This is a genomic window from Streptomyces sp. CNS606 (genome assembly GCF_000426325.1).
Window position 1 is genome coordinate 56,440 of the sequence record NZ_AUFD01000021.1, and the last position, 57,003, is coordinate 113,442.

The 57,003-nt window shown below is 72.0% G+C and carries 52 protein-coding genes (2 of these 52 cut by a window edge); 16 read left to right on the forward strand and 36 right to left on the reverse strand.

The window, feature by feature from the left end; translation table 11 throughout:
- Together K304_RS0115960 and K304_RS0115965 are read right to left on the reverse strand one after the other, a co-directional pair.
- On the reverse strand, positions 1–89 hold the 5' portion of the coding sequence (locus tag K304_RS0115960; RefSeq protein ID WP_027764569.1) for a DUF397 domain-containing protein. The gene continues 127 nt to the left of window position 1, outside the view; only the first 89 of its 216 coding nucleotides appear in the window; the start codon lies at positions 87–89; the stop codon falls past the left edge of the window.
- Positions 86–922 (reverse strand): Scr1 family TA system antitoxin-like transcriptional regulator, encoded by an 837-nt coding sequence (locus K304_RS0115965; RefSeq protein ID WP_027764570.1) that lies wholly within the window; start codon positions 920–922, stop codon positions 86–88. The genes K304_RS0115960 and K304_RS0115965 overlap by 4 nt, the downstream gene beginning before the upstream one ends.
- Positions 923–1,207: 285 nt before the next feature.
- Here K304_RS0115965 and K304_RS0115970 point away from each other — a divergent pair, with 285 nt between their 5' ends.
- Both K304_RS0115970 and K304_RS0115975 read left to right on the forward strand, forming a co-directional pair.
- Positions 1,208–1,648: an ATP-binding protein gene (locus K304_RS0115970; RefSeq protein ID WP_037790677.1), complete on the forward strand. Its 441-nt coding sequence runs from the start codon at positions 1,208–1,210 to the stop codon at positions 1,646–1,648.
- A gap of 72 nt (positions 1,649–1,720) precedes the next feature.
- A complete protein-coding gene (locus K304_RS0115975) occupies positions 1,721–2,308 on the forward strand; it encodes a Uma2 family endonuclease (RefSeq protein WP_027764572.1) in 588 nt (195 codons plus the stop codon).
- A gap of 17 nt (positions 2,309–2,325) precedes the next feature.
- Here the strand turns inward: K304_RS0115975 and K304_RS29345 are convergent, their stop codons facing one another.
- From K304_RS29345 to K304_RS0115995, 4 genes are all read right to left on the reverse strand, one after another.
- Positions 2,326–2,865, reverse strand: a complete 540-nt coding sequence (locus K304_RS29345) for a hypothetical protein (RefSeq protein ID WP_051308511.1) — start codon at positions 2,863–2,865, stop codon at positions 2,326–2,328.
- A gap of 342 nt (positions 2,866–3,207) precedes the next feature.
- Positions 3,208–4,707 (reverse strand): laminin G domain-containing protein, encoded by a 1,500-nt coding sequence (locus K304_RS29350; protein WP_051308512.1) that lies wholly within the window; start codon positions 4,705–4,707, stop codon positions 3,208–3,210.
- Between the two features lie 158 nt (positions 4,708–4,865).
- Positions 4,866–6,785, reverse strand: coding sequence for an AMP-dependent synthetase/ligase (locus tag K304_RS0115990; protein WP_037790679.1), 1,920 nt, complete (start codon positions 6,783–6,785; stop codon positions 4,866–4,868).
- Positions 6,786–6,922: 137 nt separating this feature from the next.
- Complete coding sequence (locus tag K304_RS0115995) at positions 6,923–8,221, reverse strand: acetyl-CoA C-acetyltransferase (RefSeq protein WP_027764574.1); 1,299 nt, start codon at positions 8,219–8,221, stop codon at positions 6,923–6,925.
- A gap of 72 nt (positions 8,222–8,293) precedes the next feature.
- On the opposite strand from K304_RS0115995, the gene K304_RS0116000 reads away from it, so the two are divergent.
- Both K304_RS0116000 and K304_RS0116005 read left to right on the forward strand, forming a co-directional pair.
- On the forward strand, positions 8,294–9,685 hold the full coding sequence (locus tag K304_RS0116000) for a 3-oxoacyl-ACP reductase (protein ID WP_027764575.1): 1,392 nt from the start codon (positions 8,294–8,296) through the stop codon (positions 9,683–9,685).
- Between the two features lie 2 nt (positions 9,686–9,687).
- A complete protein-coding gene (locus tag K304_RS0116005) occupies positions 9,688–10,623 on the forward strand; it encodes a MaoC/PaaZ C-terminal domain-containing protein (protein ID WP_037790681.1) in 936 nt (311 codons plus the stop codon).
- Here K304_RS0116005 and K304_RS0116010 read toward each other — a convergent pair.
- The 8 genes from K304_RS0116010 to K304_RS29360 form a co-directional block, all read right to left on the reverse strand.
- Positions 10,589–11,188, reverse strand: a complete 600-nt coding sequence (locus K304_RS0116010; protein WP_486591693.1) for a TetR/AcrR family transcriptional regulator — start codon at positions 11,186–11,188, stop codon at positions 10,589–10,591. The genes K304_RS0116005 and K304_RS0116010 overlap by 35 nt on opposite strands.
- Positions 11,189–11,390: 202 nt before the next feature.
- Complete coding sequence (locus tag K304_RS29355; protein WP_051308514.1) at positions 11,391–12,788, reverse strand: dicarboxylate/amino acid:cation symporter; 1,398 nt, start codon at positions 12,786–12,788, stop codon at positions 11,391–11,393.
- Between the two features lie 404 nt (positions 12,789–13,192).
- On the reverse strand, positions 13,193–13,483 hold the full coding sequence (locus tag K304_RS0116025; RefSeq protein ID WP_027764577.1) for a DUF4229 domain-containing protein: 291 nt from the start codon (positions 13,481–13,483) through the stop codon (positions 13,193–13,195).
- A 23-nt stretch (positions 13,484–13,506) separates the two neighbouring features.
- Positions 13,507–14,031, reverse strand: coding sequence for a GNAT family N-acetyltransferase (locus K304_RS0116030; protein ID WP_027764578.1), 525 nt, complete (start codon positions 14,029–14,031; stop codon positions 13,507–13,509).
- A gap of 107 nt (positions 14,032–14,138) precedes the next feature.
- The gene (locus K304_RS0116035) at positions 14,139–14,573 is read right to left on the reverse strand and encodes an SRPBCC family protein (RefSeq protein ID WP_027764579.1); all 435 of its coding nucleotides are present in this window, start codon (positions 14,571–14,573) and stop codon (positions 14,139–14,141) included.
- Between the two features lie 131 nt (positions 14,574–14,704).
- Entirely contained in the window at positions 14,705–15,871 is a 1,167-nt protein-coding gene (gene mqnE, locus K304_RS0116040) for an aminofutalosine synthase MqnE (protein WP_027764580.1), read from the reverse strand.
- 68 nt (positions 15,872–15,939) lie between these two features.
- Positions 15,940–16,395 (reverse strand): Lrp/AsnC family transcriptional regulator, encoded by a 456-nt coding sequence (locus K304_RS0116045; protein ID WP_027764581.1) that lies wholly within the window; start codon positions 16,393–16,395, stop codon positions 15,940–15,942.
- A 105-nt stretch (positions 16,396–16,500) separates the two neighbouring features.
- On the reverse strand, positions 16,501–17,199 hold the full coding sequence (locus K304_RS29360; RefSeq protein WP_051308515.1) for a UbiX family flavin prenyltransferase: 699 nt from the start codon (positions 17,197–17,199) through the stop codon (positions 16,501–16,503).
- Between the two features lie 62 nt (positions 17,200–17,261).
- On the opposite strand from K304_RS29360, the gene K304_RS0116055 reads away from it, so the two are divergent.
- On the forward strand, positions 17,262–18,320 hold the full coding sequence (locus tag K304_RS0116055; RefSeq protein ID WP_027764582.1) for a hypothetical protein: 1,059 nt from the start codon (positions 17,262–17,264) through the stop codon (positions 18,318–18,320).
- A 168-nt stretch (positions 18,321–18,488) separates the two neighbouring features.
- The gene (locus K304_RS0116060) at positions 18,489–19,082 is read left to right on the forward strand and encodes a rhomboid family intramembrane serine protease (protein WP_027764583.1); all 594 of its coding nucleotides are present in this window, start codon (positions 18,489–18,491) and stop codon (positions 19,080–19,082) included.
- Positions 19,083–19,151: 69 nt separating this feature from the next.
- On the opposite strand, the gene mqnP is transcribed toward K304_RS0116060, so the two are convergent.
- Both mqnP and K304_RS0116070 read right to left on the reverse strand, forming a co-directional pair.
- The gene (gene mqnP / locus K304_RS0116065; protein ID WP_027764584.1) at positions 19,152–20,051 is read right to left on the reverse strand and encodes a menaquinone biosynthesis prenyltransferase MqnP; all 900 of its coding nucleotides are present in this window, start codon (positions 20,049–20,051) and stop codon (positions 19,152–19,154) included.
- On the reverse strand, positions 20,048–21,499 hold the full coding sequence (locus tag K304_RS0116070; RefSeq protein ID WP_027764585.1) for a menaquinone biosynthesis decarboxylase: 1,452 nt from the start codon (positions 21,497–21,499) through the stop codon (positions 20,048–20,050). Before K304_RS0116070 ends, mqnP begins: the two co-directional genes overlap by 4 nt.
- Before the next feature lie 79 nt (positions 21,500–21,578).
- Between K304_RS0116070 and K304_RS29365 the strand changes: the two genes are divergently transcribed.
- Positions 21,579–21,920, forward strand: coding sequence for a PLD nuclease N-terminal domain-containing protein (locus K304_RS29365; RefSeq protein ID WP_037790684.1), 342 nt, complete (start codon positions 21,579–21,581; stop codon positions 21,918–21,920).
- A gap of 99 nt (positions 21,921–22,019) precedes the next feature.
- On the opposite strand, the gene ccsB is transcribed toward K304_RS29365, so the two are convergent.
- The 6 genes from ccsB to hemL form a co-directional block, all read right to left on the reverse strand.
- Positions 22,020–23,126 carry a c-type cytochrome biogenesis protein CcsB gene (gene ccsB / locus K304_RS0116080; protein WP_027764586.1) on the reverse strand — a complete coding sequence of 369 codons (1,107 nt, stop codon included), beginning with the start codon at positions 23,124–23,126 and terminating at the stop codon, positions 22,020–22,022.
- 5 nt (positions 23,127–23,131) lie between these two features.
- The gene (gene resB, locus K304_RS29370; RefSeq protein WP_051308516.1) at positions 23,132–24,940 is read right to left on the reverse strand and encodes a cytochrome c biogenesis protein ResB; all 1,809 of its coding nucleotides are present in this window, start codon (positions 24,938–24,940) and stop codon (positions 23,132–23,134) included.
- 4 nt (positions 24,941–24,944) lie between these two features.
- Positions 24,945–25,742: a cytochrome c biogenesis CcdA family protein gene (locus tag K304_RS0116090; RefSeq protein WP_027764587.1), complete on the reverse strand. Its 798-nt coding sequence runs from the start codon at positions 25,740–25,742 to the stop codon at positions 24,945–24,947.
- A 7-nt stretch (positions 25,743–25,749) separates the two neighbouring features.
- Positions 25,750–26,358, reverse strand: a complete 609-nt coding sequence (locus K304_RS0116095; RefSeq protein ID WP_027764588.1) for a TlpA disulfide reductase family protein — start codon at positions 26,356–26,358, stop codon at positions 25,750–25,752.
- A 103-nt stretch (positions 26,359–26,461) separates the two neighbouring features.
- Positions 26,462–27,133, reverse strand: a complete 672-nt coding sequence (locus tag K304_RS29375; protein WP_037790686.1) for a histidine phosphatase family protein — start codon at positions 27,131–27,133, stop codon at positions 26,462–26,464.
- Complete coding sequence (gene hemL, locus K304_RS0116105; protein ID WP_486591690.1) at positions 27,130–28,449, reverse strand: glutamate-1-semialdehyde 2,1-aminomutase; 1,320 nt, start codon at positions 28,447–28,449, stop codon at positions 27,130–27,132. The genes K304_RS29375 and hemL overlap by 4 nt, the downstream gene beginning before the upstream one ends.
- 127 nt (positions 28,450–28,576) lie before the next feature.
- Between hemL and K304_RS0116110 the strand changes: the two genes are divergently transcribed.
- On the forward strand, positions 28,577–29,125 hold the full coding sequence (locus K304_RS0116110; protein ID WP_078529203.1) for a hypothetical protein: 549 nt from the start codon (positions 28,577–28,579) through the stop codon (positions 29,123–29,125).
- A 130-nt stretch (positions 29,126–29,255) separates the two neighbouring features.
- Here the strand turns inward: K304_RS0116110 and K304_RS0116115 are convergent, their stop codons facing one another.
- The 3 genes from K304_RS0116115 to K304_RS0116125 all read right to left on the reverse strand — a co-directional run bounded on the left by K304_RS0116115 (position 29,256) and on the right by K304_RS0116125 (position 34,391).
- Positions 29,256–30,971 carry a BCCT family transporter gene (locus K304_RS0116115; RefSeq protein ID WP_394813637.1) on the reverse strand — a complete coding sequence of 572 codons (1,716 nt, stop codon included), beginning with the start codon at positions 30,969–30,971 and terminating at the stop codon, positions 29,256–29,258.
- A 158-nt stretch (positions 30,972–31,129) separates the two neighbouring features.
- Entirely contained in the window at positions 31,130–32,884 is a 1,755-nt protein-coding gene (locus tag K304_RS29380; RefSeq protein WP_051308518.1) for a BCCT family transporter, read from the reverse strand.
- Between the two features lie 313 nt (positions 32,885–33,197).
- A complete protein-coding gene (locus K304_RS0116125; RefSeq protein WP_027764592.1) occupies positions 33,198–34,391 on the reverse strand; it encodes an RtcB family protein in 1,194 nt (397 codons plus the stop codon).
- Between the two features lie 195 nt (positions 34,392–34,586).
- On the opposite strand from K304_RS0116125, the gene K304_RS0116130 reads away from it, so the two are divergent.
- The 3 genes from K304_RS0116130 to K304_RS0116140 all read left to right on the forward strand — a co-directional run bounded on the left by K304_RS0116130 (position 34,587) and on the right by K304_RS0116140 (position 38,076).
- A complete protein-coding gene (locus tag K304_RS0116130; RefSeq protein ID WP_027764593.1) occupies positions 34,587–35,600 on the forward strand; it encodes a hypothetical protein in 1,014 nt (337 codons plus the stop codon).
- A gap of 75 nt (positions 35,601–35,675) precedes the next feature.
- On the forward strand, positions 35,676–36,368 hold the full coding sequence (locus tag K304_RS0116135; protein ID WP_027764594.1) for a DUF3558 domain-containing protein: 693 nt from the start codon (positions 35,676–35,678) through the stop codon (positions 36,366–36,368).
- 49 nt (positions 36,369–36,417) lie between these two features.
- The gene (locus tag K304_RS0116140) at positions 36,418–38,076 is read left to right on the forward strand and encodes a DUF2637 domain-containing protein (protein ID WP_486591691.1); all 1,659 of its coding nucleotides are present in this window, start codon (positions 36,418–36,420) and stop codon (positions 38,074–38,076) included.
- A gap of 74 nt (positions 38,077–38,150) precedes the next feature.
- On the opposite strand, the gene lysS is transcribed toward K304_RS0116140, so the two are convergent.
- Entirely contained in the window at positions 38,151–39,917 is a 1,767-nt protein-coding gene (gene lysS, locus K304_RS0116145; protein ID WP_027764596.1) for a lysine--tRNA ligase, read from the reverse strand.
- Between the two features lie 143 nt (positions 39,918–40,060).
- Between lysS and argS the strand changes: the two genes are divergently transcribed.
- Together argS and K304_RS0116155 are read left to right on the forward strand one after the other, a co-directional pair.
- Positions 40,061–41,851, forward strand: a complete 1,791-nt coding sequence (gene argS, locus K304_RS0116150) for an arginine--tRNA ligase (protein WP_027764597.1) — start codon at positions 40,061–40,063, stop codon at positions 41,849–41,851.
- 195 nt (positions 41,852–42,046) lie between these two features.
- The gene (locus K304_RS0116155) at positions 42,047–43,507 is read left to right on the forward strand and encodes an FAD-binding protein (RefSeq protein WP_027764598.1); all 1,461 of its coding nucleotides are present in this window, start codon (positions 42,047–42,049) and stop codon (positions 43,505–43,507) included.
- Positions 43,508–43,592: 85 nt separating this feature from the next.
- Here the strand turns inward: K304_RS0116155 and K304_RS0116160 are convergent, their stop codons facing one another.
- The 10 genes from K304_RS0116160 to K304_RS0116205 all read right to left on the reverse strand — a co-directional run bounded on the left by K304_RS0116160 (position 43,593) and on the right by K304_RS0116205 (position 53,744).
- The gene (locus K304_RS0116160) at positions 43,593–44,561 is read right to left on the reverse strand and encodes a hypothetical protein (RefSeq protein ID WP_027764599.1); all 969 of its coding nucleotides are present in this window, start codon (positions 44,559–44,561) and stop codon (positions 43,593–43,595) included.
- 34 nt (positions 44,562–44,595) lie between these two features.
- Complete coding sequence (locus K304_RS33655) at positions 44,596–45,546, reverse strand: hypothetical protein (RefSeq protein ID WP_037790689.1); 951 nt, start codon at positions 45,544–45,546, stop codon at positions 44,596–44,598.
- Positions 45,543–46,445 carry an ABC transporter ATP-binding protein gene (locus K304_RS0116170; RefSeq protein ID WP_027764600.1) on the reverse strand — a complete coding sequence of 301 codons (903 nt, stop codon included), beginning with the start codon at positions 46,443–46,445 and terminating at the stop codon, positions 45,543–45,545. Before K304_RS0116170 ends, K304_RS33655 begins: the two co-directional genes overlap by 4 nt.
- On the reverse strand, positions 46,442–46,828 hold the full coding sequence (locus K304_RS0116175) for a GntR family transcriptional regulator (protein WP_027764601.1): 387 nt from the start codon (positions 46,826–46,828) through the stop codon (positions 46,442–46,444). Before K304_RS0116175 ends, K304_RS0116170 begins: the two co-directional genes overlap by 4 nt.
- A gap of 208 nt (positions 46,829–47,036) precedes the next feature.
- Positions 47,037–48,056: a porphobilinogen synthase gene (gene hemB / locus K304_RS0116180; protein ID WP_027764602.1), complete on the reverse strand. Its 1,020-nt coding sequence runs from the start codon at positions 48,054–48,056 to the stop codon at positions 47,037–47,039.
- Positions 48,053–49,693, reverse strand: a complete 1,641-nt coding sequence (locus K304_RS0116185) for a bifunctional uroporphyrinogen-III C-methyltransferase/uroporphyrinogen-III synthase (protein WP_027764603.1) — start codon at positions 49,691–49,693, stop codon at positions 48,053–48,055. Before K304_RS0116185 ends, hemB begins: the two co-directional genes overlap by 4 nt.
- Positions 49,694–49,803: 110 nt before the next feature.
- The gene (gene hemC / locus K304_RS0116190) at positions 49,804–50,745 is read right to left on the reverse strand and encodes a hydroxymethylbilane synthase (RefSeq protein WP_051308521.1); all 942 of its coding nucleotides are present in this window, start codon (positions 50,743–50,745) and stop codon (positions 49,804–49,806) included.
- 95 nt (positions 50,746–50,840) lie between these two features.
- Complete coding sequence (gene hemA, locus K304_RS0116195) at positions 50,841–52,388, reverse strand: glutamyl-tRNA reductase (RefSeq protein WP_027764605.1); 1,548 nt, start codon at positions 52,386–52,388, stop codon at positions 50,841–50,843.
- Complete coding sequence (locus K304_RS0116200; RefSeq protein WP_027764606.1) at positions 52,385–53,161, reverse strand: redox-sensing transcriptional repressor Rex; 777 nt, start codon at positions 53,159–53,161, stop codon at positions 52,385–52,387. The genes hemA and K304_RS0116200 overlap by 4 nt, the downstream gene beginning before the upstream one ends.
- 346 nt (positions 53,162–53,507) lie before the next feature.
- Positions 53,508–53,744 (reverse strand): glutaredoxin family protein, encoded by a 237-nt coding sequence (locus K304_RS0116205; protein WP_037790714.1) that lies wholly within the window; start codon positions 53,742–53,744, stop codon positions 53,508–53,510.
- A 131-nt stretch (positions 53,745–53,875) separates the two neighbouring features.
- Here K304_RS0116205 and K304_RS0116210 point away from each other — a divergent pair, with 131 nt between their 5' ends.
- From K304_RS0116210 to K304_RS0116220, 3 genes are all read left to right on the forward strand, one after another.
- Entirely contained in the window at positions 53,876–54,793 is a 918-nt protein-coding gene (locus K304_RS0116210; RefSeq protein WP_027764608.1) for an HAD family hydrolase, read from the forward strand.
- A gap of 458 nt (positions 54,794–55,251) precedes the next feature.
- Positions 55,252–56,109, forward strand: coding sequence for an ECF subfamily RNA polymerase sigma factor, BldN family (locus tag K304_RS0116215; protein ID WP_027764609.1), 858 nt, complete (start codon positions 55,252–55,254; stop codon positions 56,107–56,109).
- A gap of 204 nt (positions 56,110–56,313) precedes the next feature.
- On the forward strand, positions 56,314–57,003 hold the 5' portion of the coding sequence (locus tag K304_RS0116220; RefSeq protein ID WP_027764610.1) for a DUF5667 domain-containing protein. Its footprint extends 516 nt past the window's final position; 690 of the gene's 1,206 nt are visible here — the first part of the coding sequence; its start codon is at positions 56,314–56,316; its stop codon lies off the right edge, out of view.

A 57,003-nucleotide genomic window follows, 5' to 3' on the forward strand; every position in this document is an offset into this window, starting at 1 on the left:
ACCTCGACGCAGTCGTTGCTGTCGCTTGCGCTGTAGCTGCTCTTGAACCAGTTCAGAGCAGCGTCGTCACTAACCAACCTTCGTGTCATGTCTCCCCCAGTAGCTTTTCGATGAACGCCAGCGACTCCCGCGGACTGAGAGCCTGCGCGCGGATGATGCCACACCGGAGTTCCATCACCTGGACGTCCTTGGGCCGCGAGACCAAGCGAGTCATCAGCTGAGCCTCCAAGTAGCCGAGCGAGGCGCCGTCCGCAAACTTCATCACTTGGAGCTGCCCGGCCATTCCCGCGTGCTCCTGCCGGTCGGTCGGCATCACTTGCAGTTCCACGTGCCGCAAACGGCCGATTTCCAGCAGGTGTTCGAGCTGTCCCCGCATCACCTCACGCCCCCCGATGGGGCGCCGCAGCGTCACTTCCTCCTGCACGAACAGCAGTGTCGGCGCCGGTACTCTCTCGAAGATCGTCCGTCGAGCCATGCGGGCTTCCACGTTGCGGTCGACTTCCTCGCGCGAGTAGGCGGGCCGACGCACGTCGAACAGCGCTCTCGCGTACTCCTCGGTCTGGAGCAGGCCGTGGATGTTGTGGGTCCCATACGCACCGATCTCCACGGCCTCGGCCTCCAGCTTGGCCAGATCGCGGACCTTTCTCGGGTAGCGGGCCTCGGCCACGTCTCCGCGAAACGCGGACAGCTTGCCGTCGGCCTCCAGTACGCGGTCCGCTCCGTCCAGGAACTCCGGCTTCGGGGCGCGGATGCCCCGCTCGACGCTGGAGACCATCTCCTCGCCGTAACCGATCTCCGCACCCAACTCCGCCTGCGTGAGCCCTGCTTCCCTGCGCCACAACTTGATCTGCCGGCCCACGACTTTCAGCACCGCCGCCGACTCGTCGTCCAGCTCTTCGCCCTGACCGTGCTCCACGTCCATACGCCCCACCTCCGTCGTGCCGTGGCCAACCGCCCCCGCGCTCGCGCGTCACGGCACAGCCCCCGTACAGAACCCGGCGGCATCCGTACAGGGACGCCGCGTACGGGCTCTGACATCCCTCAGCGTGACGCAGAACGCGCACTCTCGGTGAGAATCGCCCCCGAAGTCCCTCGAACGAAGTAACGAACCGGAGCGCCCGACTCCGGCTCCCGGACGACCCCGTACCGGCCCGGACGGGGAGCCGGACACACCTCGCCGTCCGACCGCCAGCCCTGTTCAGCACGCATGCACTCGACCACGCTCGGTGACGTGAACCGAGAGAAGACCCACCCCGAACGGCAGTTCTCCGTGCTGCTCTCCCCCACTCGCCGAGGGGCACGGCTCGCACGACTGCTCACCGTCGCGCACCTCGCCTCGTGGGGGCTGCCGTCGGAAGCGGCGGCGCACGTCGTCGCCGAACTGGCCGCCAACGCAGCTCTCCACGGACGCGTGCCCGGCCGCGACTTCCGCCTCACCCTCACCGCCGGAGCCGACGGCCGGCTTCGCATCGAGGTGGCCGACACCCGGGGCGAGCGCCTCCCCACCGGGGGACGCCGGGCGCCGGACGCCGATTCCGAGACGGGCCGCGGCATGCTGATCGTCCAAGCCCTCGCCGACACCTGGGGCGTCGAGACCGGCCCCCTCCCCCGCAAGACCGTCTGGGCGGAGTTCACGTTCCCGCGGTGAGGCGACCGTCGGCGCTAGCATGGCGACGAGGTCTCCAGCCGTCGCAGGGTCCCAGAGGAAGGAGCGAGCGCCGTGACGATCGCCCCGGACCACGCCGCACATGACGCTCTGCAGTACCAAGCGATGCGAGACATCGTGGAGCGTATGCAGGACTCCGTTCCCGGCAAGCTCGAGATCACCAAGGAAGGGATCGTCCACGACATGATGTCGCCCGGGGGACCGCACGAGCTGACCGCAGCGCGGGTCAGCCGTCGACTGGAGAAGGTGATGCCAGAGGGCCTGCTGGCTCATACCGGCACGCCGGATGTCGAGGATGTGCACGAGGGCGTACTCCGGCATCCGGACGTGATGGTCATCGCCGAAGCGGACATGGAAGTGGAAGGGCCGTTCGCCCCGCAGAGCCTTCTCGCAGCGATCGAGATCGTCTCCCGTTCCAACCCGGGCAACGACTGGTCGGGCAAGATGCGTGACTACCCGATGCTCGGTATCCCGGTGTATGTGATCTTCGATCCGAGGACCGGGGAGGGTGCCGTGCTCTCGGACATCCATCCCACCCCGGCGGGTCCGCGTTACGCGACCCGCAAGGACTTCGTGTATGGCGAGGACGTCACGATCGCGGAGTGGACGATCTCCACGGAGGATCTGCCGCGCTACGTGTGACGGCCCGCCGCCGGCGGTCAGCCGCGCTTGCGGCCGACCGCGAAGGCGACGCCCCACGCTGCGGCGGCCGCGACGACGAGGCCGAGCAACGCCACGAAGTGGCCGGTGCCGTCCGGCCCCCACCATGCCTCGAGCGGGTAATTCGGGTTCATCTTCAGCATGTCGAAGACCGCCTCGAACCCGGCGACCTTCCAGATGATGACCGGCATGGCGTTGGCGAAGCCGAAGAAGGAGCCGAGGGCCGCCACGACGGCGCCGCACACGTGGGCCGCCGTACGGCGACGGCCGACCAGGCCGACGAGCCAGCCCACGACCACACCGTTCACCACGGCGTGGGCGAAGAAGAAGCCGTTCACCACCGCCCGTGACGCGTCGGCGTGCGTGAACGCGAAGAGCAGCGTGTAGAGCGTCGCGACGACGAACGAGCCGAGCAGCCCGAGGAAGAAGGCCCCGGCCGAACTGCCCCTCTGCGAGTGCTGCATCGGGCCGCCCGGAAAGGGCATCTGGCCGGGCGCGCCCTGCCAGCCACCGCCGGGATACATGGGCTGGCCGCCCATCGGCGGCTGACCCGGAGGAACGTGGCCCTGCACGGGCTGCGGCCCCCCAACGCCCGCCTGCGGTGGAGCCACGGGCGGCTGTTGCGGGTAGCCGTACCCGGGCGCGGGCTGCGGCGGCTGAGACGGCGGCTGCGGTGGCTGGTTCATGGGTCCCCCCGGCGACGGTGACTGGCAAGCGCAGCAAAGTTACCAATGCACGCAGCGTGCTCGTCGCCCCGTCGTCGGCCCTCCACGATCTGCACCCCGTCCACGCGCCACGGCCTCCTGGCGCGTGCTGCTCCGCCGGGCGTCGCCCGGCGGAGCAGCACGCCCTGGCGGAGTTGGACTCGTTACTGACGAAGGTCAGCCGATGTCAGGGCCGTCCGGGTCGAGCTCGGCACCCGAGTGCAGCGCGGAGACCGCGATGATCGCGTCCTGGTCCAGGGCTCCGTCGAAGACACGTACTTCGTCGACTTCGCCGGAGAAGAAGTCTGCGGCCGTCGACGCACCACCGGTCCTTCCGACGTCCACTCCGACCGTCGAGAAATCCCATTCCGGGTGCCATTCCACGGATTCCGTCGCCTTCTCACCGTTCAGATACAAGGCGACCTCCCCGAGGACGGGGTCGTAGGCGAGCGCCAGGTGATCGCCGAAGCCATCCCGTGCGGGGACACCGCCGGCAGCAACGACACGCGTGGACGGAGCTGCGTCCTCGTCCGCATCTCTGACCTCGAAGGACCATACGCACCTTTCGGCGTCGTACCGCACCACCGCCGCGTTCCGGGTGGCCCCCGGCAGGGAGAACACCGTCCGGTCCCCCGGGGGGCAGTGCGCATCCATGCGGACTCTCGCCGTTACGGTGAAGCCACCGTCGGCCCGCAACAGTCCCGGCCCTCGGCTCGCATATCCGTTCCCGTGCAGGTCCAGGTGGCCCTCACCCCAGAGCGGCTCCCGGACGGGTTCACAGGAGGGATCGGTACCGAGGTCACATGACCGGTCAGGGACGTAGGCGGCGGCGTCACCGTGAAGGGCAAGGCCTTCCCCTCCCTCCAGGTCGGGCATCACTCCGCCGGACTCCCCCTCCATGTGCCAATAAGCACGCTGGCGAACGGGCGCGCGGTGCACATCCGCGACCTCGTCCAGCGACAAGGCGCTGTCGAACACCTCGACGTCCGCTATGGATCCATCGAGATGCCCATAAGTGCGTGGCGTCGTGGCACGGCCGATCTGCAGAGCTCCGGTGGCGTTCCAGGCCGGCCAGGACTGCTGCGCCTCACCGGTCAGCCGACCGTTCACATACAGCCTCAGACGTCCCGGTTGCCCGTCCTCCCAGGCGCTGTAGACACCGACGAGATGGGCCCACTCCCCGGCGGCGGGGCGAGGCCCCAGTGCCTTCCACCACTTCATGGACCCGATCTCGAGGTCCGGCATGGCGAAGGAGTACCGGCCGGTGTCCCCGTCCACGCCCAGTGTGAATCCGGGTTCTCCCCCACCGTTCTGACTGACCATCACCACCGTGCTGGAGGGCGCCTCCGGGAGGAGGGCCCAGGCGGCGACGGTGAACGACGTGTCGGTGTCCACCACGTGGGCGCCGGTGTCCAGGTAGGCGGCGTCCGTGCCGTCCAAGCGCGCAGCGCTCCGCAGGGGGCTGTAGGGCCCCTCCACGCCGAATGTCACCCCGGGACCGGCTGTCGCCGGCCCCGCGCCGTCGGCCCCCTCGGCCTGCGTCTCCCCCTCCGCGTCCGAGAGAGCCCAGGAAGCCACCGGTCGCGGCGCCCACGCCCACCGAGCCTCCTCCTGAGCGGTCTCAGTTGTCGCCGTCACGGCGGAAGCCGCAACCGGCGGGGCCAGCAGACCCGCCATGACGATGGCTCCTGTTGCGGCGAGCCCGGCGAGCCGGGCTCGTCTCCCACTGCGTGCAGTCATGTCCCCACCTTCGGTTACCTGAATCGCCGTCGATCTTCACTCATTCCCCACGTTTTCACCAGGTGGAGGAAGGGCCCGACCTGGCGTGACGTGCGTCACCGCCGGTCGTCGTAGAGGGCGTCGATGTCGGGGGCGAAGTCGTGGGTGATGGCGGTGCGGCGGAGTTTGAGGGAGGGGGTGAGGTGGCCGGAGTCCTCGGTGAAGGAGGTGGGGAGGACGGTGAAGGCGCGGATGGACTCGGCCTGGGAGACGAGGCGGTTGGCGTCGTCGACGGCCTGCTGGAGGTTGCGGCGCAGGTCCTCGTCGTGGACGAGTTCGGCGCGGGAGAGGTGCCGCTTGTGGTGCATGTGCTGCCAGTGGGCGAGCCCTTCGGGCTCGAGGGTGATCAGTGCGGTGAGGTGCGGCCGGTTGTCGCCGACGACGAGGCACTGGTCGACGAGGGGGTGGGCGCGGATCCAGTCCTCCAGGGGGGCGGGGGCGATGTTCTTGCCGCTGGAGGTGATGAGCAGGTCCTTCTTGCGGCCGGTGATACGGAGGTAGCCCTGGTCGTCGAGGGCGCCGAGGTCGCCGGTGGGCAGCCAGCCGTCGGCGGAGACGGCCGGGATGACGGCCTGGGCGGACGCGTCCCAGTAGCCGGCGAAGACCTGGCCGCCGCGCAGCAGCACCTCGCCGTCGTCGGCGATGCGGACGGCGGTGCCGGGTACGGGCCAGCCCACGGTGCCCAGGCGCGGGCGGAGCGGCGGGGTGACGGTGACGGCGGCGGTGGTCTCGGTGAGGCCGTAGCCCTCGTAGACCTCGATGCCCGCGCCCGCGAAGAACGCGCAGAGGCGTTCGCCGAGGGGGGAGCCGCCGCAGATGACGTGGCGGACGTGGCCGCCGAGGGCGTCGCGGATGCGGCGGTAGACCAGCGGGTCGTAGAGGCCGCGGGCCGCGCGGACCAGGAGGCCCGGGCCGGGGCCGCTGCCGTGGCGGTCGGCCCAGGAGGCGTCGCCCCACGCCACGGCGACGCGTGAGGCGCGGTCGAAGGAGGAGCCGCGGCGCATCTTCTCGGCCGTGGCGCGGGCGCTGTTGTGGACCTTCTCCAGCACGTAGGGGATGGCGAGGAGGAAGGTCGGCTTGAAGCCGGCGAAGTCGGCGAGGAGTTCGTCGGTCTGGATGCTGGGCGCGTGGCCGAGGCGGACGCGGGCGCGGAGGCAGCCGACGGCGACCATGCGGCCGAAGACGTGCGCCAGGGGGAGGAAGAGCACGGTCGACGCGGGGTGGCGGCTCAGGGACGTGAAGACGGGGTGCAGCAGTTCGACGCAGTTGTCGACCTCGGCGAAGAAGTTGCCGTGGGTGAGGACGCAGCCCTTGGGGCGTCCGGTGGTGCCGGAGGTGTGGATGACGGTGGCGACGGTCTGCGGGCCGAGGCGGGCGCGGCGGGTGGTGACGTGTTCGTCGGGCACGTCGCGTCCGGCGGCGACGAGTTGGTGGACCGCGCCGGCGTCGATCTGCCAGAGGTGGGCGAGGTCGGGCAGGCCGCCGCGGACGGAGGTGACGAGGCGGGCGTGGTCGACGTTCTCGACGGCGCAGGCGCGCGCGCCCGCGTCCTGGAGGACGAAGCGGGCCTGTGCGGGGGAGGAGGTGGGGTAGACGGGGACGGTGATGAGGCCGGCGGCCCAGCCGGCGAAGTCCAGCAGGGTCCACTCGTAGGTGGTGCGGGCCATGATGGCGAACCGGTCGCCGACCTCCAGGCCGTGGGCGACGAGCCCTTTGGCGACGGCGTGCACCTCGTCGGCGAACTGCCGTGCGGTGACGTCCGTCCAGGTGCCGTCCGGCTGTTCGCGGGCGAGGACGACGGCGTCGGGGTCCTCCGCAGCATTGTGGAAGGGCAGGTCGGCGAGCGACCCGCGGGTGAGCGGCGGGACGAGCGGGGGGACGTGCGCCTCACGGACCACGCCGTCGACGGTCTCGGTGGTGGGTTCGACGAGCGGCGGCGGTGTGGGGCGTCCGGCCGGGGGGATCTGCTGCGGCATCTCGCGGCTCCTGGGTTCCGGGCGTGCTGCGGTCACGCGGTGGAGGGCTGCCGGTACGGGCGGTGGCGGTGCGGGGACGGGACTGCCGCCCGGGCCGCCCGTGGGGGAGGGCGGCCCGGGTGTGTACGGGAGGAGGGTCAGGCGCGTTCGAGGACGGCGGTGACGCCCTGGCCGCCGGCCGCGCAGATCGAGATGAGGCCGCGGGTGCCGGGCTCGGCGCCCCGTTCGGCGAGCAGCTTGGCGAGGGTGGCGACGATGCGGGCGCCGGTGGCGGCGAACGGGTGGCCGGTGGCGAGCGAGGAGCCGGCGACGTTGAGGCGGTCCCGGTCGACGGGGGCCAGACCCTGCTTCTCCCAGGCGGCGAGGGTGGCGAGCACCTGGGAGGCGAACGCCTCGTGGATCTCGACGAGTGCGAAGTCGCCGGTGTCCAGGCCGAGTCGGCGCAGCATGCGCGGCACGGCGAACGCGGGGGCCATCAGCAGGCCCTCGCCGGCCTCTTCGGTGAAGTCGACGGCGCCGGTCTCGTAGGCGGTGAGGTAGGCGAGCGGCCGGAGGCCGCGGTCCTCGGCCCATTCCTCGGAGGCGAGCAGCACGGTGGCGGCGCCGTCGGTGAGGGGCGTGGAGTTGCCGGCGGTCATGGTGGCGCCGTCGGGGCCGCCGGAAGCTTCGGTGAGGCCGAAGACCGGGGCGAGTTCGGCGAGTTTGTGCGGGGAGGTGCCGGGCCGCAGGTTCTGGTCGCGGGCCAGGCCCTGGTAGGGCACGACGAGGTCGTGCAGGAAGCCGTCGTCGTAGGCGGTGGCGAGGCGGTGGTGGCTGCGGGCGGCGAGTTCGTCCTGGGCCTCGCGGCTGATGCCCCATTCGCGGGCGGTACGGGCGGCGTGGTCGCCCATGGAGAGGCCGGTGCGGGGTTCGGCGTTGCGGGGGATCTCGGGCACCAGGTGGCCCGGGCGTATGCGGGCGAGTTCCTTGAGCCGGTCGGGCAGGGTCTTGGCGCGGCGGGTGGCGAGCAGGATGCGGCGGAGCCGGTCGTTGACGCCGAGCGGGGCGTCGCTGGCGGTGTCGGCGCCGCCCGCCACGCCGACGTCGATCTGGCCGAGGGCGATCTTGTTGGCGACGGCCATGACGGCCTGCATGCCGGTGCCGCACGCCTGCTGGACGTCGTACGCCGGGGTGCGCGGGTCGAGTCCGGAGCCGAGCACGGTCTCGCGGGCGAGGTTGAAGTCGCGGCTGTGCTTGAGCACGGCCCCGGCGACGAACTCACCGATCAGCTCGTCGTGCAGGGAGAAGCGCTCGACGAGTCCGCCGAGCGCGGCGGTGAGCATGTCCTGGTTCGAGCAGGTGGCGTACGGGCCGTCGGAGCGGGCAAACGGGATGCGGCTGCCGCCGACGACCGCCACCCGGCGGACCGAGGAACTGATGAGGCCGCTGGAACTCATACTCGACCAAACTCCTGACCATTGAGTAACCTTACTCCAAAGTAAACTCACGCGGAGGCGAGGAGAAGCGGAATGGCGGACCGTTACCTGCAGTGGACCCGTTCCGATCCCGGCCGCTTCCTCTCCCGTCGCCTCGGCCTCCCCCGGCCCGCGCCGCTGCACCGCTGGTCGGAGCGGCGGCCGGTACTCGAGGGCGGCCCGCTGCTGCACCTCACCGCCGGACGCACGGCGTGCGACGGGACGGAACTGGCAGCGGCGCTCGGCGGATGCGGACTCGAGGTGCGTACCGGAACGGGTGCCGAGGCAGGCACCCCCTCCGGCATCGAGCCGCGAACCGGAGCCGGTGGGGGCGACCGGTTCTCCGCCGTCGTCCTGGACGCTACGGGTATCCGCGCGGTTGCGGAACTCCGGGAGGTGCACCGGGCGCTCCACCCGGTCGCCCGGCGCATCGCCGACGGCGGCCGCGTCGTCGTCCTGGGCGCCGCTGTGGACCCCGGCGACCACCACCAGGCCGCCGCACAGCAGGCGCTGGAGGGGTTCGTACGGTCCCTGGGCAAGGAGGTCGGGGGCGGCCGTACGGCGCAGCTCCTGCGCCTCGCGCCGGGGGCGTCGGCGGCGGGCGCCGCGTCCACGCTGCGCTTCCTGCTCTCCCCGAAATCGGCGTACGTCAGCGGCCAGGTGGTGGAGGTCGCGGCCGGCCTCCCCGGGACCGCGCCCGGCGACCCGGGGCGCCCGCTGGCCGGCCGTACGGCGCTGGTGACCGGAGCGGGACGCGGCATCGGCGAGGCGGTGGCCGCCACCCTGGCCCGGGACGGCGCGCACGTGCTGTGCCTCGACGTCCCGCAGGCCGAACGGGACCTGGCCGACGTCGCCGAACGCCTGGGCGGCACACCGCTCCCCCTCGACATCACCGCCGACGACGCGGGCGCCCGCATCGAGGAGGCCCTGCCGCCCGGCGGCCTGGACGTGCTGGTGCACAACGCGGGCATCACGCGCGACCGCCGCTTCGCCAACATGGCCGCCGACCGCTGGGACGCCGTCCTGGAGGTCAACCTGGACAGCGTGCTGCGCACCACCGACCACCTGCTGCAGGCGAAGGCCCTGCCCGACGGCGGCCGGATCGTCGCCACCGCCTCCATCGCGGGCCTCGCCGGGAACACCGGGCAGACCAACTACGCGGCGAGCAAGGCGGGCATCGTCGGCCTGGTCCGCGCCCTCGCGCCGGCCGCCGCCGAACGGCACGGCGTCACGGTGAACGCCGTCGCGCCCGGCTTCATCGAGACGCGGATGACGGCCGCCGTGCCGCTCGTGATCCGGGAGGCCGGGCGGCGGATGAACTCCCTGGCGCAGGGCGGCCTTCCGGTCGACGTCGCGGAGACCACCGCCTGGCTCGCGCACCCGGAGTCCGGCGCGGTCAACGGACAGATCGTGCGGGTCTGCGGCCAGAGCCTGCTGGGGGCGTGACGATGGCGCTGACCACCACCCTGCTCCGGGGCGCGCTCGGCTCGCTGCGCAAGCACCCGCCGTACGAAGGCGCTGCGCTGCCCGCCCGCGTCCTGACGGCGCCCTCGGTGCGGATCGACGCCCGGCACGTGGCCGCGTACGCCGAGGTGTGCGGCTTCCCGCCCACCGGCGGCACCGGGCCGCTGCCGCCCACCTACCCGCACCTGCTCGGCTTCCCCCTGGCGATGCGGCTGCTGGCCGGCGCCGACTTCCCGTTCCCACTGCTCGGGCTGGTCCACACCGGCATCGAGGTCGCGCAGCGGCGGGCGCTGCGGCCGGACGACCGGCCGGAGATCCGCGTGCACACCGAGGGCCTCGCGCCGCACCGGCGCGGCACCGCGTTCCACGTCGTCACCTCGGCGCGGCTGGACGGCGCGGAGGTCTGGTCCTCGCGCAGCACCTACCTGTGCCGGCACCGGCGGCCGGACGCCGCACCGGAGACGGGCCGGGCGGACGGCGTAGACCGCACGGACCGCACGGACACGGCCGCCCGCACGGGGCGGGCCGGGGACGCCGCACCACTGCCGGTGCGCGCCGAGTGGCGCCTGCCCGGCGACCTGGGACGGCGCTACGGTGCCGTCTCCGGCGACCGCAACCCCATCCACCTGCACCCGCTCACCGCGCGGGCGTTCGGCTTCCCGCGCGCGATCGCCCACGGCATGTGGACGTTCGCCCGCTGCCTCGCCGAGACGTCCGGAACGGGCGCGGGCACGGGCACCGGCACCGGTCGCCCGGAACGCTTCACGGCGCACGCACGCTTCGCCGCGCCGGTGCTGCTGCCCGGCGAGGTCGTGCTGCTCGCCGGGGACGGAGCGGAGGGCGCCTTCACACTGCGGGACGGCCGGGACCGCGCCCGGCTGCACGTCAGCGGGAAGGTGTCCAGCGGGCCCCCTTCATGAGGCCCTCCAGGCCCGCCCAGCAGAAGTTCATCAGCGTCGCGGCGGTCTCCTTCGCCGACGGACGGTCCTCCTCACGGGAGTTGGCCCAGTCGGCGAGGGACTCGGCGGAGCCGACCAGCGCGTGGGCCAGACCGGACACCTCGCGGTCCATCAGGCCCTCGTCGCAGCCCGCGTCCTGAGCCACCCGGCCCAGCAGAGCGGTCACCAGCGCGACGATCTCGGCCCGCATCCCGGCGACCACACCGGCGAAGGTCTCCCCCTCCCCCGGCGCCTGCTGGTGCAGCACCGTCCACCCGTCCGGGTGCGCCGCGGTGTGCGCGAAGAACGCGCAGAGTCCGTTCCACAACTGCTGGTCGGGCGGGAGGGTCTGGTCCCGCGTGCCGTCGAGCACCGCCCTGGTCAGTGCGGCGGCCTCCCGGTCGATGCACGCGGTGAAGAGGTCGTCCTTCGACTTCAGGTACTGGTACACCAGTGGCTTGGAGACCCCCGCCGCCTCGGCGATGTCGTCCATCGACGCCGCCCGGTACCCGTGCCGCCCGAAGGCCGCCACCGCCGCATCCAGCATCTGCTGCTCGCGCACCGCGCGCGGAACCCGCTTGCCGTTCTTCGTCCCCACCTTTTCGCCCTTCGCGTCGCCCCCCGCCCCTGAGCGCCGTTCCGTCCTTTTCACCATACGCCGCTGCTCCCCCGGATCTCCCTGGTCCGGAGGAGCAGCAACGGCGTTGCGCGCCACAGGCGTTGTGCGGGAACGGGCGCGGGTGCGGGTGTCAGGCGGGCACGGGCGCGCGGGCGTCGTCCTCCGCGTGATCCTCGGCGTCGTCCTCGGCTCCGGTCTTCCCCTCCGCGCCGGCCGGGCCGGTCCCGTCGCGGTCCAGGTCCTCGATGCTGAAGCTCTTCGCGCTGTGGAAGGCGTCGAGGTCGAGGATCTTCTCGCGGGCCGCGACCAGCACCGGCACCAGCGCCTGCCCGGCCACGTTGGTGGCGGTGCGCATCATGTCCAGGATCGGGTCGATGGCGAGCAGGAGGCCGACTCCGGCCAGCGGCAGGCCCAGCGTGGAGAGGGTCAGGGTCAGCATCACCGTGGCGCCGGTCAGGCCGGCGGTGGCGGCGGAGCCGATGACCGAGACGAACGCGATCAGCAGGTAGTCGCCGACGCCGAGGTCCACGCCGAAGATCTGCGCGACGAAGATGGCCGCGAGGGCGGGGTAGACGGAGGCGCAGCCGTCCATCTTGGTGGTGGCGCCGAACGGCACCGCGAAGGAGGTGTACTCCTTCGGCACGCCCAGCCGTTCGGTGACCTTCTGCGTCAGGGGCATGGTGCCGACCGAGGAGCGGGAGACGAACGCCAGCTGGAGGGCGGGCCAGGCGCCGCGGAAGAACTGCACCGGGCTCACCCGGGCGACGGTGGCCAGCAGCAGCGGGTACACGCCGAAGACGACGAGCGCGCAGCCGATGTACACGTCGGCGGTGAAGGTGGCGTACTGGCCGATGAGACCCCAGCCGTAGTCCTTGATGGCGGTGCCGATGAGGCCCAGCGAGCCGAGCGGGGCCAACCGGATGACCCACCACAGGGCCTTCTGCAGCAGGGACAGCACCGACTCGCTCAGTTCCAGCAGGGGTTCGGCCTTCGGGCCGAGCTTCAGCGCCGCCACGCCGACCACGGCGGCCATGAAGACGATCTGGAGGACGTTGAGTTCGGTGAACGGCGTGACGACGTCGGTCGGGACGATGCCGGTGAGGAAGTCCAGCCAGGACCCGGCGGACTCCGGCTCGGCGCCGTCCCGCGTGGTGAGGCCGGTGCCGGCGCCCGGGTTCGTCAGCAGACCGATGGTCAGCCCGATGGCCACGGCGATCAGCGAGGTCACCATGAACCACAGCAGGGTGCGGCCGGCCAACCGCGCGGCGTTGGACACCTTCCGCAGGTTGGTGATGGAGATCACGATCGCGAAGAAGACCAGCGGAGCGACGGCCAGCTTCAGGAGCTGCACGAACGTTTCACCGGTCTTGGTGAGGCCGGTGCCGAGCCAGCCGACGTCGGCGCTGCGGGCCAGCCAGCCGAGCAGCACGCCGAGCACCAGACCGGCCAGGATCTGAGCCCAGAACGGAACGCGAGGTATGCGGAATCGCTGCTGCTTCGACGCAGAGAGCTTCGCATCAGAGGACACGGACACACTCCGAGGAGGAAAGAAAGGGAACGGGGAACGCGTGCGGGCATGCGGGAGCCGAGCGCACGACGACGCGGGAGCGCCTGCGGGGGGGGTGGGTGCCGGAGTGGGTCCGGCCGCCGGTCAGGCCCTGCGACAGGTCGCGGAGAGGCAGCGGCAGAGATCGACGTGCAGCCGCGCGACCAGCATCGTCGTGGTCGCGTTCGTGAACGGGGCTGCGGTCGTCATGGCCCTCACGCTAACACCGGGCCTTATACGGCCCCAAAGTCCGGCTTCTGGATCGACGGTCACGCCGATGCACAACGCCCCACCGGGGACGGCGATTCCCGGCGGGGCGTGCGGAACGGGTGTGACGAACGCGACGTCGCCACGGACAGGCGGGACGGGCGTGCGGGACGGGCGGGTCAGGCCGCGTCGTCCTCCATGGAACGGTTCGCGGACAGCTTCGCCTTCGCACGGTCGACGCCGCCCGCGATCTGCTCCGCCATGGCGTCGCGCTGCCGGCGCAGCAGGATGTAGCTCAGCGGCGCGGACAGCACCAGTGCCAGCAGCAGGATCCAGAGCGGGTTGGCCCTGCCGATGCCCTCGGGCAGCACCCCGGTGTACGCCAGCACGGCGGCGAGCACGAGACAGCCGAGGAAGATGCCCAGCCGCAGGGTGGTGTAGCGGAGCGTGGCGTGCGAAGTGCTGCTCACGGTCGTTTCTTCCTTCTTCGGGATCAGGTGAGGGCCAGCCACATGGTGACCTCGTCGCGGTACTCGTCGTCCGCGACCTTGAAGGCGCCGGGCACCCGCCCGGCCTCCTGGTAGCCGCACGCACCGTAGAAGTGCTCCAGACCGTCGCCTCCCCGGAGGGTGAGGCGTACCGCTTCCACGCCGTCCGTGCGGCGTGCGGCGTCCGCGGCGGCGGACAGCAGTTCACGTCCTGCGCCCGTCCCCTGGCGGGACGGGTGCACCATCACGATGTACAGCCAGACCCAGTGTCGCATCAACCGGTGCTCGTCCCGGACCAGGAAGGTACTGGCGACGAGCGTCCCGTCCTCGTCACGCCCGGTGAGGAGACTCGTGCCGCCCGCGGCGATGCCGCGCAGGTACTTCAGCAGCGACGGGCGTACGTCCTCCTCGGTCACCGGAGGCACGAACCCGACGGACCCGCCGGCGTTCGAGACGTCCACCCAGAGCCGCAGGATCTCGTCGTGCAGCGTGGGCGTGACCTCGGGGTCGGACGCGAAGGACAGGGACATGCCGCCGACGATATCCGGCGGCGCGGCACGGCCCCCGCGCCGGGGTGAACGTGGGGCTCGTCCCGGCCGGGCGACGACCCGACCCCCGGCGCTGCGCGCTGACCCGCTCAGGGCCGGGACGCGAGAGCGTCGGGTATGCGCTGGGCGACCTCATCGCCCAGGCGCTCGAACTCCCGTCGTGCGAACGGACCGGCCACCTTGGCGAGCCCCTTGAAACGGATGGTCGCCCGATAGGTGATCCGGGTGCCGTCCCCGTCCGGCTCGAAGAACATGTCGTCGACGGCCACCGCGGTCTTGTTGCTGCCGGAGAACGTCAGCCGCCTCTCCTGGCGCGTGACCAACTGGTAGGTGAGCTCGGTGCGCCGACCCCAGAACTCCGAGACGTTGCGCCACCGGGCCCCCTCGCGCAGGGGCCCGTCGTCCAGGCGGGTGCAGCTGACCGTTCCCGGGTCCCACTCCTCGGTCCTGGCGAAGTCCTCGAGGTAGGCGACCACCTCCTCCACCGGCCGCCCGACGGTGAACGCACGCTCCACCCTGACCATCTCCGCGTCCTCTCCTCTGCCGTGACAACGCCGTAACGGGACGGAGCGCCGCACGGGCACTCCTTCGACCGCCGCAGCGAGCCGTCACCCCACCTTCGCTCCCACACCCCTGGCCGGACGCAGCGTCTGCCTCAGAGCTTCATGGGCTGCGGCGTTTCGCGCCGCTGGGCGTCCGGGCCCGGGTACTCGCGGATGACCTCGTAGCGGGTGTTCCGCTCGACCGGCCGGAATCCCGCGTCGCGGATCAGCTCCAGCAGGTCCTCGCGGGTGAGCTTGTCGGGGGTGCCGAAGTCGTCCGCGTCGTGCGTGATCTTGTACTCGACGACGGACCCGTCCATGTCGTCGGCGCCGTGCTGCAGCGCGAGCTGTGCGGTCTGGACGCCGTGCATGACCCAGAAGACCTTCACGTGCGGCACGTTGTCGAAGAGCAGGCGGGAGACCGCGAAGGTGCGCAGCGCCTCCGCGCCGGTGGCCATCGTCGTGCGGGCCTGGAGCCGGTTGCGGACCTTGCCGTCCTGCATGTCGACGAAGTCGTGCTGGTAGCGCAGCGGGATGAAGACCTGGAAGCCGCCGGTCTCGTCCTGGAGCTCGCGCAGCCGCAGGACGTGGTCGACGCGGTGGCGCGGCTCCTCGATGTGGCCGTACAGCATGGTGCACGGGGTCTTCAGACCCTTCTCGTGCGCCAGGCGGTGGATGCGCGACCAGTCCTCCCAGTGGGTGGCGTGGTCGACGATGTGCTGGCGGACCTCCGGGTCGAAGATCTCCGCGCCGCCGCCGGTCAGCGACTCCAGGCCGGCGTCGATCAGCTCGTCCAGGATCTCCGAGGCGGGCATGCCGGAGATGGTCTCGAAGTGGTGGATCTCGGTGGCGGTGAAGGCCTTCAGCGACACCGTGTCCGGCAGTGCCCCCTTCAGCGCGCTGAGCGAGCGCGGGTAGTAGCGCCAGGGCAGCGTGGGGTGCAGGCCGTTGACGATGTGCAACTCGGTGAGGTTGTCGCCCTCCATCGCCTTGGCGAGCTTGACGGCCTCCTCGATGCGCATGGTGTAGGCGTCCTTCTCCCCCGGCTTGCGCTGGAAGGAGCAGTACGCGCACGACGCCGTGCACACGTTGGTCATGTTCAGGTGCCGGTTGACGTTGAAGTGGACGACGTCGCCGTTCTTCCTGGTCCGCACCTCGTGGGCGAGACCGCCCAGCCAGGCGAGGTCGTCGCACGCGTACAGCGCGATGCCGTCCTCACGGGTGAGCCGCTCACCCGAACGGACCTTGTCCTCCAGCTCGCGCCTGAGCCCAGCGTCCATGCCGCACGCGCCTCCTCGCCTCACGGATTCGGGCGCTTTGCGTACCGGCGCCCCGATCGAGCGTAGCCCTACACCTCGTCGGGCAGTTCGCCGACCCTGTTCTCCCACTTGGTGGAGAGCACGATGGTGGTCCGGGTGCGGGAGACGCCCTTGGTGCCGGAGAGACGGCGGATGGTGCGCTCCAGCCCGTCCACGTCCGTCGCGCGGACCTTGAGCATGTAGGAGTCGTCGCCGGCGATGAACCAGCAGTCCTCGATCTCGGCGAGGTCCCGCATCCGGCCCGCGACCTCCTCGTGGTCGACGGCGTCGGAGAGCTGGATGCCGACCAGCGCCGTGACGCCAAGGCCCAGCGACGGCGCGTCGACGGTCGCGCGGTAGCCGGTGATGACGCCGGCCGCCTCCAACCGGTTGATGCGGTCGGTGACGCTGGGGCCGGAGAGGCCGACGAGCCGGCCGAGCTCGGCGTACGAGGCCCTGCCATTCTCGCGCAGCGCCTGGATGAGCTGCCTGTCCACCGCGTCCATGCGTCCTACGCCTTCCGTCTTCCCGGGTCGGGATTCGAGTGTTTCCCGCATTCCTCGGATACGAATCTAAGGCATGGCCGCGTCATCTCCTGCGGTCGGCCCGTCCTACGGGCCGTCCGGCGGGGCCGACGCGTCCCGCGTGACCTCCCGGCCGCCGCCGAGCTCGCCCCGCCAGCGGCGGTACAGCTTGTGCGGGACGCCGGCCGCGTCCAGCACCCGGCCTGCGACGAAGTCGACCAGGTCCTGCGCGTCCCGCACCCCGGCGTAGAAGGCGGGCGAGGCGGGCAGCACCACGGCGCCCGCGTCGTCCAGCGTCACCAGGTGGCGCAGCGTCTGGCCGGTCAGCGGCGTCTCGCGGACGGTCACCACCAGCGGCCGCCGCTCCTTCAGCGTCACCGAGGCGGTGCGCTGCAGCAGGTCCTTCGACAGGCCCAGCGCCACGCCCGCCACGCAGGCCGTGCTCGCGGGCACGACGAGCATGCCGCGCGTCGGGTACGACCCCGACGACGGCCCGGCCGCGAGGTCGCCGGCCGCCCAGTGCCGCACACCGCTCACGTCCACGTCGTACGCGTCCGGGGTGCCGTCGGCGCCGCGGGCGAGCCAGCGGCGCAGGTCCTCCTCGGCGTGCGCGTCGCGGAACGGATGACCGGTCTCGTCCAGGACGGTCAGCCGGGCGGCCCGGCTCACCACAAGGTCCACGGGCTCACCCGCGTGCAGCAGCGCACGCAGCACCGCCGCAGCGTACGGAGTGCCGGAGGCCCCGGAGACGCCCACGACCCAGGGCCGGCGCTGGCTGGAAGTCACGCACCGAGCGTACGACGTACCCCGGCTGGCCAACGGGGGCGGTCATGCGGTTGGCTCGGGAGATGCGCGCCTCCCGTTCACCCCGCCGTCACGCCGCCGTCGCCGGCGGTGTCTGCCTGCTGCTGGCCGGAGCCGTCGCCTGCGGCCCCGCCGAAGCCGCGGGCTCGCCCGCCGACACCGTGCGCGGCGCCGTCGACCGGATGACCGCCGAGGAGTCGGCGACGGTCGTCGCCGACCTCGACGCCCCGGTCGGCGAGGTGCGGGAGCTGCTGTCGGCCTTCGGACGGGACACCGGCCCGGAACGGGCGCGGCGGCTGGCGCAGGCCGAGGTCGCGCTCGCGCTGGAGGCGGAGCGGGCCCTGAACGAGCTGGAGGACTACGGCCCGGAGACCCGGCTGGTGATGGCCCTGTGCCTCGGCGACCGCGACGTGGTGTCGTACAAGTCGATCGGCGACCGGGTCTACCTGCGGATCCAGCCGAAGGAACTGCTGCGTCACGGCGGACTCACCCGGCAGGAGCGCGATCGGGTGCGGAGGGTTCTGCGGCTCGCCGACGACCTGCCCGGCTCGCTGCACTCCGTCGACCGCCTGCTGGGCGGCGGCTGGGTCAGCATGAAGCCCGAGGCGTTCGCGGACTACGCCTGGGCGCTGGAGGAGTTCACCGGCCTGTCCGTGCACCGCGGCGGCGTGCGCGGCGCGAGCAACGTGCTGGACGGCGACGAGCTGCGCGGCACGATGGCCGGACTGGAGGACGTGCTCACCCGGCACACCGCCTACCGGGTGACCGGGGAGAAGGACGGCGTGCAGCGGCTGCACGCCGAGCTGCCCGCCCGGCGCACGGCGCGGGCGCTCGCCCCGCTGCTCCAGCCGCTCGGCACCGGCTTCGACCCCGCCGAGGCGGGCGACCGGCGGGTGCCGGCGGAGGTGGTGCTGCGCCGCGGCTCGCTGGCCGAGGTGCGCTTCGACCTGGGCGGACTGGTCGGCGACGGAGCGGCGGACGTGCCGTTGCGGCTGCGGTTCTCGCCGGGCGACGTGTACTCCCCGAACCCGCCCCGGAACGCGCCCGAGCTGGCGCCGCAGGACCTGCTGGCCGCCGCGCTCTACCGGGCGGCCCGGTCGTAGCGGCACCCGGTCGTAGCGGCACCCGTTCGTAGCGGCACCCGGCCATAGCGGCACCCCGTCGTGGCCCCCTTTCGCGGCGTACGCCCGGGCACGTGGGGAACCGGGGCGATCCGGGTAGCGTTGCACGGTGAGAGGCACTGGGCTCTCCAGGGGGAGGGGAGGCACACGATGACGAGCGAGACGACGTACCGGACCGCGTCCGCGCTGAAGCTCATCCTGGTCTGGGTGGGCCTGATGTGGGTGCTGGAGGCGGTCGACTACGCCACCGGTCACGCGCTGGACCCGTACGGCATCTCGCCCCGGCAGACGGACGAGCTGCTGGACATCGTCCCGGCGGCGTTCCTGCACTTCGGCTGGGACCACCTGATGGCGAACACCGTGCCGCTGCTGGTGCTGGGCTTCATGGCCGCGCTGCGCGGCATCGGCACGTTCCTGGCCGTCTCGCTGATCACCATCCTGGTCAGCGGGCTGGGCGTGTGGGTCACGGCGCCGGTGCCGAGCAACACGGCGGGCGCGTCCGGGCTCGTCTTCGGCCTGTTCGGCTACCTGGTGGTGCGCGGCTTCGTGGACCGGCGCATCGCGGACGTCGCGCTGGGCGGCGTGGTGGTCGTGCTGTACGGGTCGATCCTGTGGGGCGTGCTGCCGACGACACCGGGGGTGTCGTGGCAGGGCCACCTCTTCGGGCTGATCGGCGGCGTGATGGCGGCGTTCATGACCTCGCGGAGCCGCGCGGCGGGCGAGCCGAAACCGGCCTGGCACTGACCCGGCACCGACCTGGCGGGGCGCGCCGCCACCGCGGTGCCCCGCCCGTCGCGTGCCCGCCGGAGCGGCTCAGCCCGCGGAGAGGCCCCGCAGGGCGAGGTCGGCCAGCGCGCAGGCGAAGAGCGCCATGCCGATGAAGCCGTTCACCGTGAAGAAGGCACGGTTCAGGCGGCTCAGGTCGTCCGGCCGCACGAGCGCGTGCTCGTACGCGAACGCGGCCGTCACGAGCGCGAGCCCGGCCCACCAGGGCAGGCCCGCGCCCGTCGCGACGCCGAACCATGCGAGCAGCAGCACCGTGACCCCGTGCGCGACGCGTGCGCCGTACAGCGCGGCCGCGATGCCGAAGCGCGCGGGCACGGACCGCACGCCCTCCGCGCGGTCGGCGGCGACGTCCTGGCAGCCGAAGATCAGGTCGAAGCCGCCGATCCAGATGCCGACCGCCAGGCCCAGCAGCACCGCCTCCCACGACCAGGCGCCGGTCACCGCGATCCACGCGCCGATCGGCCCGATGGCCTGCGCGAGTCCGAGGATCGCGTGCGGGAAGTCCGTGAAGCGCTTGCCGTACGGGTAGACGACCATCGGCACCACGGCGGCCGGCGCCAGCGCCAGGCACAGCGGGTTGAGCAGGGCCGCCGCGCCGAGAAAGACGGCCAGCGAGACCGCCGCGCCGAGCTGCGCGGTGCGCACCGACACCGCGCCGGTGACGAGCTCCCGCCCGGCCGTGCGGGGGTTGCGGGCGTCGATCTCGCGGTCGATGATCCGGTTCGCGGCCATCGCGAACGTTCGCAGGCTCACCATCGCGACGGTGATCAGCAGCAGCTCCCACCAGTGCACGCGCCCGTCGTCCAGGAACATCGCGGTCAGGGCCGCGATGTAGGCGAAGGGCAGCGCGAACACCGAGTGCTCGATCATCACCAGCCGCAGGAACGCGCGCACGGGGTTCGACGTCGCCTGCGCGTTCGAGGTCACAGGCCGTACTCCTTCCAGCGGCGGTCGACCGTCGCCGCCGTGCCGGGGTCGGAGAGCACCATGTGCGGCCAGCCGCCGTCCCGGGTGTAGCCCTCCTCGGGCCACTTGGCGGTGGCGTCGATGCCCGCCTTGCCGCCCCAGAACTGCTGGTAGGAGGCGTGGTCGAGGTGGTCGACGGGCCCGTCGACCACCTGGAGGTCGCGGGCGTAGTCGGTGTTGCCGAGCGCACGCCAGGCGACCTCGTGCAGGTCGTGCACGTCGCAGTCGGCGTCGACGACGACGATCAGCTTGGTGAGCGACATCATGTGCGCGCCCCAGATCGCGGACATCACCTTCTGGGCGTGCTTCGGGTAGCGCTTGTCGATGGAGACGATGGCGCAGTTGTGGAAGCCGCCGGCCTCGGGGAGGTGGTAGTCGACGATGTCCGGGACGATCACCTTGAGCAGCGGCAGGAAGAAGCGTTCCGTCGCCCGCCCCAGCGGCCCGTCCTCGGTCGGCGGACGGCCGACGACGATGGACTGCAGGACCGGCTTCTTCCGCATCGTCACGCAGTCGATCGTGAGCGCCGGGAACGGCTCCTGCGGCGTGTAGAAGCCGGTGTGGTCGCCGAACGGGCCCTCCGGCAGCATCTCGCCGGGCTCCAGCCATCCCTCCAGCACGACCTCCGCATCGGCCGGGACCTGCAGCGGCACCGTCTCGCAGTCGACCATCTCGACGCGCTTGCCCTGGACGAAGCCCGCGAAGAGGTATTCGTCGATGTCGGCGGGCAGTGGCGCGGTGGAGGCGTAGGTGACGGCGGGCGGGCAGCCGAAGGCGATCGCGACGGGCAGCTTCTCACCCCGCCGGGCGGCGACCTGGTAGTGGTTCCGGCTGTCCTTGTGGATCTGCCAGTGCATGCCGATGGTGCGCTTGTCGTGCCGCTGGAGGCGGTAGAGACCGAGGTTCCGTACGCCGGACTCCGGGTCCTTCGTGTGGGTGAGGCCGAGGTTGAAGAACGACCCGCCGTCCTCCGGCCACGTGAACAGCGCGGGCAGCGCGTCCAGGTCCACGTCGTCGCCGCGCAGCACCACGTCCCGGACCGGGCCGTTGCGCACCTTCTTCGGCGGCACGTGCGCCATCGCACCCAGCTTGCCGAACGCCTCCCGCATACCGACGAAGCCCTGCGGCAGCTCCGGCTTGAGCAGCCCGCCGATCTTCTCGCTGATCTCGGCGTACGACGTCAGGCCCAGCGCCTTGAGCAGCCGCCGGTCGGTGCCGTAGACGTTCATGGCCAGGGGCATCGAGGAACCCTTGACGTTCTCGAAGAGCAGCGCCGGTCCCCCGGACTTCTGCACCCGGTCGACGATCTCCCCGACCTCGAGGTACGGATCGACCTCCGCCTTGATGCGCTTGAGGTCGCCTTCGCGTTCGAGCGCCCGCAGCAGCGAGCGGAGATCGTCGTATGCCATGGCCTCAGTATCGAGCATGCGGTTTCCGGGCCGTTACGCTGGTGTCCGTACACCCGACGCACCCCAGGGGGCGCCCCGCATGCTCAGGTATCTGCCGTTCCTGTTGGTCCTGGCGATCTGGATCTTCGCCTTCATCGACTGCCTGAACACGCCCGAGAACGAGGTGCGCAAGCTGCCGAAGCTGGCGTGGGTGTTCATCGTGCTGCTCTTCGGGCAGGTGCTGATCGGCCCGGTCGCCTGGTTCCTCGTCGGCAGGCCGCGGCGGAACGCGCCGTACGGTGCGCAGCGGCCGCAGGAGCGGCGCTGGGTGGCGCCGGACGACAACCCGGACTTCCTCAAGTCGCTGGGCGAGGAGGACGAGCGCCGTCGCCGCGACACCGGCGGCGGCGACGACGAGACGCCGCCCCCGACGGGCGCGTGACCCCTGCCGGGGCCGGGGCGGCGCGTCCCCGCGCCCGGCGGCCGTCGGCGCGGGCCGGCGAGGTCCGCACGCTCGGGCCGTACCGCCTGCGCCGGGACGTCAGATGCCGGCGTAGCTGTGCTTGCCGTTGAAGAAGACGTTGACGCCGTAGTAGTTGAAGAGGAAGCAGGCGAAGGCGAAGAGCGCCAGGTAGGCGGCCTTGCGTCCCTTCCAGCCGGCGGTGGCGCGGGCGTGCAGGTAGCAGGCGTACGCGACCCAGGTGATGAAGGACCAGACCTCCTTGGGGTCCCATCCCCAGTAGCGGCCCCACGCGTCGCCGGCCCAGATGGCGCCCGCGACGATGGTGAAGGTCCAGAAGGGGAAGACGGCCGCGTTGACCCGGTAGGCGAACTTGTCCAGCGAGGACGACGAGGGCAGCCGCTCCAGCACGGAGGTGGCGAACGCGCCCGGGCTGCCGCCGCCCAGGAGCTTGGTCTCGTAGCGGTCGCGGAAGAGGTACAGCACCGAGGTGACGGAGCCGAGGTAGAACAGCGCCCCGCAGACGATGGCCAGCGAGACGTGGATCCACAGCCAGTAGGAGTGGAGCGCGGGGACCAGCTGGTCGGACTCGGTGTAGAGCCAGGTGGTGGCGAGCCCGAGGTCGAGCAGCACGGTGGTGACGAGCGGCAGGCCGATCCAGCGGATGTTCTTCTTCGCCAGCAGGAAACCGAGGTAGGCGCCGACGATCACCATCGAGAACGCGGTGGAGAACTCGTACATGTTCGCCCACGGCGCCCGGCCGACGGACAGCGCGCGGGTGAGCACGCCGCCCGCGTGCAGCGCGAAGGCCAGGACGGTCAGCGAGATCGCCATCCGCCCGTAGAGGTCGCCCTTCTCGTCCCCGCCGGCGGCGCCCGGGCCGTCGGGCAGGTCGCCGCGCCGGCCGGCGCTGGAGCGGGTGACGACCTTGGGGCGCTCCAGCACGCTCGTGGAGCCGCCCTTCCTGACCGTGACCGCGGGAGCCGCCTGCGCCGCGTCCTGCGCGGCGGCGTCCTGCACGGCGCCGGAGGTGAGCGCGGCAGCCGTACGGGCCACCTTGCTGCGGCTGCCGAGCACCCACTCGGCGATGTGCGCGACGAACGCGAGGACGTAGACGGCCATCGCGGAGTAGATCAGGTAGTTGCTGATCTCGGCGAGCGGCTCGTTGGTCGCGGCGGCGATGTTCACCAGGTTCACGGGCGGTCTCCTCGGGAGGGTGCCTCTTGTGCTGCGTCGGCGTCGGACTCCGCCGTGTCCCCGTCGGGGGCGGCGGCCGGCGGTGCCTTGTCCTGCAGGGCGTACGCGAGGTCGCCCAGTTCTTCGGGGAGGCGGGGCGACTCGCTGCGCCCCAGCCCGGCCATCTCGACGGTGGTGGTGCCGTCCGGGCCGGCGACGGCCCGGACCCACATCCGGCGGCGCTGGATGAACAGCGAGCCGGCGAGTCCGGCGATGGCGATGAGCGCGCCGGCGAGGGCCCAGACGTTGCCGACCTGGTGGGCGACCTGGAAGTTCGCCCACTGCTTGACGCCCTCGAACTTCAGCGTGCCCTTGCCGTCGGGCAGCTTCATGGACTCGCCCGGCAGCAGCTTCTTCGCCAGCGGACCGCCGTCCTCGGCCTTGAACTGCTTCATGCTGTCCGTGTCCAGCTGATACACGTTCTGCGGGATGCCGGAGTCGACACCGAGGTCGCCCCGGTAGGCGGTGAGGAACAGCACCGGGTATTTCAGCTCCGGCCAGCGGGAGAACATGCTGCCCGAGCCGGCACCGCCGAAGGTGGGCACGAAGAAGCCCTGGAAGCCGAACTGCTCCCGCTCGCCCTCCTCGTTCACCGCGTCGGTGACCTTGATGACTCCGCTGGAGGTCAGGTTGGTGTCCTGCGGCAGGAACGGCACCGGACCGCGGTAGGCGACCTCGCCGCTCGCGTCGGTGAAGGACACGACGGGGGCGTAGCCGTTGGCGAGCAGGTAGACCTTGGTGTCGCCGATCTCCAGCGGCTCGTTGACCTGGATGGTGGTCTTCCGCTCCGGGCCGTCCGGGGACGTCCAGTACGTGACGTCGGCGCGGGCCGTACGGACGCTGCCGCGGTTCGGGCCGTTCTCCTCGTACGACGCGTCGAAGTCGTCCAGCCGGAACCCGAAGCCGTCGAGGTCGTCCGAGGCGAAGAGCGAACCGGAGGAGAAGTCGTCGTACTGCGAGAGCGTGTTGGAGAAGCTGCTGCCGACGGGGACCAGCGTGCCGCCCTCGGAGCGGAAGAGCTGGCCGGCGGCGAAGGCCACCAGCAGCACGATCAGCGCGATGTGGAACAGCAGATTGCCGGCCTCGCGCAAATAGCCCTTCTCCGACGCGACGCCGTCGCCCTCGGCGGCCACACGGTAGCGCTTGCCGCGCAGCAGCACCCGCGCGGCCTCCCGTACGTCCTCGGGGGAGGCGTCGGTGCGCCAGGTGGTGAAGGCGGGCATCCGGTCCAGGCGGCGCGGGGCGCGCGGCGGACGGGCGCGGAGCTGTCCGGCGAACTGCAGGCTGCGGGGCAGGATGCAGCCGATCAGCGAGACGAACAGCAGGATGTAGATCGCGGAGAACCACACCGAGCTGTAGACGTCGAAGAGCTGGAGCGCGTCGTAGACGTTCCCCAGGGTCGGGTTCTCGGCGCGGAAGTCGTCGACCCGGGTGGGGTCGACGGAGGACTGCGGGATGACCGAGCCGGGGATGGCGGCGAGGGAGAGCAGGAAGAGCAGGATCAGCGCGACCCGCATCGAGGTGAGCTGACGCCAGAACCAGCGGGCCCAGCCGAGGGCTTCGCGGCCGGTCCAGGCGGCGCCGCCCTTGACGCCGGGGGCGCGGACGCCGCCGAACGAGCCCTGCACGGCTTGCCCGCTCTCCTCGACGGGGGCGGTGGAGAGCTGCGACATGGCCGCGCCGAGCTCCGGCTCCTCCGCGGCGGAGTCCGGGCGCGCGGCGGACGGGCGCTCGGCGTCCGGCCGGGTGGTGGTGTCGTCGGTCATGCGCTCAGATCCCCACGGTGAATCCGGCCGCGCCGGACCACACCTGCAGTTCGTAGACGATTCGGTCCCAGGCCCCCGTGACGAGCAGCACGCCGACGGCGACCAGCAGGCCGCCGCCGATGCGCATCACCCAGACATAGTGCCGCTTGACCCAGCCGAACGCGCCGAGGGTGCGGCGGAACAGCACGGCGGCGAGAAGGAACGGCAGGCCGAGGCCCAGGCAGTAGGCGGCGGTCAGCACCGCTCCGCGCCCGGCGCTGGCCTCGTTGAGCGCGAGCGCGGTCACCGCGGACAGGGTCGGGCCGATGCACGGCGTCCAGCCGATGCCGAACAGCACGCCCAGCATCGGCGCACCCGCGAGGCCCACGGCCGGACGGCGGTGGATGCGGAACTCGCGGCTGGTGAGACGGTTCAGCAGGCCGGAGCCGGAGCTCATGAACGACAGCCCCAGCAGGATCGTGAGACCGCCCAGCACGCGGGAGATGATCTCGCGGTGTTCCTGGAGGGTGTTGCCGAAGTAGCCGAACAGCGCGCCGCCGGAGACGAACACGGCGGTGAAGCCGAGGACGAACAGCGCGGCGCCGGCGAGCACCCGGCCCTTGCGGGCGTCCGCGAGGTCGGTGCCGCTGACGCCGGTGACGTAGCTCAGGTAGCCGGGGACGAGGGGCAGCACGCAGGGCGAGAAGAACGACACCAGCCCGGCGAGCAGCGCGATCGGGAGCGCCAGGATCAGCGCGCCGCTGACGACGGTCTCGTCCGGCGCCACGGCGAGGGTGGTCAGGGCCGCGGTGGGGTCGCTCATCGCACCGTCACTTCTCCGCGAGCACCGGCTCGATCAGCGAGCGCAGCTGCTTCTCGCCGAGTTCGTCGAGCGCCTGGACGGCGATCTTCCCGTCCTGGTCGATGATCAGCGTGGAAGGGATGGTCTGGAGCGAGAGCGTGCCCTCGGGGAACTTCAGCATCTGCCGGCCGCTGGGGTCGAAGAGGCTCGGGTAGGGGATGCCGTAGGTGCGCTCGAACGCCTGGGCCGGCTCCTTGTACTGGTCGCGGGTGTTGATGCCGAGGAACCGGACGCCGTCGTCCGTCAGGTCCTCGGCGACCTTCGCGAAGTGCGGGGCCTCCGCCCGGCACGGTGCGCACCAGGAACCCCACACGTTGACCACCACGACCTCGCCGCGGAAGTCGGAGAGGCGCGCCTGACCGTCGCCGACCGTCTCGCCGCCGATGTCGGGGGCGTCCTTGCGTTCCGCGGCGGGCACCTTCGTGATCCGGCCGGTGCCCTGGACGTAGCCCTTGTCCCCGCCCCCGGTGGCCTTCGGGTCGTCCCCGCATCCGGTCAGCAGCAGCCCGCCGGCCACGGCGAGTACGGCCGCGGCGGACAGGGGCGTACGACGACGGAAGGCGCGGATCGGACTCATGTGAAAAGTTTCCCATGGGGTCGCAGGACGCTCCCCGCACCCCCTGGTAGGGCGCGTATCAGCAGGTCGGAGCAGGTTTCGGGACGCATACGAGCAGCCGCTCTCAGGCGCCCGCGGCGGGCCGGTCGCCGCGCGGGCCGCCGGCCCGCAGGTGCGGCGGTACGAGGTCCAGCGCCGGCTCGTTGTACGCCACCGAGACGATCTTGTCGTCCAGATAGGTGAACGAGGTCAGTGAGGCGAGGGTGCACTGGCGGGTGCGCGGGTCGTGCCAGAGGCGGCGCCGCTCGACGTAGGAGCGCAGCGTCCAGATCGGCAGCTGGTGGCTGACGCACACCGCCTCGTGGCCGCGTGCCGCGTCCTTCGCCGCCTCCACGGCGCCCGACATGCGCACCACCTGGTCGATGTACGGCTCGCCCCAGGACGGGCGGAAGGGGTTGCGCAGGTGCCGCCAGTTCGCGGGACTCCGCAGGGCGCCGTCACCGACGCCGAAGGTCTTGCCCTGGAAGAGGTTGCCCGCCTCGATCAACCGCTCGTCGGTGGCGAGATCCAGACCGAGGGCCTTGGCGGCCGGCGCGGCCGTCTCCTGGGCGCGCTCCAGCGGCGAGGCCACGGCGTGCACGATGTCCCGGGTGGCCAGGTGCTCCGCCACCCGGTCGGCCATGCGACGGCCGAGTTCGGACAGGTGGTAGCCGGGCAGCCGGCCGTACAGAATGCCCTCCGGGTTGTGCACCTCGCCGTGTCTGACGACGTGCACCACCGTCACCGTGGGGGTCATGCGGCGGCCTCCGGCTTCGACTGGGCCGCGGCGCGCGCGGCGGACGGCAGGGCGGCGGCGATTCGCTCGACGGCGCGGTCGTCGTGCGCGGTGGACACGAACCACGACTCGAAGGCGGACGGCGGCAGGTAGACGCCCTGCTCCAGCATCGCGTGGAAGAACGCGGTGTAGCGGAACGCCTCCTGGGCCTTGGCGCCCGCGTAGTCCGTGACCGGGGTGTCGGTGAAGAAGACGGAGAACATGTTCCCGGCGGTCTGGAGCCGGTGGGCGACGCCCTCCGCGGTCAGCGCCTCGGTGACCAGGCCGCGCAGCCGCTCGGAGACCGCGTCGACGGCCTCGTACGCCCCGTCGTCCAGCAGCCGCAGCTGCGCGACGCCGGCGGCGGTGGCGACCGGGTTCCCGGACAGCGTGCCCGCCTGGTAGACGGGACCGGCCGGAGCGAGGTGGTCCATGACGTCCCTGCGACCGCCGAACGCCGCCGCGGGGAAGCCGCCGCCCATCACCTTGCCGAACGTCATCAGGTCCGGTTCGACACCGTCCAGGCCGTACCAGCCGGCCCGGCTCACCCGGAAACCGGTCATGACCTCGTCGGAGACGTACAGCGCGCCGTGCGTGCGGCACAGGTCGCGCAGCGCCTGGTTGAAGCCGTCCCGGGGCGGAACGACGCCCATGTTGCCCGGCGACGCCTCGGTGATCACACACGCGATCTGGCCGGGGTGCGCGGCGAACGCCTCGGTCACGGCGGCGAGGTCGTTGTAGGGCAGCACGATCGTGTCGCCGGCCTGCGCGCCGGTGACCCCCGGGGTGTCCGGCAGCGCGAAGGTGGCGACGCCCGAGCCGGCGGCGGCCAGCAGCGCGTCCACGTGGCCGTGGTAGCAGCCGGCGAACTTCACCACCTTGGGCCGCCCGGTGAACCCGCGGGCGAGCCGGATCGCCGACATGGTCGCCTCGGTGCCGCTGGAGACCAGCCGCACCCGCTCCACCGGCGCCACCCGCTCCACGATCTCCTCGGCCAGTTCGACCTCCGCCTCGCCCGGCGTGCCGAACGACGTGCCGCGCGCCACGGCAGCCTGCACCGCGGAGAGCACCTCGGGATGGGAGTGGCCGAGGATCATCGGCCCCCACGAGCAGACCAGGTCGACGTACTCGCGGCCGTCGGCGTCCGTGAGGTACGGACCGGTGCCGGACACCATGAAGCGGGGCGTACCGCCCACTGCGCCGAAGGCGCGGACCGGCGAGTTCACGCCTCCCGGAGTCACGGCGGCGGCACGATCGAAGAGCGACTGCGATACTGGGGTGTCGTACGAGTGAGTCACGGGGCCATGGTGGCAGACCTTCCCCAGCGGGTACGCCCTCGGGGCGTTTCGCGCCCGCCTGCGCGGGGAGGTCTTTGACACGATGATCTGGTTGCGCGGCGGGGGCCGCGAGTGGTCGGGTGGTGACATGCAGCGCGGTGGCGGACTGGGCGAGGGTACCGGGGGACTCGAGCCTGAGCAGGCACGGGGACGTCACCGGCGTGAAGCGGCGAGAACAGAGAGCAGCAGGGGTGGCGGCGGAGTGGGGGTGACCTACAAGTACTTCGGCGCGCCGGACGGTGCGACCGCCGCCCGGGTGCCGATCTCCATGCGTCCGGAAGAGCTCGGCGGCGACGAGCTGGGCCACGGCATGTTCACCAAGATCAAGCCGGAGACCATGGCGGCGATGGTGCTCACGGGCATCGAGGGCATACCCCTGCACCGCGTCCCGCCGCTCGAACTCGTCGTCCTGCACCCGGACTACGCCGTGGTGAAGCTCCCGATGACGGTCGTCGACCCGCTGCGCGGCATCGGCGAGGAGTCGGTCGGCGCGGCCGCGTTCATCTGGTCGACGGTCCCCGACCGCAGCGGCCCGCAGGACGCCTTCAACGTCTACCGGCTGCTCCACGAGTGGCAGGACTTCTCCGAACGCCTCCACATGGCCGGCCACCAGCCGTACTGCCTCGTCTGGCCCTGAGCCTCGGCAGCGCGACGCACGCGCACACGTGCGCACCCCCGCACGCCGCACGCACGGCACGCGGGCCCCACTCCGGTCATCGTCCAGAACCGGTGCGGAGCCCGCGTGGTGACGTGCGGTCAGGCGGCCGTCAGCGCTTCGTGGTGGACGTCTTCGACGTCCCCTCCGCACCGAGCGTGCCGTTCTCGAGGCCCTCCTCGAGCGCGGCCACCGCCTCGTCGACCATCCTGTCCTGCTCCCGCTTGGCCTTGGCGGCCAGGTAGGCCTCCCGCTCCTGACGGAACGAGCGCAGCGTCGCGACGCACATGCCGATCATGACGAAGCTGAACGGGAGGGCGACGAGGATCGCCACCGTCTTCAACGTGTCCAGCGAGGCCGTTCCGCCGCTGCCGGAGGCCAGCAGCAGCGCGATGGCCACGGCACCCTCGGTCAGCGCCCAGAAGACACGGCTCCAGGTCGGCGGGTTCGGGTCGCCGCCGGACGCCAGCATGTCCACCACGTACGAACCGGAGTCGGACGAGGTGACGAAGAAGAGCACGATCAGCAGGATCGCCACACCGGCGACGAAGGTGCCGCCCGGCAGCGTGTCCAGCATCTCGAAGAGGGCGTTGTTGGTGCTGACACCCGCTTCGCCGACGTAGTCGTGCTTTCCGGTCGCCTGCTGGAAGACGGCGGTGCCGCCGAAGATGGAGAACCAGACGAACGTCAGCAGAGTCGGGACCAGCAGCACGCCGCAGACGAACTCGCGGACGGTGCGGCCCCGGGAGATCCGGGCGATGAAGATGCCGACGAACGGCGCCCAGGAGATCCACCAGCCCCAGTAGAAGACGGTCCAGGCGTTGACCCAGCTGGTGCCGTCCTCGCCGTGCGCCGCCCCGGTGTCGAAGCTCAGCGACAGGAGGTTCTGGAGGTAGCCGCCGGTGTCCTGGACGAGGGTGTTGGCGATGTACAGCGTCGGGCCGGCGATCAGCACGAAGAGCATGATCAGGGCGGCGATGCCCATGTTGGCGTTCGAGAGCCACTTGATGCCCTTGCCGATGCCCGTCACCACGGACAGCGTCGCGACACCGGTGATGCACACGATCAGCACGACCAGCAGGGTCTTGCTGCCCCCGTCGTCGACCCAGCCCAGGAAGTCCATGCCGCTGGCGACCTGCATCACGCCGAAGCCGAGCGAGGTCGCGACGCCGAACAGGGTGCCGATGACGGCCACCGAGTCGATCACGTCGCCCCACACGCCCTTGATCCGGTCACCGAAGACCGGCTCCAGCGCCCAGCGGATGGACACCGGGCGGCCCTTGCGGTGCACGGAGTAGGCGACGGCGAGGCCGACGACCACGTAGATCGCCCACGGGTGGATGCCCCAGTGCAGGAACGTCTGCACCATGGCGAACTCGGACTTGGCGGCGTCGGAGGAGCCGATGCCGGGACGCGGGGCGTCGAAGAAGTTCAGCGGCTCGGCGACGCCCCAGAAGACCAGGCCGATTCCCATGCCGGCGGCGAACAGCATCGCCAGCCAGGACACGACGGAGAACTCCGGCCGTTCCCCGTCCTTGCCGAGCCTGATGTCGCCGTAGCGGCCTATGCCCACCCACAGGCAGAAGATCACGAACAGCGACACCAGAGCCATGTAGAACCAGCTCAGGTTGCCGATGACCTCGCTCTGCACGGTGGCGACCGCGTCGGCGGCCGTCTTCTGACCGATGACGGCGAACAGCACGAACCCGAGAATCACCACCGCTGAAGGCCAGAAGACCCTCGGCGCGATGGAGGAGGTCCGTTCGCCTTCTCTTGGTCCTGGTCGATCTCCCTGGGGCGGCACTTTCGCCGTCGTCTGCGCAGACACGCACTCATCCTTCGGTTGTCGGGGCAGAAAAGCCGCAGGCCGGGACGACGTCGGCCCGCGAGCCGTTCACCTCCCCACGACGGCCGAAAACACACGTCACGAAAAAGTATCGACCGGCGGCCGTTCCGGGCCGCCGGTCGACGGAAAGCGAGGCTGCCTCACTGCTTCCGTGGCTGGAGGTGCTCCCGCTCCTCCTCCTCGCCCCGGTGCTCCGCCTCGATCCTGGTCAACTCACTAGTGTCCGCACGACGCCGCACCTCGTTCATGTCGACGTCCTCTGCGGGGCCGATACGCAGTTCGAAGTCGCCGTCGTACTTCTCGGAGCCCGTGATGACCGCGAGCTCCACGGCCTCCTCGCCCCGCTCGCTGCGCTGGATCCTGGCGTCCTGGCGCAGGTCCTTCATCAGCGCCACGCACAGTCCGATCATCACCACGGTGAACGGCACCGCGGCGAGGATCGTCAGGTTCTGCAGACCGTCCAGCGCGGTCGTGCCGCCCTCCCCGATCAGCAGCATGATGGCGGCGACCGCACCCGTGAGAGCACCCCAGAAGATGACCACGAACCGGTGCGGCTCCAAAGTGCCCTTCTGGGAGAGCGTGCCCATGACGATGGACGCCGCGTCCGCGCCGGAGACGAAGAAGATGCCGACGAGGATCATCACGACCAGGCTGGTGACCCCGGCGATCGGGAACTCGTTCAGCACCGCGAAGAGCTGCCCCTCCGGCGTCGCCTCGCCGGCGATGCCGGCGCCGTTCTCCTGCAGCCGCATGCCGGTGCCGCCCAGGACGGAGAACCAGATGAGGCTGACCACGCTGGGCACGAGGATCACGCCGCCGATGAACTGCCGGATCGTCCGGCCGCGGCTGATGCGGGCGATGAACATCCCGACGAAGGGCGTCCAGGAGATCCACCAGGCCCAGTAGAAGACCGTCCACCCCGAGAGCCAGGTGGCGACGTCGTCTCCGGCGCTGGCCTCCGTGCGCGCCGCCATCTCCGGCAGGTCGGCGAAGTACGCCCCGATCGAGGTCGGCAGCAGGTCCAGCTGGAGCACGGTCGGTCCGGCGACGAAGAGGAAGACGACCAGCAGCGCTGCCAGCACCATGTTGATGTTGGACAGCCACTGGATGCCCTTCTCCACGCCGGAGACCGCCGACACGACGAAGCACAGGGTGAGGAACGCGATGATCGCGACCAGGAGACCCGTCCCCACGGTGGACATCCAGTCCAGCTCCTGCACGCCGCTGCCGATCTGGAGGGCGCCCAGACCCAGCGAGGCTGCGGAACCGAACAGGGTGGCGATGATCGCCAGGATGTCGATGACCCGCCCGGGGGCTCCGTTGGCCGCCTTCTCCCCGATCAGCGGAGTGAAGGTGGCACTGATGGTCTGGCGGCGGTTGCGGCGGAACGCGCTGTAGGCGATCGCCAGGCCCACCACGGCGTAGATGGCCCAGGGGTGCAGGGTCCAGTGGAAGAGCGTGGTGGCCATGGCGTCGGCCATACGGGCGCCCGCGTCCACCGGCTCGTTGCCCGGAGGTGGGTCCACGAAGTGCGTCAGCGGCTCGTTCACGCCGTAGAACATCAGCCCGATGCCCATGCCGGCGCTGAACATCATCGCGATCCACGACACCGTACGGAACTCCGGGCGCTCACCCTCCTTACCGAGCGTGATCCTCCCGTAGCGGCTGAAGGCCACCCACAACGCGAAGACGACGAACCCGGAGGCGGCGAGCACGAACGCCCACCCACCGTTGTGGATGACCACCTCGAGCAGCTTGCTCGACACGTCGGCGAGCGAGTCGGTGGAGAGACCACCCCACAGCACGAACGCCAGGGTCAGCCCCGCGCTGACGCCGAACACCACCCTGTCGGTACGGGGCCTGCGCACAGAGTGATCGGCAGGCGTGGTGCCCATCACCTCGCCCCTCGGCTCTTCGTCCTTGCGATCGTTCAGCAAGATCTCGGCCTTTCACTCGAGCCTCTGCGGTGCTCAGGGTCGGCAGGGCCGGTACCCGGCTGCCCGGTGGCACAGGAGACCGCGCCACACCCGGAGTCCGGAACGCGAGATGCGCCGCAGTTATCCGCCATCCTCTCGGTATGCCCTGATTATCGCAGCTTGTCGACCGGGAGTGGTGCCTTGGGCAACGATCCGGTGTGGCGCCGCGTCCCTCCGGGGCGGGCGCCCGGCGCACCGAGGGCTCCCGGTGCGCCGGGCGCAGCCCGGAGGGTCAGCCCTTCACGCAGACGACCTGCTTGAGCTTCGCGACGACCTCCACCAGGTCCCGCTGCCGCTCGATCACCTGCTCGATCGGCTTGTAGGCCCCCGGGATCTCGTCCACCACGCCGGAGTCCTTGCGGCACTCCACGCCACGGGTCTGCTCCACCAGATCGCGCTCGGAGAACCGCCGCTTCGCCGCGCCGCGGCTCATCCGGCGCCCGGCGCCGTGCGAGGCGGACTGGAACGCGTCGCGGTTGCCCAGGCCCTTCACGATGTACGACCCGGTACCCATCGAGCCGGGGATGATGCCGTACTCGCCGCTGCCCGCACGGATCGCCCCCTTGCGGGTGACCAGCATGTCCGTGTCCTCGTACCGCTCCTCGGCCACGTAGTTGTGGTGGCAGGAGATGACCTGCTCGAACCTGGGCTTCGCCTTGCGGAACTCGCGGCGCACCACGTCCTGGAGCAGGCCCATCATCAGCGCGCGGTTGAACCGCGCGTACTCCTGCGCCCAGAACAGGTCGTTCCGGTAGGCGGCCATCTGCGGGGTGTCCGCGACGAAGACCGCCAGGTCGCGGTCGACCAGGCCCTGGTTGTGCGGAAGCTTCTGGGCCTCGCCGATGTGGAAGTCGGCCAGCTCCTTGCCGATGTTGCGCGAGCCGGAGTGCAGCATCAGCCACACCGTGCCCTCGGTGTCGAGGCACACTTCGACGAAGTGGTTGCCCCCACCGAGGGTGCCCATCTGCTTCTCCGCCCGCCCCCGGCGGAAGCGGACCGCACTCGCCACGCCGTCGAACCGGCCCCAGAAATCGTTCCAGCCGGCGGTCGGAAGGCCGTGCAGACGCTCCGGCCGTACCGGGTCGTCGTGCATGCCCCGGCCCACCGGGATGGCCTGCTCGATCCGCGACCGCAGCCGCGACAGGTCGCCCGGCAGGTCGTTCTGCGTGAGCGAGGTGCGCACGGCGGACATGCCGCAGCCGATGTCGACGCCGACGGCCGCCGGGCACACGGCGCCCTCCATGGCGATGACGGAGCCGACCGTCGCGCCCTTGCCGTAGTGCACGTCGGGCATCACCGCGAGGCCGCGGACCCAGGGCAGGGTGGCCACGTTCTCCAGCTGGCGCAGCGCGCCGTCCTCGACCGTGGCCGGATCGGCCCACATGCGGATCGGCACCCGTGCACCGGGCAGCTCGGTGTACGACATCTCACTCAACTCCCCCGGAAGGACCCTGCGGTGCAGCGCACGAGCGTGGACGGCACCGAAGGAAGAAAAAGAACAAGTCGGACTTCGCGCCACATAGGCGCCACGCGACCGGACGGCCGTGCGGTGCGTGCGGTAGACATTGTGTTCCGTCGGCCCATACGGGCGGCAACACGTTTTCGAGCGCGGGAGGCACCGGTGCAGCGGACGGCAAGGACGCGTCTGGCGGGCGCCGCGCTGGCGTTCGCCGTGGCCGGCGGCCTCACGGCCTGCACCGGCGGCTCCGGGGGCGACGAGACGGGCGGCACGCCCGGCGACGCCACCGCCGCCGCGGAACCCGCGCCGCCGGGCCGCTACCGGACCCTCCCCGAACCGTGCGGGGCGGTGAGCCGCGACACGCTGGAGCAGATGCTGCCGGGCGCGGCCGCGAAGGCCGAGCAGGAGACCGGCGGGGAGGGCGACGAGGGGGGCTCCTCCGCCGTCCCGTCGCCGCTGGAGGGCGAGGCCGCCCTCACCTACGACACCGACCGGCGCGTGGGCTGCACGTGGCAGAGCACGACGAGCCTGGGCAGCCGACGGCTCAACGTCGACTTCGAGCGCATCGTGTCCTACGACTCCGAGGTCAGCGACGACGAGCAGGCCGAGCTGCTGTTCGAGCGGCGGGCCGAGAAGGCCGGGGTGGGTCCGGGCGAGGAACCCTCGCAGACACCGGAGCCGGACGCGGGCACCGAGACCGACGCCCAGGGCGAAGGCGACACCCCGGACGGCGGATCGGACGGCGGATCGGGCGGCGGACCCGACGCGATGGCAGGGGCCGCCCGCGACGGCGGACGCGCCGCGGCGTCCCCCGGCGAACGGTCGGAGACCGCCTCGCCCGACGGGGAGGACACCCCGGAGGACGACGGCGGCACCGGCGACGGCAAGGCCGGCGAGCCCGAGCTCGGCTCCCCCTCGCCGGAGCCCTCGCTGCCGCCCCGCAGGCTCGGCGACCTCGGCGACGCCGCCTTCCTCGACGACCGGCTCAGGACGTCGGCCGACGGCCGCAGCGCGCACCGGGACGTCGTCCTGCTCTTCCGCACCTCCAACGTGCTGGTCACCGTCGAGTACAGCCAGTCCATCGCCGACGGGCGCCGCACGCCGGAGAGCGCCGAACTCCAGGAGTACGCGCGCGACCTGGCCCAGCAGCTCGCCGAGCAGTTCACCGACGGCTGACGCCGGCCCCCGAACCCCGGTGCGCCGGAACCCCGGACGGCCGGACCCCGAAGAGAAACCGGAAGCGAAGGAACCATGCACCGAATCACCCCGCGACTGGCCCGCCGGGCCGCCTGCGCAGCCGTGGCCGTTCCCGTGCTGCTGGTGGCCGGATGCTCCTCGGACTCCGGCGACCCGGAGCCGACCGGACCCTCCTCCTCGGCGTCGGCGAGCACCGGCGGGAAGAAGCCCGACCCGGCCGCGTACAAGAGCCTGCCGGACCCGTGCAAGGCCGTGTCCGAGAAGACCGTCGAGGACGTGGTGCCCGGCACGGAGGACAAGTCCGGGAAGAACCTGGCCTCTTCGGACACCGACAGCTACGGCGCCTGCCTGTGGAGCGGCGGCAGCGGCGACATCGACGCCGACTACCGCGCCCTGACGGTGTCCCTGAAGCGGTACGACACCGACGCCTCGCTCGGCTCGGGCGACGAGCAGGCGCAGCGCTTCGTCCAGCAGGAGGTCCAGGCGGTCGAGGGCGACGAGGCGCACAAGAAGCCCGAGCAGAGCAAGGTCTCCGACGTGGGCGACGAAGCGCTGGCCGTCACCTACGAGACCGAGAAGAAGGACAACACCTACCGCGCCACCCGTGTCGTGGTCCGGGACCAGAACGTCGTCGTGACGGTCGACTACGAGGGCACCGGATTCGAGGACGCGGATCCGCCCAGCCGCGACGAGGTGCGCAAGAACGCCGAAAAGGTGGCGAAGGAGGCCTCCGGCGCCATCGAGTGACGCGAAACCGCACAGGTGTGCAAGGCTGAGCGCCGCCAGCTTCCCGAGGGTGGGGTCCACACCAGTGCAGTCCGTCGAACTCAACCGCACACACCGGATACTCGTCGGCGTCGTCGTGACCGGCGCGGTCGTCATCGCGGCCATCGGCTTCGCCGGGTCGTACGCGGCCGTGCGCGACCTGGCCGAGAAGAAGGGCTTCGGCGCCTTCGCGCCCTTCTTCCCCATCGGCATCGACGCGGGCATCGTGGTGCTGCTCGCGCTCGACCTGCTGCTGACGTGGATCCGCATCCCGTTCCCGTTGCTGCGGCAGACCGCGTGGCTGCTGACCGCGGCGACCATCGCGTTCAACGGCGCCGCCGCCTGGCCCGATCCGCTGGGCGTCGGCATGCACGCCGTCATCCCGGTGCTGTTCGTGGTCGCCGTGGAGGCGGCCCGGCACGCGATCGGCCGGATCGCCGACATCACCGCCGACAAGCACATGGAGGGCGTACGGCTCTCCCGCTGGCTGCTGGCGTTCCCGTCGACGTTCCGACTGTGGCGGCGGATGAAGCTGTGGGAGCTGCGGTCGTACGAGCAGGTCATCGCAATGGAGCAGGACCGGCTGGTGTACGAGGCGCGGCTGCGCGCCCGTTACGGCCGCGGCTGGCGTCGCAAGGCACCCGTCGAGGCGATGATGCCGCTCCGACTCGCCCGCTACGGCGTGCCGTTGACGGAGACGGGCCCCGCGGGTCTGGCGGCGGCGGGCATCACGGTGCCCGCACGGCTCACCTCCGGCACGGAGAGCGCCTCCGGCACGGACACCCCCGCACGGGCCGGACGGGCCCTGCTGCCGGGCGCCTCGGACGCGCCCGGCGCGGCACACACGAGCGGCGGAGCCGACGCGGCGCACGGCAGGGCACACGGCGGCACGGCGGCCGAGGCCCGGGGTGCGCACGAAGGCGCGGCGGCGACCTCCCTCACCAAGGAGAACGCCGCCACCGCACCGGAGGAACGACCGCCGCTGCGGGAACGCTCCGCGTACGACCACGACATGGCTGCGGAGTACGCCACCGAGTACCGCCCCGCGCCCGAGTACATACCCGCCCCGCCGCCCCAGGGCGCCCACCCCGGCGGTCACCCGGACCTCGATCCGCGGTGGGAGGAGCCGGTCGCCGTCTCCCCCACCGGCGAATACCCGCTCCCCGAGATCCCCGACGAATCCGCCGCCCCGGTGTCCTCCGCGTACGCCTACGCGGAGGACACCGGCCGCCGGCATCCGCAGGTGACCGTGCCCGTCGTCCAGGGCGGACGGCAGCGCCCGCTGGGCCGCAGCGGCGCCCCGGACGGCGGCCGCGGCGCGTACGCACCGAGCCAGCAGGAGCTGTTCGTCGAACCGGAACCGGCGCCCCCGGCCCCCGAACCGGAGCCGGGCCCGGCCCCCGCGCCGCACCCGGCACCCGTTCCGGAACCCGAGCCGGACGCGTACGGGGGCGACGAGCCGATCGGCATCCCGGACGGCGTCCCCCGCGAAGAGATGTACTACGAGGCGTACCGGCAGTTCATCGCCGCGCACGGCAGCCGCCCCACCGCGCGCGACCTCTCGCGGGCACTGCACGACGGCTTCGGTGTCACGAACGTGGACGGCAACCTGCTGAGCGAGCCGTACCTGCGCGCCTACCTGCGCGAGTTCCGCGAGCGCTACAGCTCCGAGATGGGCATCTCCATCTGACGGCGGGAGAGTTCGCTCCCCGGCCCCGCAGTCTCCCGTTGACCGCCCTCGCGAGGGCGGTCAACGGGGAGGGCTCACGCCCCCAGCAGCTTGCGGACGCGGTCCGCGCCCACCGCCAGAAGCAGCGTCGGAAGCCTCGGCCCCGTCTCACGGCTCACCAGCAGCCGGTACAGCAGGGCGAAGAACGCCCGCTGGGCCACCTTCAGTTCGGGCGTCGGCTTGGCGTCGGGCGCCAGCCCGGCCCGCACTTTCGGCACGCCGTAGACCAGCGACGTGAGCCCGTCCAGCGACCAGTGCTCGTCCAGCCCGTCGAGCAGCAGGCGCAGCGACTCCCGCTGCTCCTCGTCCAGCGAGGCGAGCAGGACGCCGTCGGGCTCGTCCCGCACCCGCGTGCGCTGGTCGGCGGGCACCTGCGTGGTGATCCAGCGCTCGGCGCGGTCCAGCCGCGGCCGGGTCTCGTCCAGGTCGCGCACGGGCCGCTCCGGGTCCAGCTCGCTCAGGATGCGGAGCGTCTGCTCCGCGTTCCCGGCGGTGACGTCGGCCACCGAGGCGAGCGTGCGGAACGGCAGCGGCCGCGGCGTCGTGGGCAACGGGCCCGCGGCCGTGGTCGAGGCGCGCAGGTGCGCGGCGAGGTCCGCCGGCTGCGCGGAGCCGTCGGCGATCTTGCGGCCGAGCGCGTCCCACTCGTCGTAGGTGCGCTGGATCTCCTGGTCGAGCGCGATCTTGAACGCCTGGTTCGGCTTGCGCCGCGCGTAGAGCCAGCGCAGCAGCGGCGCCTCCATGATCTCCAGCGCCTCGGACGGGGTCGGCACCCCGCCGCGCGAGCTGGACATCTTGGCCATGCCGCTGATGCCCACGAAGGCGTACATCGGGCCGATCGGCTGCTCGCCGCCGAAGATCTCCCGCACCAGCTGCCCGCCGACCACGAACGACGAGCCGGGCGACTGGTGGTCGACGCCGCTGGGCTCGAAGGTCACGCCCTCGAAGGCCCAGCGCATCGGCCAGTCGACCTTCCAGACCAGCTTGCCGCGGTCGTACTCGCGCAGCAGCACCGTCTCGGTGTGCCCGCACTCGCAGACGTAGGTCAGCTCGGTGCTCTCGTCGTCGTACGCGGTGACCCGGGTCAGGTCGCGCGCGCAGACGCCGCAGTAGGGCTTGTACGGGTAGTAGGGGCCGGAGCCCGAGCCGTCGTCCTCGGCAGCCGCGCCGGAGCCCTCGGCCGCCTCGATCTCGGCCGCGTCCTTCGGCTTCTGCTGCTGCTTGCCCTTCTTGCCGCCGCCCTGGCCGTTTCCGCCGCCCTGGCCGCCCTGCGCGTTCTTGTCGAGCGTGCGGTAGCGGTCGAGCACGGCGTCGATGCGGGCGCGCTCGCGCATGGCGAAAAGGATCTGCTCGCGGTAGGCGCCGGAGGTGTACATCTGCGTCTGGCTGATGCCGCGGAACTCCACGCCCAGCTCGCCCAGCGCGTCGGACATGGCCGTGCGGAAGTGCTCGGCCCAGTTCCCGTACGCGCTGCCCTGCGGCGCGGGGACCGAGGTCAGCGGCTTGCCGATGTGCTCGCTCCACGACGCGTCGACGCCCGCGACACCGGCCGGTACCTTGCGGAACCGGTCGTAGTCGTCCCACGAGATGATGTGCTCGCACGGCACGCCGCGCCGCTTGATCTCGTCCGCGACCAGGTGCGGGACCATGACCTCGCGAAGGTTGCCCAGATGGATCGGCCCGGAGGGGCTGAGGCCGGAGGCGCACACCACCGGTTTCCCGGGGGCGCGGCGCTCCGCTTCGGCGATGACGTCATCGGCGATACGGGAGACCCAGTCGGCCTCGGGGGTGGTCTGTGCCACGTCCGGTACTTCCTTCTCGTGTGTGCGTCGACAGGGGTGCGCACCCATTGTCCCATCCGGAAATCGGGTCGCGGGCCACGGTGGGCGCCGTGGGATACTGGTCGGCAATCCCTTTCCACGCCGACAGAACGGTGACCCACTCCATGGCCTCGGTCCAGTCCCTCTCCGCTGCGGTCCACCAGCGCCTCGCGGAAGCCCTCTCGGCGGCGGTGCCCGAGTCGGCGGACGCCGACCCGCTGCTGCGCCGAAGCGACCGGGCGGACTTCCAGGCCAACGGCATGCTGGCGCTCGCGAAGAAACTCAAGGGCAATCCGCGGGAGCTGGCGTCCAAGGTCGTCGAGGCGCTCCCGGCGAACGACGAGATCAAGGAGATCGAGGTCTCCGGCCCCGGCTTCCTCAACATCACCGTCGCCGACGCGGCGCTGGTGCGGACCCTGGCGGCCCGGGCGGCGGACGACCGGCTCGGCGTGCCGTACAAGACCGACCCCGGCACCTCGGTCGTGGACTACGCGCAGCCGAACGTCGCCAAGGAGATGCACGTCGGCCACCTGCGGTCGACGGTGATCGGCGACGCGGTGGTCAACCTGCTGGAGCACCGGGGCGAGAAGGTGGTGCGGCGGCACCACATCGGCGACTGGGGCACCCAGTTCGGCATGCTCACGCAGTACCTCATCGAGCACCCGCACGAGCTGGACCACGCGTCGGACGCCGCGGCCGGCGACGGTGGTGCGGACGTCGAGGGCAACGCCGCGATGGCCCGGCTGAACCGGCTGTACAAGGCCTCCCGGGTGCTCTTCGACACCGACCCGGACTTCAAGGAGCGGGCCCGGGACCGCCTGGTGAAGCTCCAGGGCGGCGACGCGCAGACCCTCGGCCTGTGGCACAAGATCGTCGACGAGTCGAAGATCTACTTCCAGGGCGTCTACGCACGGCTCGACGTCGAGATCGCCGACGAGGACGTCGTCGGCGAGAGCGCCTACAACGACGACCTGCAGGCCGTGGTGAAGGACCTCGAGGAATCGGGGGTCGCGGTGCGGTCGGAGGGCGCGCTGTGCGTGTTCTTCGACGACGTGAAGGGCCCGGACGGCACCCCGACGCCGCTGATCGTGCAGAAGTCCAACGGCGGCTTCGGCTACGCCGCGACCGACCTGGCCGCGATCCGGAACCGGATCGGCGACCTCAAGGCCGACACCCTGCTGTACGTCGTGGACGCGCGGCAGGCGCTGCACTTCCGGATGGTGTTCGAGACCGCGCAGCGGGCCGGCTGGCTGCCGGAGGGCGCGGCCCGGCAGCTGCCGTTCGGCACCGTGCTGGGCAAGGACGGCAAGCCGTTCAAGACCCGGGAGGGCGAGACCGTACGGCTGGTCGACCTGCTGGGCGAGGCGGTCGGCCGGGCGGCCGAGGTGGTCCGGGAGAAGAGCGAGAACCTGGGGCTGTCGGAGGCAGAGATCACCGAGCGGGCCTCCCAGGTGGGCGTCGGCGCGATCAAGTACGCCGACCTGTCCAACTCCATGACCCGCGACTACGTCTTCGACCTGGACCGGATGGTCTCGCTCAACGGCGACACCAGCGTCTACCTCCAGTACGCCTACGCACGGATCCGGTCCATCCTGCGGAAGGCGCCGGAGGGCGCCGAGCCCGTGGCGAAGGCGGAGCTGTCCCTGGAGCCGGCGGAGCGGGCGCTCGCCCTGCACCTGGACGACTTCGCCGACACGGTCGCGGGTGCGGCGGACCTGTACGAGCCGCACAAGCTGGCGGCGTACCTGTACCAGCTCGCGTCGCTCTACACGACCTTCTACGACCAGTGCCCGGTCCTGAAGGCCGAGGGCGGCCCGGACCAGGTCGCCAACCGGCTGTTCCTCTGCGACCTCACGGCGCGCACGCTGCACCAGGGCATGGCCCTGCTCGGCATCCGCACACCCGAGCGCCTGTAGTACGCGCCTTCGCGCTCCTCCGATGGGGTGGTCCGTCTCTCCAGACCGACCACCCCACGGATGGTCGGCGCGAAGATCGAACTGGAAACAGACACACTCCTGCGACGCTGATGCTTCGAACCGGCGCGCGCCGCGCCCCTCGCCGGTAGCATCCTCCGCGCTGACGTCACGTCACCGCCGCCGAGAGGATCGCGCATGCTGTCGAAGCCGACCCGCCGTACCGCACTGAGAGGAGCGGCCGCCGCGGCCGTCGTCGTCGGGTTCGACCCGGCCGGGCGCGCCTGGGCCGTCGAGGGGGACGGCGGACCGTTCGACGAAGTACCGCCGCTGGACGGCACGTTGCTCACCGACGACGCCTCGCGCGCCGCCGCGGCCGACGACTACGGCCACATCGTGCACCGCACACCCGCCGCCGTCCTGCGCCCCGGCTCGGTGGACGACATCGTGGCCATGGTCCGCTACTGCCGCCGCCACGGCATCGACGTCGCGCCGCGCGGCCAGGGCCACACCACCTTCGGCCAGGCCCAGGTGAAGAACGGCCTCGTCATCGAGACCACGCCGCTCGCCGGCATCGGCCCGGTACGGGACGGCCGGGTGACCGTCGGCGCCGGAGTGCGCTGGTCGACGCTCGCCAAGGCCACCCTCGAACACGGCCTCACCCCTCCCGTCTTCACCGACTACCTCGAACTCTCCGTCGGCGGCACGCTCTCCGTCGGCGGCATCGGCGGCCAGACGCACGCGCACGGCGCCCAGGTCGACACCGTCACCGAACTGGAGGTCGTCACCGGCGCCGGGGAGTACGTGCGCTGCTCCCCCGACCGGCGGCGCGACCTGTTCGACGCGGTACGCGCCGGCCTCGGCCAGTGCGCCATCGTCGTCGGCGCGACGCTGCAACTGGTCACCGCGCCGGAGACGGTGCGGCACTTCCTGCTGCCCTACGACGACCTGCACACCTTCCTGGCGGACCAGCGCCGGCTGGTCGAGGAACGCCGCTTCGCCTACGTGGAGGGACAGGTCGCCGCCGACGACACGGGCGCCTTCCGCAGCTACGTCCTGGAGGCCACGGCGTACGGCCCGCCGGCCGGGCCCGAACCGGACGACGAACTGCTGCTGCGCGGCCTCCGCCACGACCCCGCCGGAGCCACGGCCGAGACCCTGGACTACTACGCCTTCATCGACCGGCTGGGCCCGGTCGTGGAACAGCTCAAGGAAGCCGGGCTCTGGGACGACGCCCACCCATGGCTCAACCTGCTGCTCCCCGGCGACGAGGCGGAACGCCTCGCCGGAGGCATCCTCGCCGGCCTCACCCCGGCGGACGTCGGCCCGGCCGGCGTCGTCCTGCTGTACCCGCTGCAGCGCGAGGAGCTGCGCACCCCGCTGCTGAAGATGCCGCGCGACCGCGTGCCGTACCTCCTCGCCGTGCTCCGCACCTGCCCGCCGGAGGACACAGCGACGGTCGACCGGCTGCTCGCCGCCAACCGCGACGCGTACGAGACGGTGCGCGACCGGGGCGGCAAGCAGTACCCCGTCGGCTCCGTCCCCTTCGGCCGCGAGGACTGGCACGACCACTTCGGCCGCGCCTGGCCGTTCCTCGCGGCCGCGCGCCGCCGCTACGACCCGGACGGCATCCTCGTCCCCGGCCAGGGCATCTTCTGACCCCCGTCCACACGACGGTGCGGGGTGCCGTCCCCCCTCCGGACGGCACCCCGCACCGCGTCACGGCCGCCTCACGGCAGGCGCCTCACGGCAACCGCCTGCGCAGCAGCCAGAACGCGGCCGCCGTCAACCCGGCCGCGAGCCCCAACACGATGCCCGTCTCCACGAGTTGCAACGGCCAGTAGTGCGAGGCGGGGTGAAAGTCCACGTAGGACTGCGCATCACGCTGGGCGAAGCACTCCGAGATGCCGTTGGTGGGCGGCACCGGCCCTTCGAAGCACGTGGCGAGGTCGAAGCGCTCGCCGGACGGCGTGATCCCACCTCGCTCGACGATCTGGGCATCGATCGAGGGATACGTCTCCCTCCACGGACCCGTCCGCGTCACCACCGGCCACAGGTCGGGTCGGTACACGTGCCCCAGGGCCTGCGTCAGCCCCGTGACGACGGCCGCGACGGTCAGCGCGACGAGCGTGCGCCGCACCAGCAGACCCACGGTCGCCCCGAGCACCAGACCGAACAGCACATAGGCAGTGCCGGTGGGGCCCCCGGCGAGGAACCCCTCCCCCTTGAACCAGCTCGGCGGGTTGGGCGAGTGGCCCGAAAGGAAGACCCACCGGTACAGCGGCGTCAGCACCGCCATGCCGGCGACGAGCAGGACGGCGGGGACCGCCAGTCTGGTGGCCAGCCAGCGGGCCGGCGAAAGCGATTGTGTCCACGCCAGCGAGGCGGTCCCGTTCTCCAGCTCGCGCCCCACGAGCGCTGCACCGGCGAACGCGGCCACGGCGACCGGGAAGTAGGCGATGGCTCCGCCGACGAAGCCCGTCAGGAACTCGTACGCGCCACGGGCACGGATCACGTCGACGGTGCACGGCGGGTCCGGTACCCCGCACGCGGCTAGAGCGTCGCCGAGTCGCCCGCCGAACGTGTACGCCGCGAGCAGGGTGACGCCCCCGAGCGCGAGGCAGGCGAGGTAGATCCGCAGAACCGTGCGGTTCGTGGTCAGGACGGACCAGGGCAGGCCACGAGGGCGGAGCCCGAGGGGCAGGGCGGTCACGGGGTTTCCTTCCAGTGGCGCCAGTGGTGGCGGGTCACGGCAACCGCCGCCGCAGCAGCCAGAACGCGGCCGCCACCAGCGCGGCGGCGAGTGCCAGCACGATGCCGGTCTCCACGAGCTGCAGCGGCCAGTAGTGTGAGGAGGGGTGGAACAGTACGTAGCGTTCGGCGTCGTACTTCTCCAGACAGCTGCGGACGTCGAACTCCGGCCGCGGGACCCGGAAGCACCGGTCGAAGGAGAAGCGTTCGCCCGAGGCGGTGACTCCGCCCGTCTCGACGATGTAGGCGTTGTTCGCGAGGCCGGGGTGGTTTCCGGACACGAAGACCTTCGGCCAGAGGTCGAAGCGGAAGACCGCGCCGAGGATCATCACCAACCCCGCGATGCCCACGCCTGCGGCCAGCGCGGGCAGCGTGCGGCGGAGGAGCAGTCCGGCTGCGGCACCGGCCACGAGGGCGAGAAGCAGGTATGCGGTTCCGGTCGGCCCCGTGGCGAGGTAAGGGTTGACGCCGTGCCACTCGGGGGCGAAGTCCGGGTCATCGGCCCAGCGGACCAACAGCGTCAGCGGAATCGTGCCGGCGACCAGGAGCAGCGCCGGCAGCGTCAGTTTCCCGATCAGCCAGCGGACCGGCGTCAACGACTGCGTCCAGGCCAGGGCAGCGGTGTCGTTGTCCATCTCCCGCCCCACCAGGGCAGCCCCGGCGAACCCGGCGACGGCGAGCGGCAGGAAGGCGAGCAAGCCCTGCACGAGGGCCAGGACGAAGCGGTAGGTCTCAATCTGTCGGCCCACGTCGTAGTCGCACCTCAGGTCGCCCGCGGAGCACGCGTCGGAGGTCTCGACGACGTGGGCACCGTAGAAGTGGAGGGCGACGAGCGCGGCGGCGCCCAGCACCAGGCAGCCCAGCCAGATCCGGAGAACGGCGCGGTGTGTGGTGAGGACCGTCCAGGTCAGACCACCGGGGCGAAGAGCCGCAGGCAGCAGACTCATGCGGTGGCCCCCTGCTGCGCGGGGGCGGTGCCGTCGGTGAGCAGCGGCTCCGCCGCCGGGTTGCGCAGGTGGGCGAGGATCAGCTCCTCCAGGGTGGGTTGCTCCACCTGCCAGTCGCCGTCCAGAGCACCGCGCGACCGTACGAGGGCCGTGCTGCCGCGGCCGGTGGGCCGCTGCTCCACGACGAGATGCGGGCCGAAGTCGGGCCCCCGGCCGGTCAGCAGCACGTGGGCGGCGAGGAGGTCGTCGACCGGGCCGGCGAGGCGGACGCGGCCGCCGCCGAGCAGCAGCAGGTGGTCGCAGGAGTTCTCGAGTTCCGCGACCACGTGGGAGGACATGACGACCGTGGTGCCGTGTTCGGTGGCCTCCGCGAGCAGGGCGCCGGCGAGTTCGTGGCGGGCGAGCGGGTCGAGGTCGGCCATCGGCTCGTCCAGCAGCATGAGTTCGGCGCGTTTGCCCACGGCCAGGGCGAGGGCGACCCGGGTGCGCTGGCCTCCGGAGAGGCGGCGGATCTTCGCGCCGGGTTCGAGTCCGCTCGCGTATGCGATCCGCTCGGCCGCTGCGGCGTCCCACCGGCCCGGATTCAGCTCCGCGCCGAACCGCAGCGTCTCCGTGACCGTCAGCTGCGGGTGCAGCGGCTTGCCCTGCGCGACGTAGGACACGCGCTCCCGCATGGCGGCCGGTGCGCCGCCGAGGACCCGTACGGCGCCCTCGGCCGGGCGCAGCAGCCCGGCGGCGAGCTTCAGCAACGTCGACTTGCCGGTCCCGTTCGGCCCGACGAGCGCGCAGATGCGTCCGGCGGGCAGCCGGAACGCGCAACCGTCCAGCACCATCCCCCTCCGGCGGCCGTACCGCATCCCCAGCCCGGCCGCCTCCAGGGCGGCCCCTTCCTGACTCATCCGTCCCCCTCGGGAAACTCCCGGTCCAGTGCGGCCGCGAAGAGCGCGGCCACGTCCTCTCGTTCGAGCCCGGCGCGCCGGGCCCGTCGCGCCCAGTCGGCCAGCTCCACGGCGTACGGGGAGTCGGCGGGCACGCCGCCCAGCGACCTCCGTACGAAGGTGCCGAGTCCGCGCCGGGCCTCGACCAGCCCTTCGCGTTCCAGCTCGCGGTACGCCTTGAGCACCGTGTTCGGGTTCACCGCCGTCGCCTCGACGACCTCCCGCGCGGTCGGCAGCTTGTCGCCGGGTTCCAGGAGGCCCAGCCGCAGCGCCTGCTGCACCTGCCGCACGATCTGCACGTACGTGGCGACGCCGCTGCGCCGGTCGATCCGGAACTCGACCACGCCAGCACCACCCTTTCACTAATCAAGTAGTGAAAGGGTGGTGCGCGGGGGCACCGCTGTCAACTCCCGTTGTGGAACGGAACCCACGATCGGTGCCCCACGTCCCGGACTGGTGGCCCGCCTGGCTGCCGGCCTGAACGTGCGCACGCCGCAGCGCACGCACAGGGTCAGGCGGTGCCGTAGGCGGGCCCGGCGCGCGCGGCGACGCTCAGCGCTGCGCGCGCAGCAGCTTCGCGGCCTCGACGGCCCAGTAGGTGAGGATCACGCTCGCGCCGGCGCGGGTGAAGGACGTCAGCGTCTCCAGGATCGCCGCGTCGCGGTCGATCCAGCCCTTCTCCGCGGCGGCCTCGACCATCGCGTACTCGCCGGAGATCTGGTACACGCCCACCGGCACGTCCGCGCTCTCGGCGAAGTCGCGGAGGATGTCCAGGTAGGGCAGGCCCGGCTTGACCATCACCATGTCGGCGCCCTCGGCGAGATCGAGGGACAGCTCGCGCCGCGCCTCGCGGGCGTTGCCCGCCGGATCCTGCTGGTAGGTCTTCCGGTCGCCCTTCAGCGAGGAGGCGACGGCCTCCCGGAAGGGCCCGTAGAACGCGGAGGAGTACTTCGCCGTGTAGGCGAAGAGCGCCACGTCCGTGTGCCCGGCCGCGTCCAGCGCAGCGCGGGCGTGGCCGACCTGGCCGTCCATCATGCCGCTCGGCCCGAGCATGTGGGCGCCGGCGTCGGCCTGCACGCGGGCCATCTCGGCGTACCGCTCCAGCGTCGCGTCGTTGTCCACCCGGCCCTGCGCGTCGAGGACGCCGCAGTGCCCGTGGTCGGTGAACTCGTCCAGGCACAGGTCGGACATCAGGACCAGCTCGTCGCCGACCTCGGAGCGGACGTCCCGCAGCGCCTGCTGGAGGATGCCGTCCGGGTCGGTTCCCTGCGAGCCGACGGCGTCCTTGACCAGCGGGACGCCGAACAGCATCAGCCCGCCGACGCCGGCCTCGACGGCCTCCACGGCGGCCTTCCGCAGCGTGTCCCGCGTGTGCTGCACGACGCCCGGCATCGAGGAGACCGGGACCGGCTCGCCGATCCCCTCCCGCACGAAGGCGGGCAGGATCAGGTCGGACGGCCGGGTGCGGTGCTCCGCGACCATGCGGCGCAGGGCCGGTGTGGTGCGGAGCCGCCGCGGCCGGGCGGCGGGGAAGACGCCGTGGCCGGACGGCGCGCGGTGCGGTGCGTTCACGAGGTGCGGGCCCTCCTTCGCTGCGGCCGCTTCTCGCTGGGCCGCTTCACGGGGTCGCCCGCCTCGATCTGCGCGGCCCGGCGCTGCGCGCCGAAGTCCGCCAGCGCCTCGGCGAGCTTGTGGACGGACGGCTCGGGCGACAGGACGTCCACGCGCAGCCCGTGCTCCTCGGCGGTCTTCGCCGTGGCGGGGCCGATGCAGGCGATCACGGTGACGTTGTGCGGCTTGCCCGCGATGCCGACCAGGTTCCGGACGGTGGAGGACGAGGTGAAGAGCACCGCGTCGAACCCGCCGCCCTTGATCGCCTCACGGGTGGTGGCCGGCGGCGGCGAGGCGCGCACCGTGCGGTACGCGGTCACGTCGTCGACCTCCCAGCCGAGTTCGATCAGCCCGGCGACGAGCGTCTCGGTGGCGATGTCGGCACGCGGCAGGAAGACGCGGTCGATCGGGTCGAACACCGGGTCGTACGGCGGCCAGTCCTCCAGCAGCCCGGCCGCGGACTGCTCGCCGCTGGGCACCAGGTCCGGCTTCACGCCGAAGTCGACCAGCGCCTTGGCGGTCTGCTCGCCGACGGCGGCGACCTTGATCCCGGCGAAGGCCCGCGCGTCCAGCCCGTACTCCTCGAACTTCTCCCGCACCGCCTTCACGGCGTTGAAGGAGGTGAACGCGATCCACTCGTACCGGCCGGTGACCAGGCCCTTCACGGCCCGCTCCATCTGCTGCGGGGTCCGCGGCGGCTCCACGGCGATGGTGGGCACCTCGGCGGGCACCGCGCCGTACGAACGGAGCTGGTCGGAGAGCGAGGCGGCCTGCTCCTTGGTGCGCGGCACCAGGACCTGCCAGCCGAACAGCGGCTTGGACTCGAACCAGGCCAGCCGGTCCCGCTGCGCGGGCGCGCTGCGCTCGCCGACCACGGCTATCACCGGCTGGGTGCCGTCCGCCGCGGGCAGCACCTTCGCGGACTTCAGGGTCTGCTGCAGGGTGCCGAGGGTGGCACTCCAGGTGCGCTGACGGGTGGTGGTACCGGCGATGGTCACCGAGACCGGGGTGTCCGGCTTGCGCCCGGCGGCGACGAGTTCGCCGGCGGTGCCGGTCACCGTCTCGAGAGTGCTGGAGACGACCACGGTGGAATCGCTGGAGCCGAGCTCGGTCCAGCATCTCGCGTCGGCGGTCGCGGCGTCGACGAACCGCACGTCGGCGCCGTGCTCGTCGCGCAGCGGCACACCGGCGTAGGCGGGCACGCCGACCGCGTTGGCGATGCCCGGCACCACCTCGAAGGTGATGCCCTCGTCGGCGCAGGCGAGCATCTCCCGTGCGGCGTCGGCGTCCAGCCCGGGGTCGCCCGCGACGGCACGTACGACCCGCTTGCCGCTGCGGGCGGCCGCCATGACAACATGTGCCCAATCACCTGCGGCGTCGGGGGAGTTGGGGCCATCGTGCGTCCCGGAACCGTCGTCCACCGCGCGCAGCGGGGTGTCCACGCCTGCCCGCGCATGGGTGCGCACGATGTCGTGCACCTGCGGGTCGGCGACGAGCACGTCGGCGTGCGACAGCGCCTCGACGGCGCGCAGCGTGAGCAGTCCCGGGTCCCCGGGACCGGCACCGAGAAAGGTGACGTGCCCGTGGGCTCCGTACAGGTGCGGGGCCGCTGCGGGAGCGACGGCCTGGGCGGGCGCCGGTGCGGCGGCCGCCGCGGTGGTCGGCGACGCCGTGCTGCGGTCGGCCGGCGTCTTGGCGGTGGTGGGGCTCAAAGTGCTCGCTCCCCCATCAGACCGGCCGCACCCTTGGCGAGCATCTCGTCGGCGAGTCGGCGCCCCATCCTCTGCGGGGTCGCCCTGTCGTCGGCGGACGCCGGTGCGGGACCGGTGGTGGACAGCTGCACCAGCGTCTTGCCGTCGGTGGTGCCGACGACGCCACGCAGGCGCATTTCGGTGACGGTCCGCCCGTCGCCCGGAAGGTCCGCGAGCGCCCCGACGGGTGCGCTGCAGCCGGCCTCCAGGGCGGCGAGCAGGGTGCGCTCGGCGGTCACGGCGGCCCGCGTGTGCGGGTCGTCGAGCTCGACGAGCTGCGCGGCGAGGAGTACGTCGGTCGCGACGCACTCGACGGCCAGTGCCCCCTGGCCGGGGGCGGGAAGTACGGTGTCCGGGGAGAGCAGTTCGGTGACCTCGTCGGCCCGGCCGACCCGGTTCAGCCCCGCGGCGGCGAGCACGACCGCGTCGAGCTCGCCCGAGCGCACGTACCCGATCCGCGTGTCGATATTCCCCCGGATCGGCACCGTTTCGATCACGACGCCCAGCGCCCGCGCCCAGGCCTCCAGCTGCGCCATGCGGCGCGGCGATCCGGTGCCGATGCGCGCCGGGCGGCCCGCGCGCTCGCCGCTGCGGGCGAGCTGCTCGAAGCCGAGGCCGTCGCGGGCGATGAGCGCGTCGCGCGGGTCCTCGCGAACCGGGATGGCCGCCAGGTGCAGCTCCTCGGGCTGGCTGGTGGGCAGGTCCTTCAGCGAGTGGACGGCGAAGTCGATCTCGCCGCGCAGCAGCGCGTCGCGCAGCGCGGTGACGAACACGCCGGTACCGCCGATCTGCGCCAGGTGTTCACGGCTGGTGTCGCCGTAGGTGGTGATCTGCACCAGTTCGACCGGGCGGCCGGTGAGCCGGCGCACGGCCTCGGCGACCTGCTCGGACTGGGCCATCGCCAGCTTGCTGCGACGGGTGCCCAGCCGGAGGGCGCCGGCGTCGAGGCCGGCGCCCGGGCCGGTGCCGGGGCCGCCGTGGGTGGGGCCGGTGCTCATTGCCGCTCCTGTTCCGGGTTGCTGACCGCGGCGACGGCCTGCGGATCGAGGTCAAAGAGCTCGCGAAGGGCGTCGGCGTACCCGGCGCCGCCGGGCTCGCCGGCGAGCTGCTTGACCCGTACGGTCGGCGCGTGCAGGAGCTTGTCCACGACGCGCCGGACGGTCTGGGTGATCTCTGCGCGCTGCTTGTCGTCGAGGCCCTGGAGCCTGCCGTCGAGGCGCGCCATCTCGGCGGCGACCACGTCGGAGGCCATGGCGCGCAGCGCGACGACCGTGGGGGTGATGACGGCGGCCCGCTGGGCGGCACCGAAGGCCGCGACCTCCTCGGCGACGATGCCGCGCGCGGCGTCGACGTCGGAGGCCATGGGGGCGTCGGCGGCGGCCTCGGCCAGCGACTCGATGTCGACCAGGCGCACGTCGTCGAGCCGGTGCACGGCGGCGTCCACGTCCCGCGGCATGGCGAGGTCCAGCACTCCGACGATCCGCCGCCCGCCCGGCGCCGAGCCGGCGTCCCCGGCCGCGGCACCGTGCGCGGCGTCCCGTGCCCCGTCGCGCGCGGCGAGCGCGGCACGGACGTCGTCGGCCGTCAGCACGATCCCGGTCGCACCGGTGCAGGACACCACGATGTCGGCGTACGGCAGCTCCGCGTGGATCTCCTCCACGGCCACGGCCCGCGCGGCGAAGCGGCGGGGCGGGGCGTCGCCCGCGTGGTCTCCGGTGCCACCGGCCCCGGCGTCGGGACACAGCCCGCAGCCGGAAGCCTCCGCACCCACGGACGGGCCCGCGCCGAGGTGCCCGGGCTGCACGTCGGCGATCCCGGCGAAGCCGTACTCGTCGGCGAGGCTCGCCGCGAGGCGCTCCGCGCGGGACACGGTGCGGTTGGCGATCACCAGTTCGGTGACACCGCAGCGCGCGAGCGTGGTCGCGGCCAGCGAGGACATCGAACCCGCGCCGATCACCAGCGCGCGCCGGCCGGCGACCCAGCGGGCCACGTCGTCCTCCGCCCCGGGTGCCGCCAGCGCGACGAGCGTCTCCAGACCGAAGGTGACCAGGGACTGTCCCGCCCGGTCGATGCCGGTCTCGGTGTGGGCGCGCTTGCCGACCCGCAGCGCCTGCTGGAAGAGGTCGTTGAGCAGCCGCCCGGCGGTGTGCTCGTCCTGCGCGACGGCGAGGGCGTCCTTGATCTGGCCGAGGACCTGGCCCTCGCCGACGACCATCGAGTCCAGCCCGCACGCCACCGAGAACAGGTGGTGCACGGCACGGTCCTCGTAGTGCACGTACAGATAGGGCGTCAGCTCGTCCAGCGCGACGCCGCTGTGCCGCGCCAGCATGGTGGACAGTTCGGCGACACCGGCGTGGAACTTGTCGACGTCCGCGTACAGCTCCAGCCGGTTGCACGTGGCGAGCACCGCCGCCTCGGCGGCGGGCTCGGTGCCGACCGTGTCGTGCAGCAACTTGCCGCGCGTAGACGCCTCGAGCGCGACACGCTCGAGGACGCTGACCGGGGCGCTGCGGTGACTCAGCCCGACGACGAGGAGACTCATGCCGGCATCACGGCGGGCACGTCCCCGTCAGGTCCCGAATCGGGCCGCTTCGTCACCGCGGCGGCCGGCGGTGCCGCGGGGGGCGCCGTCTCCTCCAGCGGAGCCTCCTCGCCGGCCTTGCGCTGCTCGTGGAAGGCGAGGATCTGCAGCTCTATCGACAGGTCCACCTTGCGCACGTCGACGCCCTCGGGAACCGAGAGCACGGTGGGCGCGAAGTTGAGGATGGAGGTCACCCCGGCCGCGACGAGCCGGTCGCACACCTGTTGCGCCGCGCCCGCGGGGGTGGCGATGACGCCGATGGAGACGCCGTTCTCCGCGATGATCTTCTCGAGTTCGTCGCTGTGCTCGACCGGGATGCCGGCGACCGTCCGGCCGGTGAGGGCGGGGTCGGCGTCGATGAGCGAGGCGACGCGGAATCCCCGGGAGGCGAAGCCGCCGTAGTTCGCGAGCGCGGCGCCGAGGTTGCCGATGCCGACGATGACGACCGGCCAGTCCTGCGTGAGGCCCAGCTCGCGGGAGATCTGGTAGACGAGGTACTCGACGTCGTAGCCGACACCGCGGGTGCCGTAGGAGCCGAGGTAGGAGAAGTCCTTGCGCAGCTTCGCCGAGTTGACCCCAGCCGCCGCGGCCAGCTCCTCGGAGGAGACCGTGGGCACCGAGCGCTCCGAGAGCGCGGTCAGTGCGCGCAGATACAGCGGCAGACGGGCGACGGTGGCCTCGGGGATCCCTCGGCTCGCTCTCGTCGCCGGTCGGTGGTTTCGGCTGGTTGCCACGGTGCTCCTGCCGGTTGCGCGAAGCGGTGAGCGGCCGTACGCCGGGTGCGTCGCGTACGTCGCTGCGCACGTTCCCGGACCGCTCCGTCGCGCCCAGGCTATGCCTTTGTGAACGCGTGCACAAAGATGGTGTCCGTTTTGCCCTGGCAACGTGACCGGTGCCACACGCATCAAGGGGGACACGCGTCACACTCCTCACGTATACGCCCCCCGACGGCAAAACGACGTCGATGATAGTCGAATTCCAGCCGATTCCGGGCGCCCGGAGTCACCAGCCTACCGGCCGGTAGAACCTCCGCCGACCACGTGCGCGAGCGCACCCCTCCGGAGGCGGCCGGGCCGCACATCAGCCGGCCAGCGCCCGCCGCAGGCGCTCCGGATCGACGCGCCAGAAGTCGTGCTGCGCGCCGTCGACCAGCACCACCGGGATCTGCTCCCAGTACGCGCGGTACAGCTCCTGGTCCTGGTTGATGTCCTTCTCCTCCCAGACGGCACCCGTCTCGGCGCAGACCCGGTCGATCGTGTCCCGCGCGACGTCGCACAGGTGGCAGCCGGGCTTTCCGATCAGCGTCACGGTCTTCATGACCCCCATTGTCCAGCCACCCGGACCGCGTCCCGCACGCGCGTGCGGGACGTACGGCCGTCCTGATGCCGTACGGCGAGCCGACATCCGTCCGTAACGGACCGCTGCCCGGGACTGGCTATGCTCGCCGTATGCCTCTTCCCTCCTGGCTCACCCGGCCCAAGCGGGCCGCGACCGCGCGCAGCGTCCTCGCGGGCGAGGCAGCCGCGGAGGCCGCACGGAAGCAGGAGGCGGCAGCGCCCGAGCCGCCCGCGGCACCGGAGTTCCCGGTCGCCGGGGACACCCGCGCCGCCGCGTTCTTCGACCTGGACAACACGGTCATGCAGGGCGCCGCCCTCTTCCACTTCGGCCGCGGACTGTACAAGCGGCGCTTCTTCGAGAAGCGCGAACTCGCCCGCTTCGCCTGGCAGCAGGCGTACTTCCGGCTGGCCGGCGCGGAGAACGCCGGACACATGCAGGACGCGCGCGACAGCGCGCTCTCCATCGTCAAGGGCCACCGGGTCAGCGAACTGATGGAGATCGGCGAGGAGATCTACGACGAGTACATGGCCGGCCGCATCTGGCCCGGCACCCGCGCGCTGGCGCAGGCCCATCTGGACGCCGGTCAGCGGGTGTGGCTGGTAACCGCCGCCCCGGTGGAGACCGCGACCATCATCGCCCGACGCCTCGGCCTGACCGGCGCGCTGGGAACGGTCGCCGAATCGGTGGACGGCGTCTACACCGGCCGTCTGGTCGGCGAGCCGCTGCACGGCCCGGCCAAGGCGGAGGCGGTGCGTGCGCTGGCCGTCGCCGAGGACCTGGAACTGGAGCGCTGCGCGGCGTACAGCGACTCGGCGAACGACATCCCGATGCTGTCGCTCGTCGGCCACCCGTACGCGATCAACCCGGACAGCTCGCTGCGCGCCCACGCCGCCCGGGAGGGCTGGCGGTTGCGCGACTACCGCACCGGGCGCAAGGCCGCGAAGATCGGAATCCCGGCCGCCGCGGGCGTGGGCGCCGTGGCCGGCGGCACCGCCGCCGCGCTGGCCATCCACCGCCGGCGCCGCTGAACCGGACTCCTGAGCCGTGCCACGGGATCGGGGCGTCCCGGTGGCGGGCCGTCCGACGGTCCGGACCGTCCGGACCGTCCGGACCGTCGTACACCGGACCGAACGGTCAGCCACCGATCAACCGCGCGAAAACGGCAGACCGTGACGCGCGTCGCAGGCGCATCCCGCCGTCTTACCCCCACCTGCACTCCCCTAGACATGACTCTGACACTCGGTCAGAAGCGGTCATCGAGCCATCAGATTTCGCCTATCAAGTGATCACCATGTCACTCGCGTTCGAATAATTCTCGACTCCCAACACGTAACAGAGCAGACCGAATCGACGATTTCAGCAACTAGGCGTAGTGCTGCCTGTACGAAGCGTTATTCTCCTCAGACGCCTGCGGAACCTCTCCGCCCCTGACCGGGCGAATCGGTCCCGCAGTGCACGTGATGGAAGCTCTGCCTCTGGGAGTCCCGTGTACCCACACGTCGGGGTTGACGCCTCGGGCCTGGCTACGCTGCGTACCTCGGTCGTCGACCGACTGCGCACGCTCGTCCCCAGCGCGTACGCCGTGCCCGCCCTCGCCGCAGCCGCACCTGTCCCCGCACGCCCCTGCTACGCACTGGCCGACAGCACCGCCACAGGCGCCGCGGCCGGCCCCCGGGTCGCCGGCAGACGGCGCGGCGCCTCCGGCTCCGGAACGGCCACCCGGGGTTCGTCCGGCGCCGCGACCCGCGGCGCCTCCGGCACCGCGACCCGCCGCCGGCCCGCCGTCGGCGACACCGAGGCCCGCCGGATGATGGACCTGGTCGAGCGCGCCCAGAACGGCGAGGCCGACGCCTTCGGCAGGCTCTACGACCAGTACAGCGACACCGTCTACCGGTACATCTACTACCGCGTCGGCGGCCGGGCCACGGCCGAGGACCTGACCAGCGAGACGTTCCTGCGGGCGCTGCGCCGGATCGGCACCTTCACCTGGCAGGGGCGCGACTTCGGCGCCTGGCTGGTGACCATCGCCCGGAACCTGGTCGCCGACCACTTCAAGTCCAGCCGGTTCCGACTGGAGGTGACCACCGGGGAGATGCTCGACGCCAACGAGGTCGAGCGCAGCCCGGAGGACTCCGTGCTGGAGCGGCTGTCCAACGACGCCCTGATCGACGCGGTACGCCGACTCAACCCGCAGCAGCAGGAGTGCGTCACGCTCCGGTTCCTGCACGGGCTCACCGTCGCCGAGACCGCGCGCATCATGGGCAAGAACGAGGGGGCGATCAAGACCCTCCAGTACCGGGCGGTCCGGACCCTGGCCCGCCTGATGCCCGAAGACGTTCGATGACCACAGGTGACACGCCATGCGCTCGCGGTCACATCATCGTGACTCCGTAACCCGTCCGGCGCTCGGATCGTTGGGGGGAATGCAGACTCCCCGCAGCGGCGACACGCCGACCCGCGTTCACTCGATCGGGTGTACGCGCACAGGCGGCGCAACCCACCCCCTGCCGTGGGGAGTCCACCGTGCTGATGAGAGGAGGTGCCGCCCGTGATCGGATCCGTATCGGCGAGCCGGCGGGCACACGCCTTCGCCGAAGCCGTGGACGAGCACGACCGCGGGATCGGCGAGGTAGCAGCTGACGGCGACCACGAGCAGGCGCAGCTGCTCGCCCTGGCGGACGGGCTCGGCTCGCTGCCGAGACCCGAGATGGACCCGGAGGTGAAAACCGTCCAACGGGCCCAGCTCGTGGCGGCCATGGAGGCCGCCGTCGCGGAGGGCACCCTCGGAGCCGGCGACGGCCTCGTCCCCCGGCAGCGCGGCGCCCAGCGCGGAAAGGGAGCCCACCGCGCCACCGGCTCCGGACCGTTCGGCCTGTTCCGGCCCACCTCGCGGCTCGGCAAGGGCCTCGCGGCCGGCGGCCTCAGCGTCGGCGTGGCCGCCTCCGCCCTCGGCGGAGTCGCCGCGGCCAGCACCGACGCCCTCCCCGGCGACACGCTGTACGGCCTCAAGCGCGGTATGGAGGACCTGCGGCTCGACCTCGCCGACGACGACGCCGACCGCGGGCTCCTCTACCTCGACCACGCCTCCACCCGGATGCGCGAGGCACGCCGCCTGGTCGAACAGGACCGCACCGGGAACCTCGACCACGAGGCGCTCGCCGACATCCGTCGGGCGCTCTCCGGCGTCAGCCACGACGCGGGAGAGGGCCACCGCCTGCTCAGCGCCGCGTACGAGCGG

What these genes read in the sequence shown, in the direction of transcription:
- K304_RS0115965 (WP_027764570.1), bottom strand. Translation starts at nt 922, where the DNA reads ATGGACGTGGAGCACGGTCAGGGCGAAGAGCTGGACGACGAGTCGGCG.
- K304_RS0115970 (WP_037790677.1), top strand. Translation starts at nt 1,208, where the DNA reads ATGCACTCGACCACGCTCGGTGACGTGAACCGAGAGAAGACCCACCCC.
- K304_RS29345 (WP_051308511.1), bottom strand. Translation starts at nt 2,865, where the DNA reads ATGGGCGGCCAGCCCATGTATCCCGGCGGTGGCTGGCAGGGCGCGCCC.
- K304_RS29350 (WP_051308512.1), bottom strand. Translation starts at nt 4,707, where the DNA reads ATGGCGGGTCTGCTGGCCCCGCCGGTTGCGGCTTCCGCCGTGACGGCG.
- K304_RS0115990 (WP_037790679.1), bottom strand. Translation starts at nt 6,785, where the DNA reads ATGCCGCAGCAGATCCCCCCGGCCGGACGCCCCACACCGCCGCCGCTC.
- K304_RS0115995 (WP_027764574.1), bottom strand. Translation starts at nt 8,221, where the DNA reads ATGAGTTCCAGCGGCCTCATCAGTTCCTCGGTCCGCCGGGTGGCGGTC.
- K304_RS0116000 (WP_027764575.1), top strand. Translation starts at nt 8,294, where the DNA reads ATGGCGGACCGTTACCTGCAGTGGACCCGTTCCGATCCCGGCCGCTTC.
- K304_RS0116005 (WP_037790681.1), top strand. Translation starts at nt 9,688, where the DNA reads ATGGCGCTGACCACCACCCTGCTCCGGGGCGCGCTCGGCTCGCTGCGC.
- K304_RS0116010 (WP_486591693.1), bottom strand. Translation starts at nt 11,188, where the DNA reads ATGCTGGATGCGGCGGTGGCGGCCTTCGGGCGGCACGGGTACCGGGCG.
- K304_RS0116030 (WP_027764578.1), bottom strand. Translation starts at nt 14,031, where the DNA reads ATGTCCCTGTCCTTCGCGTCCGACCCCGAGGTCACGCCCACGCTGCAC.
- K304_RS0116035 (WP_027764579.1), bottom strand. Translation starts at nt 14,573, where the DNA reads ATGGTCAGGGTGGAGCGTGCGTTCACCGTCGGGCGGCCGGTGGAGGAG.
- mqnE (WP_027764580.1), bottom strand. Translation starts at nt 15,871, where the DNA reads ATGGACGCTGGGCTCAGGCGCGAGCTGGAGGACAAGGTCCGTTCGGGT.
- K304_RS0116045 (WP_027764581.1), bottom strand. Translation starts at nt 16,395, where the DNA reads ATGGACGCGGTGGACAGGCAGCTCATCCAGGCGCTGCGCGAGAATGGC.
- K304_RS0116055 (WP_027764582.1), top strand. Translation starts at nt 17,262, where the DNA reads ATGCGCGCCTCCCGTTCACCCCGCCGTCACGCCGCCGTCGCCGGCGGT.
- K304_RS0116060 (WP_027764583.1), top strand. Translation starts at nt 18,489, where the DNA reads ATGACGAGCGAGACGACGTACCGGACCGCGTCCGCGCTGAAGCTCATC.
- K304_RS0116070 (WP_027764585.1), bottom strand. Translation starts at nt 21,499, where the DNA reads ATGGCATACGACGATCTCCGCTCGCTGCTGCGGGCGCTCGAACGCGAA.
- K304_RS29365 (WP_037790684.1), top strand. Translation starts at nt 21,579, where the DNA reads ATGCTCAGGTATCTGCCGTTCCTGTTGGTCCTGGCGATCTGGATCTTC.
- resB (WP_051308516.1), bottom strand. Translation starts at nt 24,940, where the DNA reads ATGACCGACGACACCACCACCCGGCCGGACGCCGAGCGCCCGTCCGCC.
- K304_RS0116090 (WP_027764587.1), bottom strand. Translation starts at nt 25,742, where the DNA reads ATGAGCGACCCCACCGCGGCCCTGACCACCCTCGCCGTGGCGCCGGAC.
- K304_RS0116095 (WP_027764588.1), bottom strand. Translation starts at nt 26,358, where the DNA reads ATGAGTCCGATCCGCGCCTTCCGTCGTCGTACGCCCCTGTCCGCCGCG.
- K304_RS29375 (WP_037790686.1), bottom strand. Translation starts at nt 27,133, where the DNA reads ATGACCCCCACGGTGACGGTGGTGCACGTCGTCAGACACGGCGAGGTG.
- K304_RS0116110 (WP_078529203.1), top strand. Translation starts at nt 28,577, where the DNA reads ATGCAGCGCGGTGGCGGACTGGGCGAGGGTACCGGGGGACTCGAGCCT.
- K304_RS29380 (WP_051308518.1), bottom strand. Translation starts at nt 32,884, where the DNA reads ATGGGCACCACGCCTGCCGATCACTCTGTGCGCAGGCCCCGTACCGAC.
- K304_RS0116125 (WP_027764592.1), bottom strand. Translation starts at nt 34,391, where the DNA reads ATGTCGTACACCGAGCTGCCCGGTGCACGGGTGCCGATCCGCATGTGG.
- K304_RS0116135 (WP_027764594.1), top strand. Translation starts at nt 35,676, where the DNA reads ATGCACCGAATCACCCCGCGACTGGCCCGCCGGGCCGCCTGCGCAGCC.
- argS (WP_027764597.1), top strand. Translation starts at nt 40,061, where the DNA reads ATGGCCTCGGTCCAGTCCCTCTCCGCTGCGGTCCACCAGCGCCTCGCG.
- K304_RS0116155 (WP_027764598.1), top strand. Translation starts at nt 42,047, where the DNA reads ATGCTGTCGAAGCCGACCCGCCGTACCGCACTGAGAGGAGCGGCCGCC.
- K304_RS33655 (WP_037790689.1), bottom strand. Translation starts at nt 45,546, where the DNA reads ATGAGTCTGCTGCCTGCGGCTCTTCGCCCCGGTGGTCTGACCTGGACG.
- K304_RS0116170 (WP_027764600.1), bottom strand. Translation starts at nt 46,445, where the DNA reads ATGAGTCAGGAAGGGGCCGCCCTGGAGGCGGCCGGGCTGGGGATGCGG.
- hemC (WP_051308521.1), bottom strand. Translation starts at nt 50,745, where the DNA reads ATGGCCCAGTCCGAGCAGGTCGCCGAGGCCGTGCGCCGGCTCACCGGC.
- hemA (WP_027764605.1), bottom strand. Translation starts at nt 52,388, where the DNA reads ATGAGTCTCCTCGTCGTCGGGCTGAGTCACCGCAGCGCCCCGGTCAGC.
- K304_RS0116205 (WP_037790714.1), bottom strand. Translation starts at nt 53,744, where the DNA reads ATGAAGACCGTGACGCTGATCGGAAAGCCCGGCTGCCACCTGTGCGAC.
- K304_RS0116210 (WP_027764608.1), top strand. Translation starts at nt 53,876, where the DNA reads ATGCCTCTTCCCTCCTGGCTCACCCGGCCCAAGCGGGCCGCGACCGCG.